Origin of the sequence: Amycolatopsis sp. H20-H5, assembly GCF_035828755.1 — a bacterium.
Lineage (GTDB): Bacteria > Actinomycetota > Actinomycetes > Mycobacteriales > Pseudonocardiaceae > Amycolatopsis.
Window position 1 is genome coordinate 1 of the sequence record NZ_JAYMZS010000077.1, and the last position, 45327, is coordinate 45327.

Below are 45327 nucleotides of genomic sequence, written 5' to 3' on the forward strand. Positions count from 1 at the left end.
CAGACCCAACCAGGACACAACAGTGGACAAGCTGGGAACGCCAGCAAGTCAACCACGCCCGCAACCAGCCGACCAGCACAAAACCCACCCCAAGATCACCCCACCAGCCAATCCACGGATCCAGGCTTAGAGGCCTGGGACTCTGACGATCTCAGCTGGTATCCGCTGCTGACAGACATTCTCACGGCTCTTGGACAGAAAGACGCACCTCCCCCGGAGGCAGAAGCTCCTCTCGGTAGCCTGGCCGCCGTGGGTTTGGCAGTACTGAGGATGCATACCGCGCGCTACGACTACGGCTCCGAGAAGGCACTGCAGTACCGCCGCGTCGTGAAAGCCGTCAGCCACCTGCTGTCGGCAGCTGTACCTGACCTGGTCGACGAGTACACCGACATGCTGAGCAAGCGATTCGGCCGCATGCTGGATCTCGAATCAGTACTGGAACTGGCATCCGAAGAAGTCCAGGACGACCCCATCGCCAACGCGATACACGCACTCGAAGAGCGCGACATCAAGGTCCACGCGGATGGTCCTGCCATCCTCCATGTGCACGGCACGACGCGCAACCCAGCGCTCGCTGCACTAGAAGCAATCGCAGCAGCAGAGGAGGTCACCCTTGCTACGTGGGCAGAAAATAACACCGGCAGATGGGCCCTGCTGATTTGGCAGGCCCCTGATCTCTACTGCATCGAGCACGCCGACACAGTGCAGTTGTGGCACCACTATCGTTGCAGCCGAAGGATTACCCCCCGGACGTTGGCACGTGCCCGAGATTTCGAGCTCGCGGAACGCGTTCGATACCCCGCTCGAATCACCCCGATCCCACAGGCTGTGACTGCCGCGCTAGCACTCGGCATAGAGATGTCCCACCCCCTTGCATGCCCTCGTTCCCAGGTTGAAGACCATGCAAGTCGAATCGCCCGCCGGGCGGCCGCCATGGCGCCTTCGCCCGGGCGGGATCGAGACCATCTACGTGGCAACGGGCCAGCTCGTCGCTGAGATGTCCAGGGCCAACGGAGGACGGCCGGAGCGTTCGAGAACGCGGAACGTGAAGAAGCTCGCGCCCGCGCAGGCGCCGCGTATGGTCGGACAGGGCGGATCCCACGGGGCCTGAACAGCTATGATTACGGTACGCGGCAGTAGTGTCACCCACCATGCCTGCTCTCGATCTAGCCCCGGCACGCGGAGGTGCTCGTGACCAGCAGCGACCACTCACAGAACCGTCTTGCGTACGAGACTCGACGGTTGCGCACCGTGGCGAAGTTGAGCCAGCCGCAGCTCTCCAAGCAGGTCGGCTACACCCGGCAGTATGTGTCGCTGGCCGAGAATCCCGGTAAGAATCTGCCGTCACGGGAGCTCATCGACGCGCTCGACACGGCGCTCAACGCCGGCGGGCGTCTGCGGGAACTTCGGGAGCAAGCCAAGATCGAACAGCGGGCCGGACGGCATACCGCAGCTACGCCGTACGTAACTACACCTGACGGCAAGGCACCGGCCGGTAGGCCCGCACCTGAACACGGTTCTTCGTCTGACGGGTCGCTCCTGGGAACGCGGAGATGCTTGACAGTCCCGCTGCACGGCGTTTTACCATCCGCACAGACAGGTGGTCGTATACTTGTCCTGTATTCGACACGGAGGAGGGTGTGCTGTGCCTGGGCCAGTGCTGGTGTCAATGGCTGCAACCGTCGCAGGGCGTATGGTGGTGGGGTTGTACAACCTGGTCAAGGAGAAATTTGCCTCGGACCCCGACGCTTCGGCGGTACTCGAGGCCGCTGAGGGGGCAGCACAGGATTCCCCACAGGTACTGACGCTGGCCGAGGCTTTGGAAGCCAAGCGGGCAGAGGACCCGGTGTTCGACGAGCAAGTAGGTGCTGAGTGGGAACGCGCCACAATTGAGCAGCACGCCGATTCCGGCGGCGTGACCAACCAAGTCTCAGGACAGGTCAGCGGAAAAGTTCTGCAGGCCCGGGATATCCAGGGCGGCGTCACCTTCTGACCATGGCGGACGGGCCGGCCACAATCCTCGGCGGAGCAGGATACCTGCCAAGGCACCGTTCCTGGACGCTTCCGCATGGCACCGGGACGGCAACAAGCTGACCAACATGAGCGGCGAGGAGTGCATGGGCAGCACGATAAGCGGCATTACGAAGGGTGCGCGGTAGTACAGACCGGGGTTATCGGGCAAGCCTTCTTTTCGCGGTCTCTACAAGAAACTGCCTGTTGTGCCGGCGGCGCCTTGCCCAATACTTTGCGGGTAATCACCGGCCGTTGAGATCCACTCGCAGCGCTGGACGCGCTATTGCTCGATACTGGACATGACGCCAACGCGATGGTGGATGGCACCGGCGGCAGCGGGACACCAGTCTGACAGCGCACTGGGCGCCTCGCGTCCAAGACCGGCTTGACAGAACTCTGTTTGTTTGGTGGTGACATCGTGCGTTGGCCCGGTTCGGCATCACTACTACCGGGAGAGCAACTCGAGAAACGCAGCGACTTGGGCCGCTTGGGGGGCCTGCAACTGCCGGTAGAGCGTCAGTGCCTCCCGGAGCCGGTCGCTTCCCTCGCGGGTGCGTCCGCTTTCCACGAGACAGCGTCCTAATCCTTCTAAGGCAACAGCCTGTTGCGGAAGTGACCCGGTCTCCAGCGTCAGCTCCCACGCCCGCCGGTACTTGTCGATCGCCTCTGGAAGGCGAGAGCGGTCCTTCTCCAGTAGCCCCAGATCGTTGAGCACCTCGGCTTGGCCGTTACGGTCGCCGGTCTCGACATGGAGATCGTGGGCCAGCGTCAACTGGGTGACAGCCGTGAGGAGGTCGCCGGTGGCCTGATGAACGCGGCCGATGTTCTTATAAGTGGCCGCTTGCCCGTGCCGGTGTCCGAGGTCGGTGAAGATCTCATGGGCTGTGGTGAAGGTGTCACCTGCGTGCTGATAATCGCTGCTCAAGTAGTACACACGACCGAGCGCAACCAACGTGTTTGCCTGGCCTAGGCGACTGCCGGCTTGGACGTGCAGGGCATGAGCCCGATTGAGCGTTTCGGCGGCCTTCTCGTAATGGCCGTTCATGTACTGAATTCGCCCAAGGCCAATCAGCGTGTTCGCTTCCCCACGACGACTTCCGGCAGCGATATTCATGGCGTGAGCCTTGGTCAGTGTCTCGGTGGCGTTTGCGTAGTCACCGATGAGAATCTGCACCTCGCCCAGGTCCTTAAGCGCACTGGCACGGCCGAGCAGCTCGCCGAGCCGAGCGTAGAGTTCCTGCGCACGAGTGAGATCCTGCGCCGCTCCACTGTAATTTCCTAACCTGGCCCGTGCAGACCCCAGATTGGCCAAGGCGTTCGCCTGCCCGAGTTCGTCACCGAGCTGAATTTGGATGGCGAACGCCTCGGTAAGGCTCTGTTCTGCCTCCCGATGGTCGCCGGTGCGCCGTTGCATGCGGCCTAGGTTAGTAAGAGCAACGGCCTCCTCCCGTTTACCGGACGTATGTCTAATGGCTTCGAGTGCGGCGCATTGAATGGCATGAGCCAAAGCCCAGTGCCCTCGAAACTCCAAATGAGGTTGTACTGCGTCAGCGAGGTACAACGACCGGACGGGCTGGTTCCTCGCTATACGACTGATGCTGGCGCTGATGTTCGCGTGTTCAGAATCGAGCCACTCCCTTGCCGCACGTGCATTATCGAGACCCGGAATTCGGTCCGGGAGCTGCCCGGGAGAACGCGGGGGCAGGACATTGATCGAACGATGATCAGGCAGCTGCGAGCTGGCGGTGGTAGTGCAGTGCAGGTAGTAGTCAAGCAGGCGGTCGAGGGCGAGTGTGTTGTCTACGGTCGGGTCGTGAGAGGCCAACTTGCGGGCATAGTCGCGGATGAGGTCGTGGCAGCGGTAGCGGCCAGGATGCAACTCGTCCACGAGGTTGTCGGTGTAGAGCGCGTCGAGCCGACCTGCTGTCGTATCCACGGGGCGTCCGTCGAGCGCCGCAGCGGCATAGGCGTCGATGTCGGCACCAGGGTGAAGACCGAGGCGTCGGAACAACTGTCGCTGCTCCAGGGGCAGGTCGTCGTAGGAGAGCCGAAATGTGCTCTCCACGGCGAGGTTTTCAGCACGCAGCTCGGCTAGCCGATCTTGAGTGCGAGCAACTTTGGTGGCGAGATAGCGCAGATTCCAAGAAGGGTGATGACGCAACCTGCCCGCCAGGAGGCTAATCGCCAACGGCAGATAGCCGCACAGGCCCATCAGCTCAGCAAGAGCGTCCGGGTCGTCATCACGGTTACGCGAGAGCCGGTTAAACAGCGTCGCCGCCTGGTTCAGCGGCAGTGTCCCCAAGGTGATCGGGTTCAGGTCGTCGATCCCCTCCAGCCTGCGTCGGCTGGTGATCAAAACAGCGCAGCTCTGCGAGCTGGGGAAAAGTGGACGTACCTGCTCATGGCTCGCGGCGTTGTCGAGGAGGACCAGCGCTTTCCTTCCTGTCATGCGATGACGCCACAGGGCAGCACGGTCGTCAAGAGCTGTGGGCATAGTAGAAGCGTCGACACCGGTTGCTGCGAGAAGCGAACCCAAGGCCGCAGTAGGGTCGACTGGTCGTTGTCCTGAGGTGTGTCCGTGCAAGGGCAGGAAGATCAGCCCGTCTGGGAAGCAGTCCCTCAGCAGGTGCGCCGCGTGTACCGCGAACGCCGTCTTGCCGATACCCGGCATGCCGTCTACCGCGTAGATTCCACTTCCTGTGGATTCGCCACCTGGGGAAGCGGCCGTGGCGGTTATCGCATTAAGCAACTCCCCGAGTTCTTCGTCGCGTCCGGTGAACGCCGCGATGTCACGGGGCATCGAGAGAATCGATGCAGTGGTCAACCGCGAGAGCCACGCGTTCTCGGGAACCGCATGATGAATGTGGACTCCACCATGAATCACGCCTGCCTGCACGGTCACGCCTTCGATGACGCCGGAAATCTCCGTCCTCCCCCTGTCTGTAGCTCGGGGATGCGCTGGGGTCTCGCCGAGCACGACAGTATCAAGTAGTTCGGTGAGGCGGGCGTGGTCTTCGCGCAGCCGTCGTCTCTCCTCGTCGAGAGACAGTTCACACTGCCGGGCGTGCGCGGCGTTGACACAGGCGGTGACATAGGCTGAGATGCGTTCCCACGGCGGCGCCTTTACGAACTTGCCTGCCAGCAGGTCCGACAATGATGACCGTGTCAAGCCTTGCTCAGTGTCGCAGGCCAGCAGTTGTGCTTGGTGCGGATGTCCGGCTGCGGCGAGTAGACGTCGCAGCCGTTGCACAAACCAGTCGCGCTGACTCTGCGCCCCCATTCGCCCCGCTCCTCAGATCCGGTGTCCGGAATCCTTCGGACACCGGAGCAGTGAAATGTAGGTCCACCGGCGCGTGAATCCAGCGGATCCGGGGTTGTCCCGGGAACAGCCCACCCGATCGGCTCAATGGTCCATCGTGGTCACCGACAGGTCAACCGCCCATTCAGGGCGGTTGTCACAAGAGTGGGTGGCCGTGACATCGTGAGTTGGCCCCACGGTTCGACATGTCGAGGTGGAGCCAAGCCAGCTTACCAAAATCAAGCCAGTCACAACGCGGTTGATCATCGCGATTAGTTCTCTGAGGCTCAGGCCGGTACGCCGCCCAGACCTAGGGGTGCCGAACACACAACTCGCCGAGTCGTTGAGACTCCTCACTACGCGACCTCACCAGCCTAGAACCGTGCTCAGCGTGCTGAACCACGACTGCCAGGCTGGTGCTCCATCAGAGTGGTGTCGGCGTATCGCGCCACGGATGCGCAGCGCATCGCGCCAAACTTCCTGATGTGACTGACAAGGAGAACGTGGGGAACGCGATCAGCGGCCGAGTGGCCGGCTCAGTGGTCCAGGCAGGCACCATCGGGCAGGTCGTCCTGCCGCCTGCACACCCCGAGCCCCTGCCCGTGCCCCGCCAGCTGCCGCCGGCGATGCGGGACTTCACTGGCCGAGATCATCAACTCGCTGCTCTGGACGCGCTCTTGCCGGATTCCGAGTACAACGCGAGCGTGATAGGGGTCGCGGTTGTGGACGGCGCCGGTGGTGGCGGGAAAACCACGACGGTCGTCTACTGGGCGCACCAGGCCCAAGATCGTTTCCCAGATGGAACGCTGTTCGCGAATCTGCGAGGTTACGGTCCTAGCAATCCACTGGACCCGCTGATGGCGCTGTCCTCGTTCCTGCCCGCGCTCGGAGTAGCCGAGTCTCATATTCCGGCAGACGTGGACGCTCAGGCCGGGCTGTATCGTTCGGTGCTGGCGAGCAAGCGAGTGCTGATCGTGCTCGACAATGCCTCCGACGCTGGGCAAGTCCGGCCGCTGCTACCTGGTACACCAGGTTGCCTGGTGGTGGTGACCAGCCGGAACAGCCTGACCGAGCTGGTTGTAGCCGAGGCAGCGCACCGATTCGGTCTCGACCCGTTTACCCCCGCGGAGTCCCACGCTCTATTACGTAGGATCCTGGGGCCCGCCCGGGTCGATGCTGAACCCGAAGCTGTCACCGAGCTGGTGCGGGTATGTGCAGGATTGCCGCTGGCGGTGCGGGTCGCAGCTACTCGAGCCGCTGCCCGTCCCCAGCTCGGCCTCTCCGATGTCGTCGCTGATATCACTGAAGACCATGGGCGTGGCTACAAAGACTCGTTCGGGGGGAGCGGAGACGTGGGAGACGCGGTGCGGTCGGTCTTCGATTGGTCCTATACCCGCCTGTCCGCCGAGCAGGCCAAAGTGTTCCGGCGTCTCGGGCTGCATCCGAGCCAGGAGTTCGGGGTACACGCGGCTGCTGCGCTTACCCGTCTTGACCTGCTCACCGTGTATCGGTGCTTGGAGACGCTGGCCGAACTGCACCTGGTGGAGCCGGTCAGTCGGAAACGGTACCGGATGCACGATCTGCTGCACGCCTACGCAGCGCACCGCTCCGAACTCGACGAGACCTCCGTGGACCGCCACGACGCGGTGACGCGAGTACTGGCTTGGTACGCACGCACGGCGCAGCGCGCTGATCGAGCCGTATACCCCCTGCTGGCTGGGATGCCCGGTGAGGTGCATTCAGTCGAGGAAGAGTTGTCGTTCGCAGACCGGGTGCAGGCGTTGGCGTGGCTGCGCACCGAGCACACCAACCTGGTCGCTGCGACGCGCTTCGCGGTGGAGGGTCAGCAGCAGGAGCTCGCCGTCGCGCTTGCCACGTCGTGCAGGTTCCTGAGCTACCGCGAGAGGGTGATGGCCACCCTCCACATCGAGGTCACTTCGCTGGGCTTGTCGGCTACACGAACCATGGGCAATCATGCAGTGGAAGCTCTTCTTCTGACTTCGAGAGCGGAGACACAGGTCTACCTGGGTAATCTCGCTGACGCCGAGGCCGACTTCGCCAGTACTCTCACTCTCGCTGACGCCGTTGACGATCGCTTTTTCCTGTTCCTGGGCTTGATTGGCCTGGGTCAGGTTCGCTTTCACAGTGACCGATTGCACGATGCCCGGGAGTACTACCAGCGGGCGCTCCTTCCTGCCCAGGAGCTGGGAGGTGGGCGAAGTGAGGCCGTGGTGCATGCCAATCTGAGTCAGATCAGCACTCGGCTCGGTGAGTTTGAGCAGGCTTTGGACCATGCTAAGCAGGAATTGGTGTTGCGCCGTCGTGCCGGTGACCAGACCGGCGTCGCGTTCGCCCTGTACGATGCCGCGCTGGCGAGGCAAGGTCTAGGAGAGCACGCCACAGCCATCGGCTTGTGCCGTGAAGCTGTCGCGATCTACCGGGCGTCCGACGATATCGGGGACGATCTGGTTCAGGCAATCCTGACGCTGGCTACGTCATTGGAATACGCTGGGCATCTCGCTGAGGCAGCGGTCAGCCTCCGCGAGGCTCTCACAGTCCTTACACGACTGGACAATCCGCAGGCCGAGCGGACACACCAGCGGCTGATCGCCTTGGAATCTCGCATCGGCAACGAACCACCCCGCTGAGCCGCCGGGGCGGTTTGGCCTCACGAGACATCCTTGACACCAAACCGCCCGGCAGCCCGAGTCAGAACGTGACGCCACCCTGGCTGTCCCATGCTTGCAGAACCTTTTCCGCTGACCTACCCGGACGTCTGGTTAGTCACGCCGCCTGTCTCGACATGCTGCTAGACCGCGGCGCCCTGCCATTTGGCACGAAACCGCTCTTCGAACGCCGGATCCGCCGTCTGCGTCACCTCCAGAGCCTCGGCCACCTCGTGCATCTGCGGTAAATCCTGAGCGGCGCCGCTGTCGCAGGCCAGCCGTAGCCCGCACGGATCGGATTCCCCGCCTCACCCCTACAGTCGCCGCAACTGCTCACTGCACTGTGCACTTACTTTCACGGCGCGTCTCTCCTCCCAATTCCGGAACCCTCCGGAATCCCGAATCCGGAAACCTAGCCCACGCAGCGCGCGAGCGAGGCAAATCCGGGGTCTGCCGAGAACCGCGCACCCGATCGGTCGACCGGCTCATTGTGGTCACCGGCAGGTAATCCAGCCGGCTGGCAAGCGAGCGTGAGGGTGACGGTGAGGGAATGGACCAGTTGCGCTTCCACCCGGAGGTATCCGAAGCCGGACTGACGCGCCGCGGTTGCATCACGGCCCCGCGATCGCGTTCCCACAGGATCGGGGGGGGGAGGTGGATGGCAATGATCGAGTTCGAAGATATCGAGCAAGAGATGACCTTTAGCGGCGGCAACGCCAGTGGCTCGTAATAGGTGGAGGGAGAGGTTCCATGCAGCGTCCGAAGATCAAAAATGAGCACTGGCCCGTCCGGTACGGCGACGATGTAGTCCGGATCGGCGGGATCGTTCCAGGGATCGCCAAGAACATCCCGGACCCGGATGGGTGGGTGTGGGCGCTGCTGGGACTTCTCGATGGAACGCGGACGGTGGACCAGGTCGTCGCCGAACTGGTCCACCGCTTTCCCGCCAAACCTGCCGACGAGGTCCACACCGAGGTACGCGTGGATCTCGTCAAGCTGGTCGAAGCCGGTTACGTCGAAGACGCCGCGGAACTCCCTCCCGAGGGGCTGACCGCTGGGGAGCGGGAGCGTTACAGCCGCGGCCGGGCACTGTTGGGGTGGATGGACCTCAGCGTGCGGCAGTCGAGCTGGGACATCCAGATGCGGCTGCGTCAAGCGCGGGTGGTGGTTGTCGGTGTCGGCGGTGTCGGTGGCGTCGCGGCCCTGAGCCTGGCTCTGTCCGGTGTCGGGGAGCTGCATCTGGTGGAACCGGATGTGGTGGAGATGTCCAACCTTAACCGACAGGTTCTGTTCACCGAGCGGGATGTAGGCAGGCCGAAGGTGGAGGCGGCGGTGGAGCGGCTGCGCTACCACAACTCCGACATCGCCGTCACCGGTGCGGCACTGACCATCACCGGGGCGGCCATGCTGGCCGCGCTGGCGGCCCGGTTCGACGTCCTGGTGCTCACTGCGGACCAGCCGCGGGAGATCCGGTCCTGGGCTAACCAGGCCTGCGTCCGGACCGGGACGGCGTGGGTGCACGGCGGGTACCACGGTCCCTGGGTCAACGTTGGCATGTACCGCCCGGGAACCGGTCCGTGCTACGACTGTGCCTATGTCGCGGACCGGGAACACCAGGCCAGGCTTCCGCCCCGCACGCCGGCACCGTGCGGTCGGACACCAGCACCGCATCCAGCCAACGCGATCTCGGCCGGGATCGCCGGGCATCGCGTCGCGCACGCCGCGATGAGCTTGATCACCGGGGTCCCCCCGCTGCCAGCCAATCAGGAGTATGGGACCAGCCTCGTTACTTTCGCCGATAGTGTCGTCCTAGGTCCCAGCGCGCCACGGCCGGACTGCCCGGCCTGTGGGTCAGAAGCCCAAACTCGTCCCTAACACACTGGCTGGAGCCTTGGAAGGGTGATGAGTGCGTCGCGGACTCAACCAGTCCGGCCGGTGGCAGGTTTCCAGGTCAGCCCGCCGGGTCCCCAGGGTGTCTTCCTCGACAAACAGCACGTCAGTAACGCGGTTTCGCGACCGCCGCCAGATACCTCGCGACGGGGCAGCCGCCAGGTTGAAGGCCAGGAGCCGGACGCGTTGCCGACGATCAATGAGGTCCTGTTCTGGCACCTGCCTCGCCTCGATGGCAGCGTCAGCGACGACGGTATGCGGCAATCACGCCGCCGAGCTCGGCTGTCGCGAGGTCAGTTCGTGCTCGGCCGGTGGCCACGTCGGCTTGGGCGTAATAGGGGCCTGCGTATAGACGATGTCGCGGTCGGCCCGGACCTGGACGAGCACCTCAGCGACGGTCGGAAACCGCTCCGGAACGCGCGCCTCGGCGGCTGGTCGGGGTCCGGTGGCGCCCCCGCGGGCGTCGGCGCCGGACTCTGTCTTCTTCATACTACCGAGTCGCGCGAGGATCGACCTCGCTACGACAGGTGCGGTTCCGTGGCCAAGCCGTGTCACAAGGCGGGTCGAGCAGCGGCGAGTTGAACAGGATGGCAGGTGGCAGCGGATGGAACTCAGCGTTCACGAACGGCCTGCCGATGCTCGTCACCCACTGCAGGGCGGCGCGCTCGGCACGGCTGGCCGATGTTGCCGACCATGGTGATGTCCGGTGTCATTCAATCTGCTGCTCGCGGTCAAGGTTCTCCTCCCTCAACCAAACTTCTGCGGGCACGCTCATGTCCGGGTCACCCTGCACGGCAGGACGCCCAGCCCCACGCCGAGTCGCGCGTCGTCCTCTGGCGCTGGCCCAACCCGCTGCAGCAGGTTCCGGCCAAGTCGCGGTCATCAAAGCCTGCGTCGCTCGACGTGCAAGTAGCCAGCCACAGGTAGCCGCTGCTCGCTGACCCGGGCCGCCAGCGACGACGCGGTCATGGGGAAAATCGCGATGAGGTTGCTGCCGTCAGGTCAGGCGGCCTGGGGCAATCGCCATGCGGAGTGTTCGGGCGGAGTGGTATTGCTGGCGAGGGCCTTCTCCCAGCGGAGTTCCAGGGCGTCGAGAAGGCGTTGTTCGACGGCGCGGGCGACGTGGGAGTACGTCTGCTGCACCTGGTCTTCGAGGATGTGCCCGAGGCGCAGGGCTTGGGCGATCTCAGGGATGCCGTCGTCGATCATCCAGGTCTTGTGACTGTGCCGCAGGCCGTGAAAGGTGAGGCCCGGTTTGACGGGGCGCAGTTTGACGGCGGGGTTCTTGAGGTGTGCGTTGCCGTCGGCCGCTTGCCGCAAGGCGCGGCGGGCGAAGTTGCTGCGGCGGTGCAGGTCGTTGAACGGGGTGACGAAGACGTGCGGGTGCTCGTGGGTGGTCAGATGCGCACGGAGCAGTCGAACTATGCAGGGCGGCAGGGTGACGATCCGGGCTGACGCGTCGGTCTTGAGGTGGCCCAGGTACAGCGGCCCACGGTTGGGTTCGTGCAACGCGCCAAAGGTCGAGTCGATGGTGAAGTAACCGGTGTCGTCGTCGAACAGATGCAGGTTCCGTCGTTGCAGACCGACGAGTTCGCCCCAGCGAGCGCCGCTCCATCCGGCGGTGACGAGCAGCACCGCTCCCCCGGCCCCGTATTTCATCGCGATCTGGTCGGCGATGTGCAGCACCTCGGTGGGTTCGGCCCACACCTTCTCCGGCGGCCGTGGTGTGTGACGGCGTCGTCCACGACGGCGTGCCCGGATCGGGTTGGCTGCGATAACTTTCTCGTCGACGGCGTCGGACAGCAACAGCGAAAAGAGTTTCACGATGCTGGCGGCGGTGGCCACCGACAGGCCGCCGTTGCGCAGATCACGTGCCCATTTTTGTGCCTTGATGTTGGTGATGTCGGCCAGGGCGGTGGTTCCCCAGCGGGGGAGGATGTGTTTGTTGAGGAAGCTGTTGTAGTTCTCTTCGGTGCGTTGGTCGATGTCGAGGGAGTCGCGCCATTCGGTGACCCATGTGGCAACGGTGATCTGTCCGGCGGTGGGGTCGATCCAGGTGCCTTTGCGCTGTTCCGCGACCATCTGTGCGACGTAGTCCTCGGCGGTGGTCTCGTCGGGGAACCCGGTGATGGAGCCGATCGTGTTGTCGTCGGTTCGGTAGCGAACGCGCCACGTCCGATCGCCGGACTGTTCGGCCCAGGGCATGGTGAACTCCTTTGGCATGGTGTGGGGGTCTGCGGATCACTGACGGGTCCATGGACGCTCGTATGGCGGCAGAGGGCCAGCGTTCTGGCCGAGAAACTTGTTGCTGGGCGAGACGTCGTGTGTCAGTGCTGGCGACGTCGTCGTGATGCTCGGCGGATCGCCGGGCCAGTACCCCGGCCGGCGTCTCGCGCGGGGCGTTGAGAGATAGCGATGATCTTCTCGAGGTCTGATGGGGCGAAGCGCAAGCGTTTGCCCACGATCGTGCAGGGCAGCAGCCGCTGCCCTGCCTTGCGGCGCAGCCAACTCTCCGAGGTCGCCAGCAGTGTCGCGGCCTCCGCGGGGGTATGGAGCAGTGTGTGCGGTGCGGTCGGTACGGCAGACGGGTCACTGTCGCTCGGCGCGGGGGTGCGGGACGTCGGCTCGTTCTGTTCGTCCGGGGACGCGTCCTGTTCTGGGGTCATGTCGCGCCCTCGATGCCGGCGCACGTGCCTCGCTTTCTCTGCGGACCGCGGGTGCCGCTGTCGCGTTGGTCGCAGGACTCGCTAATGCGGGTGTGTCTGTTGGGGAACGGTGAACGGTTCAGTTCGGCGAGGTCGGCGAGAAGCTGGTCGAGGGCGTGGGCTGCTTGCTGGGGCATGACGCCGTTGCCCAGGGCGCGCAGCTGCGCGGTGCGGGGTAGGTCGAGGGTTTCGGCGGTGGCCCAGTCTGGTGGCAGGCCCATGAGCCACTCGACGAACACAGGGGCCAGCACGGGCCGCCCGTGCCGTCCCGGCTGGGTTGGGTATGGCGCGGGGCGGCCGGTGATGAGTTCCCAGCGGTGCACTGCGGCGGAGTATTCGCCCCAGTCCACCGTCCGGCTATCCGCGGGGGCTGCGTGTTCGGGGTTTCGTGCGCGAGCGGCCATCACGCGTCACCTCCTTCGGTTTCCGTGTCGGTCGACGCCCCGGTGTCGACCGGGCCGGCGGTAGTGGTGGTGTGGTGACGGTGATGACGACCGAGGGCAGCATCAGGTCGCCTTTCGAGCCGCGTTGCGCCGGGCAGCCTTTCGTTCCGTCGGTGGCGCGCGGGGTGGGCAGGAGTCGTAGAGTGTCCAAGAGGGACGGGCCTCCTTGTCGTGACGCAGCGGAGATTCCGTTGGAAGAACCGTCGTGCGCGGTCGGTGTCGGCAACAGGACCCCACGCACCGGGGGAAAGACAGCTACGAAGCCCCCCCCCCACCCGAAATTGTGTTGTCGCGCAACACTGTCCGACTACCGCTGGTGTCGGCGGCGTCGTTTTCTGTTTGAGGGTGCGGGCTTCGTCGGGTAATGACGGTCCGCCCGCGTGGGTGGTGTGGGTGCAGTTCTTCGCGTCCGGCGCCGTCGGTGTCGGCAGCAGCCGGACCGAGTCGGTCAGCGTCACGCACCCGCCGGGGATCGGGCGGCCCGGGTTGAGCACGGTCTGGATCGCCGCCGATCGCGAGTCCACCGACGTCGGTGTCGGCGACAGCTGCAGGGCGTCGTGTTCGACGAGTGGCAGGACCTGTTGCGACCGCGTCGGCCGGAACCCGGCCCCGGCGCGGTGGTCGGGTATCCCAGTGTCCGACGCCAGCGGTAACGACCGGGGTTTGATCACCGAGTCGACGGCGTCGTTGAGGTTGACCTGGTGCCCGCCCGCCCGGCGGCGTGCCGGGTCGGCGGGGCCGCGGGGTTCGCCGTCGCGGGCCTGCGGCGTCGGCATCATCCGCACCCTGCCCCGGCTGGGGGACGGCACACACGAACACGCGTTCCCGTCGGTGGGCGGCGCCGATGTCGCTGGCTCGTACGCAACGCCAGACCGCGTCATACCCCGCTTCGGCCAACCCACCGAGTACTCGATGCAGGCCCCCGTTTTTCCACCTGAGTGCGGCCACGTTCTCCACGACAAGGAGGTCTGGTCGTAGAACACGAACGGAATCCAGCACGTCGCTCCACAAGCCAATGCGCTCTCCCTTCTCGATACCCGCACGCCTCCCGGCGGCGGAAATGTCCTGACACGGAAACCCCGCAGTGAGCACCTCGACCCGCTCCACCGCGGCGAAGTCCACCGCCATCAGATCACCGAGGTTGGGCACGCCGGGCAGCCGAGCGGCGAGGATCGCCGAGGCGTGCGGGTCGGTCTCGGCGTACCACGCGATCCGGCCGCCCAAGACCGACGCGACACCGAGGTCCAGCCCCGCGACACCGGTACACAGCGACCCGATCACCGGGCCCGGCGTCGCGACGAACCGCAACTCCCGCAACAGCACCCCGGGCGCTGCTGCGGGCGTTCTACTCGTCGCCATGGCAGGCCTCCGCAGGTATATGCGGCAGCTCGGGGGTAGTGCGCTGACCGCCGGGCGGTGCGGTATCGCAGCGGTGCCTGATCGCGGCGAAGCGCGCACCGCGACGGGCGTCGCGGGGGTCGGGGTAGTGCTGGTGCCAGCCGCACTGGGCACAGCGAACTCGTGCGCTCATGCCGCGCACCTCCTCTCATCCAGGGCAGCACCCGCACCCGCCCGATTCCTTCGAAGGCCAGTCAGCGGCCGCACCACATCCCCCGGCACGCCGCGCTCGACACCGGAGGTGTCCGGGACGACGCTGCGCTCAAGGCGTCGTGAGGCCTTCGCGACGGGAGGGCACCAGGTGGTGGTCATGCTGCCCACCGGCCCGGCCAGATCGCGCCGTACTCGTCACGCACCGGCACACGCCGCGCGGCTGTCCCGCCACGACCCGGCGAGTCCGCGACATCCGAGCTCGCGGGAAACTGTGCGGTGCGGAAGATGAGCAGGTCCTCATGCGCGATGAGATGCAGCGGCAGTCCGGCGTCGCGCTGCTTGCGGATGAAGTCCCGTTGAAAGAAGCTGCCACGCGCGACGAGGTCCGTGTCCGCGACGCGAGCGAGCAACGCGACACACCGCTCGACAGGGACCAGCCCCGCGGCGATACCGCAGGCGATGACCTGGGAGGGCAGGTCGATCAGCTCGGAGTGTTCCCGCCACGGCCGCACCGTGATCGCGACGTGCCCGCCGGGACGCAAGACCCGGGCACAGGCAGCGAGGATACGGGTGAACCCGGCGAGCAGGCGGTGGTGGCCAATGTTGGCGAGGTTCCCGCGGTCAAGGGTGGAGCCATAGCGGTAGTGGTGCTTGCGGACCTTCCCGTCCGCAGTGTCGGGGCCGCTCGTGACCTGTCCGTGCAGCGACGGGCCGTAGGGCGGGGACGTCACGACGAGCGCGACCTGCCCGACATACTCCGCCGGCAGCAACGTCTCCAGCTGCCGGGCGTCACCGCCGATGACTCGCCCGTCATGATCGTGGCCGCGTTCGCGGGCGAGATCGAGGTTCGCGCGGGCGATGTCGACCCAGTGCGGTTCGTACTCGATGCCCACCGCGCGGCGCCGCAGGTCGATCGCCTCCACCAGGGTGGTGCCGATCCCGCACATCGGATCCAGCACCACGTCGCCGGGACGGGTGTACTGAGCGATCGCGTGGGCGGCGACGGCGGGCAGCATCTTCGCCGGGTGCGCGGTCGACGCCGGTACGAACCGGCCCTTGCGCTGCGCCGCCGGGGACGTCTGCGCGGTCGCCCAGACCGACCCTGGCAACTCCCACGCATCGGCCGCGCTCGTCGCACGGGGTGTGCTGTTACCCGGGATGTCAGCGGTGTCGAAGGTGATGCTGGAGGCGTTGTCGAGCGCGTCGATGAGCGCGCGGGCGATCGGCACGGTCGGCTCGTCCGCCAACGCGTCGGAGGTGTGCGGCATGGGGATGCACCTGCCTTTCACAGAGTCGGGTCGCGATGCGGACGCCGGGCACACAGGCGGCGGAGTGAGTGGCGTAAACACACGAGTCATCGGAGGTCTCCGGGATTCGCGCCGGGCTTGGCAGCTAGCCCGGCGGGGAGTGCGGAGAGGTCTCGGGCCTGGACGAACACGAGCACGTCACCGTGCGCCAGCGCGTGCGCGACGCCCGCATCGCCGACGTCTGCGCGGCCTTGGGCGTGGGTGTGCGCGGCGATGGAGTCGCTGGTGTGCGGGAGCTGGAGGTGACCGTCGCGGATCGGGGTGTGCAGGGTGACGATGTGCTGCAGATAGAGCAGGTCCGCGCTCTGCCCGGCGGCGATCATCGGCCCCGACGGATCGACCAACCGCCCACTGGCCCAGTCACTGTGGGTGTAGACGGCGAGGATGCCGCCGACCGTGAGCAGGTCGGCCGCAGCGAGTGCGACAGCGTCCACCGAACCGTCGCCGGCGCGGTCGGCGGGCAGCGTCGTGATGATCAGATCAACGCGCTCCGCTGTGCGTTCCGCACCGGCGGTTGGCCGTGCGCCGACTGTCGCGGTGGTACCGGCGTGCGCTGCTGTGTGGGCGGCCGGGGTGTCGGTGACGAAGCCGGCCCAGAACGGTCGCGACGACACCCCGGGCAGCGCACCCTCGGGCACCAGACGGGCCAGTGACGCGGCCCGCCCGAGTGCCTCGACCGCGTCCAGCGCGGCGACCACCGTTCCCTCGTCGGGCAGCGACCCCGTGTGGTCGTCCGGGCCGGAACCTGACCCGGGCCCGCCGGCGTGCGGGGTGGGCCAGGAAGTGAGCAGGACGTGGGCGCCGGGGGCGGTGAAGCTTGCGGTGATGGCCTCGATGATCGGCACCGGCCAGACTGCCCTGGGGTCGATCGGGTCCGGTCCGCTCGCCCACACCGTCGCCGGGATCGGCACCGCCGAACGCGGCCGCGACGAGGCACGGGCGGTGTCAGTGCGACGCGGGCGAGGCGTGTCGCCCGGGATGTCCGGCGGCGTGGGGGCTCCGGGGTAAGGGGTGCCGTTGGCGGCGTGGCGGGTGCGGGGCGGGTGAGTGGAGTCGCGTCGGTTCTGCGGCCGATCGGCCGAGGACGGCGAGCGCTGGGTCACGAGTGGCCTCCGGTGTCAGGTACCGCCACGACGGTGCGGCAGGGTGCTTGTGCTGTCACCGGCTAACTCAGAAAAAACGACGATTCGGAGACACCGCCCGGGAGAAAAAGAAACTTTTCTTCATCTCACAAACGCCAGACAGCGCGATGGCGGAAATGAACGCATGACACGAAATACGGGGCGACTCGGAGCGCATCGTCGACGGACAGTGCCGGCGCATCCCCAGCGGGCCAGAAAAACTGTGCGAGCCCTCCGCCAAGCACTGCCGCAAGCCCATCTCGAACACAACGCGCTTGAGGCGCCACCGTGCGCAATACCGCCTCAAGAGCGTCTCATACCCAGCTCAACGTCGAGAAAACTTCGACTCACAGCAGCTCCGCCCCCGCCCTGCCTGCCGCCACCCAACTGGTTGAGCTTTCATCTATCACGGCCTTGAGGCGGTTTTGAGGCGCTTGCGAGACGCCTCTGAGGCGGTTCGGAGACGGTCTTGAGACGCTTGTGAGACGGCCGAAATGGCTTCCTGACTGTGTCGCTTTTCCTTACCTCAGGAGATTCAGTCATGAACCTGCCGTCGTCAGAAAAGAATCCCGACTCGGGAGCGTTCTTTGTGCGCCCCGCCCCTGCCCATATCGCCGATCCTGGGGTGTTCGACGCGGCGCGTACCGCGTTCGCGTGGCTGGTGACCGGGCCGCACCCGGTGGCGTTGGACTGCCGCACGATTGCGGGCCTGCCGGCGCGTCTGGTGCCGCTGGATGAACTCGGCACGCTGCTGCTGCCCCGGGGGAGTGCCGCGCCGGCGCAGGACGCGGCCTGGGCCGCGCTCATCACCCGCTCACGCGCCGAGGGCGGAACGTGGACGGTGGCGTGTGTCGGCCTGGCCCTGCCCCTGCTGCTGCGCGTCGCGGCGACACTGACCCGGCAGTTTCGCGGCGAGGTGCACGACATCCACGCCGCGGTGCTGACCGGGTTCCTCGCCGGACTCACGACGGTCGATCTAGACCGCCGCGCGATCGTGTGGCGCCTGCGGTGGGCCGCCTACCGCGCCGGCCACACCGCCCTGCGCGAAGCACTCGACGCGACCCCGCCGGTGGCCGACCTCACCCACCACACGGCCCCACCCCACCAGTCGAGCGGGCATCCGGACTTCGCTCTGCTCGCCGCTGTCGACGCCGGCGCGATCACCGCGGCGGAAGCCGCGCTGATCGGCGACACCAGGCTCGGAGAACTGTCGCTGGCCGCCGCGGCGCAGGCGCGCGGGCAGACCTACAAGGCGACTCAGCAGGCCCGCCACCGCGCCGAGACCCGCCTCGCCGCTCACCTCGCCGCCACCGGCACGACGGACGTCGGCGACACCGCCGCACACGCACCATCGCAACGACGTACCTCGCGTGCGCCTGCGGTGACACCGCCGAGCGGCACCCGCCGGGATCGGGTGCGTGGTGTCACTCGCCGTACATCCGCGTGGACGGACAAACAGCGGCGCCCGGTGTCTCCCCGCACCCGGAAATCCGGAGTTAGCGAACGCGGACCACACCTACCCGCGCACTCGCCCCGCCCGAGCTCCACCCGGCCTGTGTCCCGGCCGGACCCCACTCAGGAGGCATCCTCATGCGACTGATCCACCGCCACCACCGCGCCGGCCCCCACCGCCGCACACCGGCGTCGCGCCCGCCGACTCGCCGCGACCGCCGCCCCACCACCATGACCCCGCCGCCCACGCGCCACAGCCGCCCGCGCACCTGGCCAACCCGGTCAAGTGCTCCGACCTCTGTGCCGTCCCGTCTGCGTCGGTCGAGGATTCCGCTGGGGCTGATCCTGGCCATGGTGACGCTGGTGTTGTCGGGGTCGGCGGCACGGGCGGAGACGGTGACCTACGTCGCGCTGGCACAGACGGTCGATCAGGTGCTGTCCAACATCCGCAATTGGATCATGGGCATCCTCGCCGGCGTCGTGCTCGTCTTCCTCACCGTCGGCGGGCTGCGCTACCTCATGGCGTCCGGTGATCCCGGCGAGGTCGAGAAGGCGAAGGGCGCGTTCAAAGCCGCCGGTATCGGGTTCGGGCTCGCCGCGCTCGCGCCGATCGTGGTGGAGATCCTCAAGACCATCGTCGGCGGTGTGTAACCGATGCCCGCACACACCCCGCGCTCCCCCAGCCCACCGCCCGCCCGCGGCCGTGCCGCACGCGTCCTGAACAGCCCACCGTCCGCACCCGGCTCCCGCCACCAGCAGTCCGTGCTCCGGAGGATGCCATGGTGTCCGCGCGGACGGCGCGGTCGTCTGCTCGCGGTCGCGGCGGCGCTGTCAGTGACGGTGCTCGGCGTCGTGGCATCCGCCTCCGCCACCCCCGGACCCAGCCTGGCCGCTGCCGCGATGCCCGCCCCGAAACAACCGCCGCCGGTGCCGGTGCCGCCGGATCCCAGCTGCGCACCCGGCTCAGCCGAACCGGTCTGCAACCTTCCCACCACCAGCCCCAGCCACACGATTCCCGCGTCGCCACTGCCGCCGATCACGACACTGCCCGGCCCGGACCCGTCGTGTTTTCCCGGCTCGATACTGCCCGGCTGCGGCCCGATCGGCAGCACACCAACGAGCAGTACGGCACCGCCCTGTGCGGGACCGAACTGCATCCCGCAGCCGACCACCCTCAACCCCAGCGTTCCGCCGGTCGCGCCGATACCCGGCTCGGGTGCCGGGGACGCGGACTGTGGCTTCACCGACCTGTCCGGCTGCATGATCAACGCCGCGACCACCCTGTTCGCCACCGTGGTCGCGGTCGGGTTGACCCCACTGCTGGACCTGCTGGGCAACACCCTGCTCACCACACCCGAACCGGATGATCTGCCCAGCCTCGGCGCGATCTGGACCGAGTCCTGGCACATCTTGCTCACCGCCTACGTCATCCTCGTCCTGCTCGCCGGGATGATCCTCATGGCCTACGAGACACTGCAGGCCCGCTACACCGTCAAAGAACTCGCACCACGTTTAGTCGTCGGGTTCCTCGCCGGGACCCTGTCGTTGTTTCTGGCGACCAAAGGCATCCAGATCGCCAACGCGCTGTCCCACGCCGTCATGGGCGAACAGGCCGACCCGGCCACCATGACCCGCGGCCTAATCACCATGGTGCAGAGCTCACTGCACGGCGGCGGGCTGTTCATCGCGCTGCTCGGCGTCGGGCTGATCGTGATGCTGCTGGTCCTGCTCGTCACGTTCATCGTGCGGGTCATCTTGACGATCCTGCTGATCGCCGCCGCCCCGATCGCCCTGATGTTCCACGCCCTGCCCCACACCGAAGGCATCGCCCACGCGTGGTGGAGAAGCTACGCCGGCGCCCTCGCCGTCCAGGTCGCGCAGTCGCTGACGCTGGTGGTGGGGCTGAAGATCTTCTTCGCCCCGGGCGGGTTCACGCTCTTCGGGCCGACAGTGTCGGCGTGGACGAACCTGCTGCTGTGCATCGCCTTGATGTACGTCCTGATCAAGATCCCGTTCTGGTTCCTGTCGTCGGCGAAGTCGGGCAAGGGATCGATGCTCGGCCGCCTGGTCCGCGGGGTCATCGTGTACAAGACGATGGGCCTGCTCGGCGGCGCCGGCGGTCTGCTCGGCAGACGTGGCGGCAAACGTGGCGGCACACCGCGCACCGGCGGTCCGAGCGCGCCGGCGGATCCGCCGTCCACGCAGTCGGGGCAGTACATGCTGCCCTTGAAGGTGCGGCGGGTATCGAAGCCGTTCCGCACCCGGCGACGCGGCTGGGACGGCCCCGCACGGCCCGGCCTGCTCGGCGACGGCAAACCCGGGCCAGGGCAGCTGTCGCTATTCACCACCAGCGGTCACAGCGGCGACCGGACCGTCGGTCCCAACCCCCGTGCACTGCCACCGAAAGACCTGCCGAACGCGCTCCCCCGCGATCAGCTCGGGTTGCCACTCACCGTGCGCCACGACCCACACCGGACACCACCGCGCACCCTGGCCGACGACCTCGCCACCGGGCGGCCCGCACCTGTGGCGATGCGCCAGCCGGGACTGCTCATGCCCGACGGGCGAGTCAACCGCCAAGCCCAGCCGCCGGCGAACCTGCCTCGCGCGATGCTCGCGCCCAGCACCGGGATGCTGCCCATCCACCTGCCGCCCCAGACACCCCGCGCGCCCCGGCGAACCATCGCCGATCAACTCGCCGACCCTTCCCGCAGCAACCGCGCCCCGCAAACCGGGCCAGGCCTGATCACGCCGTCCGGGCAGATCAACCGCGCGGCTCGCGCGTCCCGCCGCCCTGCATCCGACGCCTACACCGGTAATCGGCCGCTGGCGTCCGGGCAGTACCCGCTGCCGCTTGGCGTGCGCCGCCAAGCCAAACCTGCCCCCGCCGATCCGCCGCCCGCCCCGCGCCCGGCCCGGCCGACGGCCCCGAAGAAGCCAGCAGGGCGGCAGTTGCCGCTGCCGCTGGATCTTCCCGCGCGTCCACGGCGCCCGAAGAAGAAGTGAGGAACCACGACCATGTCCAGACCCGTTCGCATACCGACGGTCGTTTCATACTGCCTCTCCTGCGGTTGTTGGGACGGTTCGTGTGACGCGGAACGAGTTCGCGACCTGCTGCCGGTAAAGCTCCTGGGTGGCCTCGTCCCACGGGATGCACCAGCGGCCGGCTGCGCCGCGGCGGGCGGGCAACTGGCCTTTGCGGATCCAGTTGCCGACCGCCTTGGGCGCGACGCCGAGCTGCGCGGCGGCCTGGGCGATGCTGACCTCACCCTCCCCGACCGCCGCGGTGCGGGGCGCGGGGATGCCGTAGGTGTCGCGGACCCGGGCAACGGCGGCGGTGTCCCAGGGACGTCCTTTGCCCGTGGTCAGGCCAGCCGCGTTGAGCTCCGTGGCGAGTTGCTCGCTAGTGCGTGTCGCGCCGTGCCGGCGGATGATCTCCAGCGCGGTGGCCGGGGTGCGGCCAGGGCCCTTGCGGCTGACGGTGACCTCGTCGGTGGCGCCGGTGTGCCAGCGCACCCCGATCCGGGCCTCGCGGGGATCGGCGGTGGGCAGCAGGGTGACGTCGGCGACGAGGGTGCGCAGCAGCCGTTTGCGGTCACGCGGGCTGGTGTCCGGGTCGTCCCACAACCGCGGCAGATCCGCCGCCAACGCCTCCAACGTCGACCGCTCGGGCAGCGGTGGCTTGGCTGCCCGAGCGGTCTCCAGCGCCGTTTCCGCCTCGGCCACCGCAGCGAGCTTGGTTTCCCAGCGGGATTCCAGACTCCTTGCCACCAAACGGTTTTCCGGCTCCACCTGACTGAACGCGCGTTCGGCGCGGTCCGCTTCGTAGCGGGCGCGTTCGACCGTGAGTTCGGCGGCCCGGTGCGAGCGGACATGCCGCTCGGTCACCTCATCAGCCACCGCCAGCGCGGCGGTGATCTGCTCCGGGGTCACGGCTTTGAGCAGCAACTCGGAGACGATCGCGTCGACGGTGGAGGCGGTGACCGAGCGGCAGCGCGCGGTCTTGGCCTGGTCGCGGGCGCTGGAGCACTCGTAGTGCACGTAGTGGCGGTTGCCGTAGCGGGTGCCCATCCGCGCGCCGCAGCCGCCGCAGTGGACGATGCCCTGACACAACGCGATGCCTTCGCGGGGTGGACGGGCACCGGCGTTGGTCTGGTTCGCGGCGAGTATGGCCTCGTTGTCCAGGTACTGCTGCCAGCTGATGTAGCCCTCGTGGTGGTCCTGGATCAGGACCGTCCACTCGTCGCGGGCGCGGGTGCGGCGCGCCGAGCGCACCGTGCCATCAGGCTGGACGCGGCGTGTGTCGTAGCTGCGGCCGTAGGTGTAGGCCCCGGCGTAGGCGGGGTTCTTCAGCGCCTGCAGCACCCGGTAGTGGCCGAGCTTGCCCCACTTCAGCTGACCGGCCCACGCGCCGCCGTAGGCGCGTTGCGGGAACAACCTGCCGGTCTCGGCGAACGCCTTGACCACCCCGAACGCCGAGCCTGTGCGCGCGAACTCGGCGAACAGGTCCTCCACCGCGGTGCGGACCTGTTCATCCGGGTCGATCACGACCTGGCCGTCGAGGTCGTAGACGAACCCGACGGCCAGCTTGGCGCGCAGCTCGCCGCGGTGCGCGGCGGCCAGCTTCGCGCCGTGCAACCGGCCAGCCAGCAGATGAAGCTCGGCCTCCGACATGCTTCCCTTGAGCCCCAACAACAAACGGTCGTTGACGTCGCCCAGATCGTAGACTCCGTCGCCGTCGATCAGGAGCGTGTCGGTCAGCCTGGCCAGTTCCAGCAGCCGCGCGAACTCCGCCGACGAGCGCGCCAGCCGCGAGACTTCCAGCCCGAAGATCGCACCGACCTCGCCCAGACAGACCCGCGAGATGAGCTCGCGGAACCCGTCGCGTTCGGACCCGAAGCGACCCGACACACCCAGGTCGGCGTCGACGACGAGGACCTGCTCGGCGGTCCAGCCGAGCTCCACCGCGACCGCGGACAGGCCGTACTGCCGCGCGGTCGACTCGCCGTGGTCGCGGACCTGCATCATCGTCGACTGCCGCACATACACCACCGCGCTGCGGGAGCGGTGTTCCGTGGTGATCTTCGACGCCCCGTTCACCGGTGCCACCGCCGCGATTGTCCTTGCGCAGCAACGATTCGACCATGTTCGCCACGGCCATCACCGCCTCGCCACACCAGGCCGCGGCCACCATGCCTCACTCCTGACCCAGCAGAGCCGTCGCCGTCGAATCCGAGCATCACCAAGATCATCATTCACCCACCAGGGTGGCGCTGTCACGGCGCCCCAGCAGCGCGTCGGCTACCTCGCGCAACGCCGTCAGCCCGTCGGCCGAGAGCCGCTGCTCACCGGCCGGCGCGCCGCGATCGGTCCACTCCTGCCGCAGCGTCACCCGCTGCTGGCCGTCGACCTCGCACACGAACCACAGCCCCCGCCGCGTGCGCCGCTCGAACAAGACCGGCAACTCCCGGCCACACAACGGATGAAACGGATGGGTAACCACCAATGAGCTACCACGACTCCCGAGCGAACGTGTCGTATGCGGTACGTATCCCCGCTGACGTCGATCGCCCAGACCGCGTCCTCGGCCCGCTGACCGCCCGGCAGCTGGCGATCCTCGGCATCGCCGGCCTGCTACTCTACGCCCTCTACGGCGCCACCCACGCGTTCCTGCCGGCACCGGTGTTCCTGGTATTCGCCGTCCCGGTGGGGATCGCGGTCACCGTCATCGCGCTCGGGCACCGGGACGGCGTGGCGCTGGATCGGTTGCTGCTGGCCGCGATCCGCCAGAGGCTCGCCCCACGCCACCGCGTGTCGGCGCCAGAGGGCGTGCGCCCGGCGCCCGCGTGGCTGATCACCGACACACAGCGGGCCGACCATGGCGATAGCAGCCGCAGGCGCCGCCGATCGCACGACGAGGTCGCGCCGACGCCACTGGAGCTGCCCGCGCACGGGGTAAGCGGGACCGGCGGGCAGCCCGGGGTGGTCGATCTCGGGCCGGACGGGCTGGCGGTGATCGCGGTCTGCTCCACAGTCAACTTCTCCCTGCGCACACCCGGCGAACAGGAAGCGCTCGTCGCCTCGTTCGCGCGATACCTGCATTCGCTGACCGCGCCGGTGCAGTTCCTCATCCGCGCCGAACGACTCGACCTCGCCCCCCAGATCGCGGAACTGCGCGCCCGCGCCGGCGGCCTGCCCCACCCCGCCCTCGAAGCCGCCGCACGCGACCACGCCGACTACCTCGACGAACTGACCCGCCACGCCGACCTGCTGCGCCGCCAAGTGCTGCTGGTCCTGCGCGAACCGACCCGCACCCTGGCCCCGGCCAACAGAGTCAGCCTGGGAAAGCCGCCGTGGCGACGGCCGGCACCTGCTGCCAAGGGTGACCCGGGAGTGCGCCAGGCGGCCGAACAACGACTGGTGAGGCGCCTGGGCGAAGCCGCCGAACTGCTGACCCCCGCAGGGATCGTCGTCACCGCACTCGACGCCTCCACCGCGACCGGGGTGCTGGCCGCGGCCTGCAACCCCGACACGTTCCTCCCACCCTCAGCTGGGCTCGCCGGGTCCGACGAGGTCGTCACCAGCACCACCACCTTCACCGACCTCTACAGCTCCGACGAGCACACCGCTGCAGCTCGGCGCGCTGCTCGACCCCCAGCCTCCGAGACACCGACCTCGCCACAGCCGGGGTCCCGGTCCGGTCCGTGGCTGGCCGAGGACGAGGACTGGGACTACGACGACGAGCTGGCCGACCGCGACGACACCGAAGGCAGGTAACACCATGTCCCGCACTCACCCCCGCACTCCGCGGTCCGGGTCGGCGTCCGCCGGAGCCTTCACACCTGACGCGCTCTCGGTCGGCACCCGGCACCTAGAGGTCGGCAACGAATGGGTCGCCTCCTTCGGCGTCACCGGCTACCCCCAAGAGGTCTACCCGGGCTGGCTCGCTCCCCTGCTGACCTATCCCGCGCGGCTCGACGTGTCCGTACACATCCAGCCCGTCGACCCCGCCACCGCCGCCAGCGGCCTGAAGAAACAACGCGCCCGCCTCGAATCCTCCCGACGCCACCACGCCAGACAAGACCACCTCGACGACCCCGATCTCGACGCCGCGGCCGAAGACGCCGCCGACCTGTCCCGGCGTATCGCACGCGGCGAAGGGCGCTTGTTCAAGTTCGGGCTGTATTTGACGATCCACGCCCCCGACGAGGACACGCTCGCCGAGGAAGTGTCCGCGTTGCGATCGCTGTGCGCGTCGCTCCTGCTGGACGCGAAACCCGCCACCTACCGGGCGTTGCAGGGCTGGGTCACCACCCTGCCGCTCGGGCTCGACTCGCTCGGTCTGAAGAGGACATTCGACACCGCCGCCGTCTCGGCCGCGTTCCCGTTCACCTCACCGGATCTGCCGCCGACGGACCCGACATCGACCGCGCCGACCGGAGTCCTCTACGGCTACAACGTCAGCTCCCAAGGCCTGGTGCACTGGGACCGGTTCGCGTGCGACAACTACAACGCGATCGTCCTCGGCCGTAGCGGTTCCGGGAAGTCCTACCTCGTCAAACTCGAAACCCTCCGCTCCCTCTACCGACGGATGCGGCCACCCGCCGACGCCGACGACGGGGGCGGGTGGGCGGCGGATGGGGTGCAGGCGTTCGTCATCGACCCCGAAGACGAATACGCCCGCCTCGCCTCCGTCGTCGGCGGCACCTACGTCCACCTCGGTGCCGGGGGCGTGCGACTCAATCCCTTCGATCTGCCGATCCAGACCGGCGCGAACGGTCGCCGGACCGCGCCACACGACGCGCTCAACCGGCGAGCGCTGTTTCTCCACACCGTGCTGGCCGTCCTGTTCGGCACCGACATCACCGCGGGCGAACGTGCCGTTCTCGACACCGCCATCACCGGCACCTACGGGCGTGCCGGGATCACCCAGGACCCGCGGACGTGGACTCGTCCGGCGCCGCTGATGCGGGATCTCCGCGACACCCTCACCGCCGCAGGCGATGCGGTCGCGGCCGATCTGGCCGCCCGATTGCATCCGTTCGTCGACGGCGCGTTCGCTGACCTCTTTGACGGGCCCACCACTACCGCACCCGATGGACACCTGGTCGTGTTCTCCCTGCGTGACCTGCCTGACGAGCTCAAAGCCATTGGCACGTTGCTGACGCTCGACGCGGTGTGGCGGCGGGTGTCGAACCCGGCGCACCGACGGCCACGGCTGGTCGTGGTGGACGAGGCGTGGCTGCTGATGCAGCAACCCGAAGGCGCGAAGTTCCTCTTCCGCATGGCCAAAGCCGCCCGCAAACACTGGGCCGGACTCACCGTCGCGACGCAAGACACCGCCGACGTCCTGAGCTCCGACCTCGGACGGGCGGTCGTGGCGAACGCCGCGACAGTCGTACTGCTGCGGCAATCCTCCCAGGCCATCGACGAGATCGCCGACACCTTCGACCTCGCCGCCGGGCAACGCCACTTCCTGCTCTCCGCCGACCGCGGCCAGGGGCTCCTTGGCTCGGGCACGGAGTGGGTGGCGTTTCAGTCGCTCGCGTCGCCGACCGAGAACTTCTTGGTCACCACTGACCCCGCCGAGCTGGCGGCCTTCGCCGACGAGGACCCCGCGGGCACCGACACCAGCTTGCGCGACGCGTACATCGACCTCGGCCCCGACGACGGTCGACGAGATGCCCCCGAGCACGACTACGCCGGGGATGGCGACAAGCACGTCGAGCTCGACGTCGCCTGACCCACCACACCTTGTCCGGTTTTGTCACTGATGTGCCACCTTGTCGAAAGGGTTGACCCGCCATGCCGCTGTACTCGCACCCGCACCAAAGCTGGTTCGGTGACTATCTGCGCGACCCCGGCACCGCGGGCCGCACTGTCCTGCTCGGCCTGCGCGACTGGGCGCTGGCGTGGGGTCCGGTCGTGGTGCCGGTTCTCGTGGTCGCTGTGGCGGGTTGGGTGGTGGGGCGTCGGTGGTGGCGGGCCCGCTGCCACGCCACGCTGCAGACTGATGCACGCTGCATCACGGTGCTCGCGCCGCCCACGGTCGACCCGGCTGGCGGGACCGCGATCTGGTCCAACCTCGTCGGGCTCCTACGACCGGCGTGGAAGCGATGGTTCACCGGCCAGCCACACCTCGCCCTCGAGTACACCTTCTCCGAACACGGCGTCTCCATCCGGTTCTGGGTCCCCGGAGTCGTCCCGCCGAGCCTGGTGGAACGCGCCATCGAAGCCGCCTGGCCCGGGTCCCATACCCGCACCACCCCTGCCACATCGCCGCTGCCCGCCCCGGCCGCCGGGCGGCGGCAGATCTCGGTGGGTGGGCAGCTGCGGCTGGCACGGTCGGAGGCGTTGCCGATCCGGACCGGGTTCGACGCCGACCCCATCCGCGGGCTGCTCGGCGCCCCCGTCGGGCTCGGGCGCGAGGACCACGCCGGCGTCCAGATCCTCGCCCGCCCGGTTACCGGGCGCCGTGTCGCCCAGGCTCGCCGTGCCGCGCGCCGTGTCCACACCGGATCTTCGGCGCGGGTCGGCGGCCGGATCCTGGACCTGGTCACCCCGGGCGCGAAAGCTACCCGGGCCGGGCGGAGCACCGACAGTCGCCGGATCAGCCAGGACCCGCAACTGTCGCTGGAATACTCGGCCCAGAACAAGGCGATCGTCGGCAAACAGCGCGGTTCGCAGTACGAGACGGTCGTCCGCTACGCCGTCACCGCGAACCTCGCCTCCGACGCGGCGGAGGGCGCGGTCCGCCAAGCTCGCGATACCGCCCGCGGGCGGGCGCACGCGCTCGCGGCGAGTTTCGCCGCCTACACCGACCACAACCACTACACCCGCACCCGCCTCCACCATCCCGCCCGCGAACTCGCGTCCCGGCGCCTCGAGCGCGGAGACCTGCTGTCGGTACCGGAGCTCGCGGTCATCGCGCACCTGCCCGTCGACGCCGAAATCCCCGGAGTCGAACGCGCCGGAGCCAAAGCCGTCTCACCACCACCCGGCGTCGCGACACCGGGCCCAGAGGTCAAAGCATTGGGTGTCGCCGACAGCGGCCATGCCCGCCCCATCGGCCTGCGCGTCCCCGACGCCCGCCATCACCTGCATGTCCTCGGCGCGACCGGATCGGGGAAGTCGACGTTGTTGGGCAACATGATCCTCGATGACGCCGATGCCGGGCGGGGCATCGTGCTCATCGACCCCAAAGGCGACCTCGCCACCGACGTCCTGTCCCGCCTCCCCCGCACCGCCGCCGACCGCGTCGTGCTGTTCGACGCCGACTCCCTGCACCGCCCGCCGTGCCTCAATCCCTTGGAAGGTGGGGAGACCGATCGGGAAGTGGACAATCTGGTGTCGGTGTTCCGGCGGGTGTACTCGGCGTTCTGGGGACCGCGCACCGACGACCTCATGCGCGCCGCCTGCCTCACCCTCCGCGCCCAAGAAGGCACCCCCACCCTCGCCGACCTACCGAAACTGCTGAGCAGTGAAGCGTTCCGATCCAGGATCACCGCGGGGCTGACCGACCCCGTGCTCACCGGGTTCTGGGAGTGGTACGACGAACTGACCGACTCCAGCCGCTCCCAAGTCATCTCACCCCTGATGAACAAGCTCCGGGCGTTCCTGCTGCGACCCTTCGTGAAAGAAGCCATCGCCGGCGGCCGCTCCACCGTCGACATGGCCCAGGTTCTCGACGAGGGCGGCATCTGCCTCGTCCGGATCCCGAAAGGATCGTTGGGCGAGGAGACGACGCGGCTGGTCGGGTCGCTGGTCGTCGCCCGCACCTGGCAGGCCACCACTGCTCGCGCCCGCGTCCCCCAACGCCTGCGACCGGACGCCAGCCTGATCGTCGACGAGTGCCACAACTTCCTCAACCTGCCCTACCCACTGGAGGACATGCTCGCCGAAGCCCGCGGGTTCCGGGTCTCGATGACCCTGGCGCATCAGCACCTCGGGCAACTGACCCGGGAACTGAAAGAGGGCATCTCGACCAACGCCCGCTCCAAAATCTTCTTCAACGCCTCCCCCGAGGACGCGCGTGAGCTGGCGCGGCATACGGCGCCGCGGCTGTCCGAACACGACCTCGCCCACCTCGGCGTCTACCACGTCGCCGCCCGCCTCGTCGTGCACGGCGCGGAGACCGAACCGTTCACCATGACCACCACCGCCATGCGCCCCCCGGTTCCCGGCCGGGCGAAAGAGATCCGTGCCGCCCTTCGCCGCAACCGCGGCGGCGACAGCACCTCACCCCGCCCGGTGAGCCCGACTGGGCTGTCGCGTCCGGCGGCCGGTTCGGGTCGGAGCAGGCCGGAGGCGAGGGCCCGCAAGACCGATCCGCGCCGGATCGAACCATGACATACCACCTGAGAGACACCCCTGACTGGTTATCCACAGGGTTGTCCACAGAACTTTATGTGGAAGGACGTTCACGTTGATCACCACGACGACTCGTCAGCACACTCTGCGCCAGCACCTGCCCGGTGCCACCGCTGCCCGCGCGGCCAGCTCCGTGGAACACCAGGCCGCGCTCGCGGCCAGGCTCACCCGCCGGGACAAGTGGCTGCTGGCATTGCTGCACGAGCATCGGGTCCTGACCTCTGCGCAGGTGTTCGACGCGGCGTTCCCCTCCAGCCGCGCCGCCCGGCAGCGGCTGCGGGAGCTGTACCTGTGGCGCGCGGTCAGCCGGTTCCAGCCGTTCCAGCAACTCGGCTCCGCGCCGATGCACTACGTGCTGGGCCCTGCCGGCGCCGCCGTGCTCGCCGCCGAACACGGCCTCGAGGTCAAAGACCTCGGCTACCGGCACGACCGGGCCATGGCGATCGCGCACAATCAGCGCCTCGCGCACACCGTCGGGGTCGCCGACTTCTTCACCTCGCTGATCGCCCGCGCCCGCCGCCACCCAACGGATTCCCCCTCCACCCTGTCCGAGGCCGTGACGGCCTGGTGGTCGGAAACACGGTGCGGACGGCACTTCGGAGACCTGGTCATCCCCGATGCCTACGGCCGCTGGCACAGCGCTCGCGGCGAGCTCGAGTTCTTCCTGGAATTCGATACCGGCACCGAATCCCTGACCAAAGTGTCACGCAAACTCGCCGCCTACGCCCGGCTGGCCGACTCCACCGGCATCGCCACGCCCGTGCTGATCTGGCTGCCGAGCAGCCGCCGCGAAGCCGGAGCTCGCACCGCATTGGCACGCATCCACGCCGAGCTCGAACACCGCGAGGCCGTACCCGTCGCCACCGCCGCGGCCGACCTGCTCGACCCCGCCAGTCGCCACCCCAGTCCCGCAGAGGAGGTCTGGCTTCCCCTGACCGCCGGCCGTGAACGGCGAGTGGCACCGCGCTACGCACTCGGCGAGCTAGCAGCTGCGTGGCCGCGCCTGACGCCACCGCCGACCGTGCGCCCGATCGGGCACACCAGCGAGGAGAACGCGGCGAGCGGCGCGGCCGCATACCGGCTGCCCCCACCATGGCCGATCCCGCCCGACACGAGCCCGAACATCCCCAGCCACACCACCAGCTGACCACCCAGCATCCAGGGACTTCTTAGTGCAGGAGGTGTCACCGCAACCATGGGCAGCAAGATCGGGATCACCATCGCCGGGGTCCTCGCCGTCCCGCTGATTCTGGCCGCCGGCCTGGTCGGCATCATCAGCGCGCTCTCCGGCAGCGGCGGCAGCGGAGTCGACTGCGTGCCCGGCGGCGCGACCACCGGCACTGTCACTGGGTATGGACCAGATCAGACCACGAACGCCGCGACCATCGTCGCCGTCGGCAAGCGACTGCAGGTCCCGGCACCGGGCTGGGTCATCGCGGTCGCGGTCGCCATTCAGGAATCCACCCTGCATAACCTCGACCACGGCGACCGCGACAGCCTCGGCCTGTTCCAGCAACGACCCTCCCAAGGCTGGGGCACCCCCGCCCAGATCATGGAACCCGCCTACGCCGCCACCCAGTTCTATCAACACCTCACCGCCGTCCCAGGCTGGCAGCAGATGAGCCTCAACGACGCGGCCCAGACCGTGCAGCGCTCCGGTACACCGAACGCGTATGGGCAGCATGAGAACACCGCCGAGGCGATCGTGGCGGCCGTCGCCGGAGTCTCGTGCTCGTCTACGGTCGGGACCGGGGACTGCGGCAACATCACCGCGCCCACCTCGGCCGCCTTCATGGCCATAAATTATGCGTGTAGTCAGCGAGAATTGCCGTATGTGTGGGGAGGCGACGGGCCCGACGCTGGCGAGGCAGGGTTTGACTGCAGCGGCCTCACCCGAGCCGCCTACAACGCGGCAGGAATAGCGTTGCCACGCACCGCACGCACACAATTCGCCGTCGGACCCCGGGTGCCTGACGGGCAGCCACTGCTACCGGGAGACCTCGTGTTCTACGGCACCGCGAGCAACATCCATCACGTCGGCCTCTACATCGGCGGAGGGCAGCTAATCAACGCTCCAACGTTCGGCAAACCTGTCCAGACCGGTCCCTACCGCTACCCCCACGATGACTATTTCGGGGCGACGAGGCCATCGAACTAACCATTATTGCATTTGATGCAACATTGGCCGTGATTCGTTGTTGCTGGTTCTTGCTGGTCAAGGCGTTGTCCCATGATCTCGCTGTGAGGCGCGGCGTGTCGTTGACCTGGACTGTCCGATGTGGATGCAACGATGTTGTATCCACTGCAACCGGAGGTTCGGGTGGCGCGACAGGTTGAGCTGGACGGCGCGACGCATCTGATGCTGCCGCCCCGGGGGGCGACACTTGGACGAGACCGGTTCCTGCGGGCGGAGACCATCGCGCCGCAGGTGCGGCTGGTCCGGCGATTCGCTGAATTCACCTCGACATCGCTCAGGCCGGCTGCCGTATCGCCTTAGATAGGCCCTCAATCAAGTAGCTCGGAATCCAACTCACTTTGCTGGCGATCACATCCCACGGAGACCTGAAGTCAGGTGTTCAAATGCAGTCAGGTTTACACGGAATGCGCAACTAGCATCGATTAGAAATCGATTAGATACCGTCCAGCAGTCCCGTCTTCTTTATCCGTGCGACGTGTCGACCATGCTCTTTATCGTCCTGCATGACGGGGATTTCGAGCATCAAGCGCCACGCTTCTTCAAGACATTCCGTTTCAAACTGCCCAGACTTTCGAGAATACAGGCGAATCAACCCAAGGGCGAGTCGATTGCCACATACAACAGTGGCCAGCAACTTATCGAGGTCCTCGCCTATGGGATCAACGCTAGGTGCCACATCCTGGTCTTTCCGCTCAATAGCGTCGTCAACTGAATGAAGTACTGTCATCATCAAATTCCATGCTCTCTGACCGTCAGCGCGCCACGCGGAACGTGACAGTTCTGCCTCCCGAAGCAAAGGAGCTACGCGAAGTTTTTCAGGGTCGAAGTATCCCGCCATTACCATGGCACCCATCGCGCCGAGCAGTAGCTGGGTCTGCGCAACGAGTGCACCAAACGGATCGGCAGCAACGGACTCGCTCCACTCCGCTAGCGCTGACCTGTAGCCATACTCGTCGCACCGCAACCGCGCTCGAAGAAGTTGAACAGCAGCCTCGGCGCAACGTCGCGGGAGCTGCGTCGACTCGGGTACGACGTATGCTCGACCAACGTACTTAGAGTTCTTCGGAAGGCTTCCAAACTCGGTCACTAACGCCTGGCGTCTCGCCCCGCTCATGAACAGATCTACGATGTCCGTCCGAGACCAAACCTCGCACATTAGACCAGGCACACCCGCTGTCATGACTTCATTAATCAACAATGGATGCGTGCCCGGGTAATTGACAACGAAGACCCACTTCTGCATGAATGCCGGTATGTCGAAATTTTTGACCGAACTTTCGAGATCTGAACGAAATTTAGCGACAGCACCCCTGATGCGAAAGTATGGATCAGGGCCGTAACAGGCAAAGACTGTACGCTCGGACTGCAAGTAGCCGTCGCAGCCCTGGTCTCCAAGGCGGCCTAAAGCGGCTGTATCGCGGTAGCCGCGGCCATGGACCGTACGCATGACACGATCGAAGAGACGCTGGAATCCATCGGCTTTCACGCTCCGGAGTTCAACATCCAGCCGGATCTGATAATAATTCCGCACCCAGTCGGGCGCTTCGCAAAGACGATCAAAGCTCAGCTTCTCTGCCATGCTCCGATGATAAGCGGTCGAATCGATCAGAAGCTGGAGGCGCTGGTCAGACGTGTTCTACCGGATGCTGCCGACTGCTCGGCAACCACCCGCGTGGCCCTGCGGGGCCCTTCATGTCAAGCCTCCGGTGCCGATCACAGGTCAGCAAGAGCAGGCACCGCCTCGCCCCCAGCCCGGCGTCGCGGCCACTGATGACAAGCCGCATGCAGCGAATACGACACGGTTCGAATACCTACCCTCCACCAGTTGCGCGTGGTACCGGGGTGTAGTCTCCGCGCCGATCTGAGCATTTCCGCGTATAAGTGAGCACTGCGTGAACATTTGCTCAGACGCTGCGGAAGATCCGCTGGCGCCCGGTCCGGTGTCGGTGTCACCGACACCGAGTGTTTAAGTAAGCGTGGAAACCAGTGGCGGACGAACCGATCACCTTGCACGGAAGTGCCATTTCACAGGATCGACGTTGCTCATGTTCGCAGGGAAAGGACAAGGTCACATCCGCATCGTGGTGCCGCGGCAACCCTTAATTACCGTAATCCTCTTCGCGGCGCAGAAGCAAAGAATATTGCCCGCGTGCGTGCCTGCTACCCGTTTCGGCTACCCCTGTTGTCACACCTTCGAATTTGAGGTAATAGGGAGAACCACCCTCGTCGATCCATTCACACTGGAGCAGCTGGACATCGTGGCCGACCAGCCCGGTAACCGGGTCGAGCAAGCTGTGGGCAATGTCGCGAAGCTGCGGACCCTCAGAGCATTCAACCTTGATAGTATTGTCAGCTTCCCACACATCTATCCAGGCCGTCGCATTGAGCAGGTGCAGGCGACGTAGCAGACGGCTGGCCAGCGTCGGGTTTGCCCGTATGCGCCTGTTCTCCTGCAGGAAACGCCTCTCTTCCGCTGTAAGTTCCGGTTCGTGCACGAAGAACTTCTTCTCGGCTCCGAGGTACTGGTCGCGCGCCACTGACATGGCTGTCGACCATTGTGCTGCGGTGACACCTTTTAGGAGGATCTTGGCGTCAGTCGAATGTCCGTCGATGCCGAGCATGCGGAGTGTCACGCCGTGACGATTGGCGATCACGCGGAGGCCTGGAACACCTGCGCTCTCGTCGTCGTGGCTGCACGGTGCCATGCCGAACGGGAGAGGCCCGAGTGCCCGCAGCCGTATGTGAAGTTCGAGTCTGTCAGGCTTTGGCACGATGTAGCGAAACGGATAGAAGGGGAGACTTCGGTCGCGCATCCTGCCGACGTCTCGGAATGCCAGTAGGACCTGCGCTTCAAGCTCCTGCTGCGATGCGGACAGCGCTGCCGGAGCACTAGCAACTCGTCGGAATCCATCCTCACTGTCTACCAGCAGATGCTGGCCGTGGACATCCGACGTACCTGGCCCCGCCGCGTTCCCGCTCACCGGCCGAACAGCCACCCAGCGACGTCGATGCCGCGTTATCCACGTTTGTGGACCCATATGGAGTAGTAGTTCCCCAACAGGGGAGGCCGCGTCTACAAGAGACGGTCGTCTTTTTTTGTCTATCGCTTGACATGGAGGGGCTGACGAAGCGTCCATAGACGTGTAGCCCGAACCACCGGACCCGCACCGGCGGGCGACGCCCCCGGCCGGGGCATGACACCCACCCGAATTCCGTACCGAATGGAGCCCGTCATGTCCCACACCACCAAGACCACCACGACCGACACCCGCCCCCTGCATCTGGTGTCCACCACAACCGACGCAACAGGCCCCCAGCCTGCGACCATAGATACCAAGGTGCGCGACGCGCTGCTCGCCAATCCCGGTGCCACGACGGCGACGCTGGCGATGGAGGCAGGGGTCGGGCGGTCCACAGCGGCGAAGCTCCTCGCCCGCTGGGCGAAGGAGGGCACCGTGATCCGCGCCAACGGCACGGACCCCGCCTCCCCCGCCACCTGGACCATCGACGTCGCCGACGCGTGCGCGGATGACGGCGACGCCATCTCGGCAACCGAGCCCAACACAGTCACCACCAGCCCCGGCATCCCCGACACGAGCTCAGACACTGCTGACGACAGCACCGGCACGCACGACCACGCCGCTAACGCCGCCCCGGCAAACACCACGGCAGCACCCAGTGACGACGACACGGCGTCGGCCGACGCCGTGTCGTCGGCTCCGGCACTCAACGAACCCGTAGACACCGTAGACACCGCAACGGAAGCCCCCTCCGTCGACCGCGACGGGGACGCAGCGACCCGCAACGACACCAACCCGGGTCAAGCCGCCGCTGCGGATAGTGGCGACACCGGGTCGGCCGACGCTGAGCCGCACACAGGCGACCCTGACGCCGATCAGGACGCGCGACCGAGCGCGCCCACGCCCTCTCCCACGGTGCAGGGGTCGCCGACGGATCGGCTTCCGAAGGGTGGGCTGTACGAGCTGGTGAAGACCTACCTCGCCGAACACCCCACCGACAGCTTCGGCCCCGCCAAGATCGGCACCGAACTGACCCGCTCCGGCGGTGCGGTGAACAACGCGCTGGAGAAGCTGGTGATCGACGGTCACGCGATCAAAACCTGTGAGGCACCGAAACGGTTCGCGTACAACACCGCCAACTAGCCATCCCTGCGTCGGCATCTTGGTGCCCCTGCCCGGGCCCCAGGATGCCGACGCCTGTTCGATGGGCCCGAACGGGACGCCAGCCACCGGGTCGGTGTGGCTCAATCCTGACCACGGCGTCTGGCTCAGGCAGCTAATGGGCCGGGGGTGTCGCACCGGGCTGGGAACGACCAGCTGGGGCCAGATCGCCGCCGACTGGATCGTGCCCCGGCTCGGCCTACCCGTGTGTCCCGTTCTCGATGTTCCGGTCGACGGGCCTCGGTTCGGGTGGTCGACCAAGCTGAAGCCGATCGTGCCGTGGGCTGGTGACCGTCCGCTGGCCTGGGCCGACGACCAGCTTCACGGCACAGACCGAGGATGGGCGGAGACCCCGCAACGATGACCACGGCATTCCGACGCTCCCCATACAGCCGTGGCCGTGACCTGGTCTGCAACGCGCCCACGTCGACACCGCCCGCACCTGGCTCGACGCCGACCTTTAACCGCCGCATCCGGCAGGTAACCGCTGAACGCGTGTGAGCCCTGGTTATCTGATAGATCGCCAGGGCTCACATGCGTTCAGCTATGAGGGCACAACACCGCCAGTGCAACACCAGGCCGGACGCCCACCTGCGGGAGGTCATCTCTGGTCGATCACACTTAACCAACGGATTCCACCGTAGCCGCGGCGACCTGGCTTTCAAGGCACTTCACAAAGACGGAGCGAGGTCAGGCCTTGGCGGCCGCGACCTTCTTCCGTGGTGCTCGCGTCTTCTTCGGGGCCTCGACCTCAACGGGCTCGCGTTCGTTCAGTTCGAATGCCTCGACCACGTCCGCCGGAATCCGGCCACGTTCGGACACGGGATACCCATTATCGATGGCCCACGCGCGAATCGCCCGTGAGCGCTCGCGGTCGCCTGAGGTAACAGTTTTCCCTTCGACGGCCGACTGGCCTGCCGCCAGACGCACTTTACGCCCACCGGTCCGCCGAGCGGTCGCGACATAGCGCGCCAGCTCGTCCCGAAGGCTAGCCGCGTTGCCCTCCGACAGATCGATCTCGTAGGTAACGCCATCAAGACTGAACGGGACGGTCTGGTTCGCGACGCCCCCATCGATGTCATCGACCATCTCGACAAGAATTTTCTGTGCCATGGAGATCCTCCTCCCGCCGGAGCTTCACGGAGAAGCGTTTGCCCGACGAATCGCCTGAATGTGCTTTGTGATCGATGCTACGGGACAGGTTACCGCAGTTCATATTGATTTCAATGCAGGGTCCATAAAGCCGATCCCACTCGTTTGTGACGCTGGGTAATTAACGGACTCCGATTACGGCTACCGGGTCAACCCCAATGCCACGTAGCTTAAGTTGATCTTGGTTGGGTGTTGGGTTTCCCGGCGTGGTGGCGTGGTTTGTCCGGGCTGAGCTGTTCTGATCGTCTGTCATGAGCTCAGGTGTGACGGCCAGCCCGGATCAGGTGTCGCTGGGTGTGCTGATGGCCGCCGTGGACCGGGATGTGATCGACGCCGCGGTCGCCGCGTGCGGGGTCGGGGCGAAGCGGTCGGACGGGAAACTGCCCCCGCATGTGGTGGTGTATCTGACGATGGCGCTGTGTCTGTTTCCCGATGATGATTATGAGGAAGTCGCGACGAAGGTCACTGGTTCGTTGTCGCGGTTCGGGTGCTGGAACGCGTCCTGGACGGTCCCGACGGCCAGCGGGATCACCCAGGCCCGCAAACGTGTGGGCCGCACGGTGATGGCCGAGGTGTTCGACGGTGTGGCCGGGGTGGTGGCGACCTCGGACACCCGCGGCGCGTGGCTTCGGCGGTGGCGGTTGCTGGCGATCGACGGGTTCGAGGTCGATCTGCCCGACACCCCCGCCAACGCCACCGAGTTCGGCTACGCCGGATCGGGTAGACACCGCTCGGCCTACCCGAAAGCGCGGGTGGTCGCGCTGGCCGAATGCGGCACCCACGCATTCCTCGCCGCCGAGGTCGGGCCCTATGCGGTCGGCGAGCAAACGCTGGCGCAGAGGCTTTATCCGCGCCTGCGTGGTGATGAACTGCTCACCGCCGACCGGAACTTCTACAGTTGGGCCGCGTGGGACACCGCCGCCGCGACCGGTGCGGCACTGCTGTGGCGTGCACCGACCCAGCTGAACCTGCCCGTGGTCGCGGTCCTGCCCGATGGGACCTACCTGACGGTCCTGATCAACCCGAAGGTCCGGGGCGCCGGTCGGCGGCGGCAGATCCTCGCCGCCGCCGAAGCCGGGCACGACATCCATCCCGATGAGGCGCATCTGGTCCGGGTTGTGGAATACGACGTCCCCGATCGTGAAGGTAACGGCACCGGGGACCTGATTGTGCTGCTGAGCAGCATCACCGACTCCACCCAAGCCCGCCCGGACGAACTCGCCGCCGCCTACCACGAACGATGGGAGGAAGAAACCGCCGACGACCAGCTCACAACACACCTCCGCGGCCCAGGCAAAATCTTCCGATCCCGGCTTCCTGACCTGGTGCACCAGGAGATCTGGGCCTGGTTGACCGTCCATTACGCCCTGAGTGTCCTCATCGCCCGCGCGGCCGAGGCCGCCGATCTGGACCCCGACCGGATCAGCTACAGCCGCGTCCTGCGCCTCACCCGCCGCACCGCCACCGGCACGGCGGGCTTTTCCCCCTCAAGACTGGACTGACGCTCTCCCTGCGATCCTGGCCGACATCACTGGCAAACGCCTCCCGCCACGACGGCACCGGACCTGCCCACGCGCAGTGAAACGCCTACGCCACAACGCCTACCGCACCAAGAAACGCACCGAACCCGCCAGCACCCGCCACCCCGGCCCACCCACCATCAGACTCCGCAAACTCACCCCAGCAACAAGATCAACTTAAGCTACGTGGCATTGGGGTCAACCCCGTGTCCACCATTTACGAACTACGGTTGTTGGTGTAACCGTCACGGGACCCGAAAACACGCTCAGTTCACTGTGCGGCAGCACCTGTGACCGCCCATGTCCTTCAGACGTGGAACGGCCACACAGCGGCCGAGAGTTGCCTTGGCCACCGTGGACGCACCGTGTCGCCCCGCGCGGCGGTTAGGTCGGGGTCGGCAGGTCGGGGGTGGTGAATCCGAAGAACACGAAGCCGCGTTCAGGACCGTCGTGAACCGGCAACGCGCCGCAGAACGACTGGTCACCGCCGCCGACCAGTCTGCTCAGGTCTCCCGGCGGGCTGACACCGACCAGTTCCAGGGTCAGCTCGCCCAGCAGGTCCCGCGCTCGCTGCTCGGCATCGAGGCGGCCACGGCACTGGAACTCGAGCAGTCGAGCCGTGCGTTTGCGGGCGACGGTGCAGCCACCGGTCGTGGTGGTGTCGCGTTCGACGGCGGCGGTGAACGCGGTGGCGCAGTCGGGGGCCGCCGCGAAGACCACGAACAGCGGCTGCTCGGGACACGGCTCGATCATGAATTCTCCGTGACGTGGCTCGTCGGCATCCTGGCCATGAACGCGGTGACGTCGGCGGGGGCGCGGCGGAAGGCCCAGTCCGTCCCGTCGATCCGGTAATTCCCGCCCTCGTCCGGGGTGATGCGCCACGGGAGGTAACCGTCGAGACCACGCAGGCTCTGGTGGACGTGGACGAGGGTGCCGTCGGCGTCGACGTACGCCTGCGGGTAGGAGTCGGGGTCGACGCGGTGGCGGCTGGTGCACCACGCCACCACCGCCTCGGCGACCTCTCGCCGGAACGTCGGCACCACACACTCCTCGCCCCGCGGCTCCACTGTGGCGGGGAAGGCACCGATGAGCAGGTCGTCGGGGTCGCAGCAGACGAGCACCTCGCCGTCGGCCGGAACGCGGAGGAGGTGGTCGCAGAGGCGTTCGAGGTCGTGGAGTTCGGTTGTGGTGGTGCGGGTGGGGATGGACAGGAACCAGCACCCGCCTTCCGGGCCGAACCCGTAGCGGCCGTCGTCGTCGGGTTCCACGACATGGCGGTGCTGCTCGGACTCGCCGCGCAGGATCAGCCACGTGTCGCCGTCGAAGCGGGCCAGCGGATACCAGTCCGGGTCGAGCGGATAGACGAGGTTGAGCCAGTCGGCGATCGCCTCGGCGGCCTCGCGGCGGAAGCGGGGGCGCGCCCAGATACCTTGCCGGCGGTGCTCGTCCACCAGCGCCGGGAAAGACACGGTGTACGGCTCGACCCGGTAGCCCGACACCAGCTCGACGTAGAGCTCGTCGCCGATAGCGGTGAGCGGGGTGGGGTGATCGGTGGTGGTCATGGTGCGTCCTTTCCCGAGGTGGTGTGTGGTGACGGGGCTGGTTCGGTGTCGGTGCGGACCCAGCGTTTCGTGGCGGGGTCCCAGGTCGCCTGGGTGTAGAGGCGATTGAGGTCGGGCAGCCCAGGGCCGAAGAACCAGCCAAACTCGCGGCATTCCGGGTACCCGGAAATTTCCCCGGTCCAGAGGTCCTCGTCGCATCCGCAGGCGCCGTGGTCATGACGTTGCAACCCGTCGCGCATGCAGCGCGCCACATCGCACCCGACGAGATGCGGGGCGCCGGATGCGACCTCGCAGTCCGGACACCGGGCCGTTGCCCGGCAGAGTGCGGGATTCACGCTGATCGCCTGGTTCGGGCGTCGGCGATCGGCTGGCCTGCCAGCAACGCGTTCCAGGCGTTGGCCTCATTGCCGAGCCAGGTGTTCTGGATCCGTGCGGTGGGGTCGGCGAGCGCGCGGCGGTGGGCGGCGATCAGCGCGGCTCCACCGGTGATGGCGCCCGCGAGGCGCAGGTGCATGTCGGCGCAGTCCATGTGCCACTCACGCTCCTGCGCGCGGCGGGAGTCAGTGATGGTGCCCAGGTGGTCGTGGATCCCTTGTGCGGCCGCGAAGTGGCTGGCCGCAAGGACGGTGTGTTCGGCGGCCGTCAGTAGCAGTCCGGTGGTGTCCGTGGTGGCCATGTCAGAAGTCCGTTCGTGTCGTGGTGGCGGGGTTAGGCGCGGCTGGTGAGGACGGCTCGGATGCGGTGGTCTCCGAGGTCGGGGTGGGGGGTGTGGCGGTCGTCGTCGGCGACAGTGACCCGCACACCGAAACGAGGTGGTCCGCCGTCGGGGTCGGTCCAGCCGTAGCGGGCGGGCAGGGACGCGAGCAGGGCCTCGGTGGTGTGTGCGGCGGGATCGCCGCCCACCGGCCGCCCTCGTGGCCGGGGGCCGGGGGGCGTGCGGGCAGGGTCAGGTCGGCGAGGATCCGCACGGCCAGCTGACGCAGATCGAGGTCGCAGGTGTCACCCAGCAGCGGCCCGTAACGGCGGGCAACGGTGTCGGCGGCGTCGAGCCCCGTGAACCGGCAGTACCCACCCACAGCGGGCAACACGAGTGGTGTCTCGTCGGGCTGCGGCCGCACCTGCCACGCCGCCCGTGTTTTCCAGCGTTGGGCGTGATCGGCACCCCAGACGGCTCCGTCGTCGAAGGCGTAGGTCATGTCGGTGCCATGGCTACTCGGCCAGGGCCACGGCCACCCACCACCCTCGCGGTAGGCAGTGCCCGATCGATCCACGTCGACGCGGACGACGAAGTCGAGGACGCGCCACGCGTACTCGTCCGCGGCGACCGAGTCGACAAGGTAGGCGAGATAGTCACACTGGCACCGGTCCAGCCGTGCCGAGCCGAGCCATCGCGCGTCCGGGCCTCGCCCGAGGTAGAAGTCGTACGTCGTCGACGGACTCACAGGGCAGCTCCGTGTCGACAAGGGTTGCCAGGGGCGGGGTGGAGCATGCGGGGCATCGGGGCCGACGGTGGCGCGGCCGGGTCGGCAAGCCACGAGTGCAGGTCCGGTGGGCCGAGTTCGTCATCCACATTGGCGGATTGACGTGGGTCGGCCGGGTCGATGCGCTCCCACCGGGTCCCGCCGCCCACGGTCGTGAACACCGCCGACTCGCCGGGATCGAAGATGACGATCCAGCTGGAGACATGGCTGGTGGGCCAGGGCCACGGCCACCCGTCCACGATCCGATGGGAGCGCCCGTGGTTGCCGGTGACCCAGTCGGCGAGCAAGGCCTCCACGGCGTGGCGGTAGGTGGATTCCGTGCTGGTGGTGAGGGCGAGGCGACCAGGCGGGACCAGCAGGATGTTGTCGGGTTCGCAATCCCTTTGCAGGGAACCGATCCACTCGGCGTCGGGGCCGCGTCCGACGTAGAAGTCGGTTGTGGTCGACATCATTCAGCTCCTCGGACAGGCATACGGATTCGGATCGGGGTTCGGTCGCGACCACACCGGGTCAGGTACGGCGTGGTGCGTGGGGTTGTCGGGTTCGTTGGCACGGCCCAGGACGTAGACCAGCAGGATGACGGGCGTCCACGGACCGGGCAGCATCACAGCGAGGACCGTGAGCGCGAAGCGCATCTTCCGGCCGGACATGATTTCTCCCTTGCTATCCGCAGGGTATGGGCACCACGCGTCAGAGCGAGTTGTGTCCATTGTGGATTCTTTCAGCCGGGGAGTGTCGGGTAGGTGTGGTCAGGTCCAGAAGGGGTTCGGGTCGGCGACCACGGTCACGGTTGCGGGAGTGCGTCCCAGCTCGTGCAAGTCGGAAACCTGACCGGGCGTGACGACGTGGGTGTGGAGGCGGAAGCGGTGGTCGGCGGGGTTGTGGGGGTTGGTCCAGTTGTGGGCGGTGGCCACCGTGGTGATCTCGTCGAACGCGTCCCGGTCACGCTCGGTCGGTGTGTGGCGGGTGTCGGGGGCGTCGTCGAGGCCGTAGAGGTAGAGCCGGATGTGGTCGAGGGTGGAGTTGACGGCGGCGGCGTAGCGGACCTGAGGCCACACCGCCGAGCCGTCCACGCGTCCGAGACGGGTCAGCTCAGCCATGATCCACACGGCGACACCCGCCAGGTCCAGGGCTGCGGTGTCGGGGTGGGAACTCGCCGTAGAGGCGACTCGCCGGCACGAGGTCGACTCGTGGCCGCCCGCCCGCGGCAAGGGTGACGGTGTGCCACTGACCCCCGTGCGGGGTGGCGTGAGTGCGGCTCGGTACGTAGTAGAGGACCTGTCCGTCGTCGAAGGCGTAGCACGGGTGCGCCCACCGGTTGTCGTGGTTACCGTCCGGCGGCGGGCACGTCCGATACGGCCACGGGTCGGTGAGGTCTACGGTGCCGCCACCGAATCCGGCCGCATGCCACCCGGTGACGAGCTCGGAGAGCGAGGCGTGGAAGCCGTGGTCGGTGGTCTCGTTCAGCAGCGCCCGTCCCACTGGGAGCGTGGCGAGGGTCGCCGGGTCAGGTAGCGGATTCGGTGCCGTAGCCGTGAGGACTCCGCACAGGGTGGACGTGTTGCCTCGTCCGGTGAAGAACCCGGCCCGTGCGGTCATGTCCGGGCGAGCACGTCGGGGTGTTGTGGTGTCGGTGTGGGTGCGGTCGGCGGTGCTCATGCGGTGATCTCCTGTCCGGGTCGTGCGGTGACGGCGGTCGTGGGTGCCGGGTCGGGGTCGGTGGGGCGGGTGTCGGTGGCGCTCCAGCACCATTCCCACCCGCCGATGGCGTAGCGGCCCTCGTGTGGCGCGATACGGTCCGGGGTGTAGCCGTCCTCGTCGACATAGGCCGGGTGGACGTGGACGATCGTGTCGCCGTCCCAATAGGCCCGTTCCTGGTCGTCGCCGTACGAGCGGTAGATGTCGTTGACCCACGCCACGACGGCGTCGGCGACATCACGGCGAAACAGCGGGTTGGCGAACCCGTTCCAGCTCTCTGGCACGACCAGCGCGGGGAAGTACGGCTCGTCGATGCTGACCCACTGCTCGCCCGATTCGAGGGTCCACGAGTCGCGCGCGGCGAGGAGTTTCTCCGCCGTGGCATGCATCTGCTCGTCGTCGGTGGTGGGCGCGGACACGAACCAATGCCACACCCGCGACGACCATTCCAGGCGGTAGTAGCCATCGATGCCGAGGATGAAACGGTGTTCCCGCCCGGGAATGCCGTCGACGGTGGCCTCGGTGATCACCATCCAGCCGTTACCGGACACGGTGCGCGCGCCACACGCGACGCTGCCGAGCCACGCGGCGATCGCGGCGGCGACCTCCGGCCGGAACCTCGGGCGCACCCACCTCCTCCCCTCAGGGTCGCCCGGGTCGGCGGGGTGGCGGTCGGCGGCGATCCAGGCGGGGAACCCGATCCGGTAGGGGACGGGCAGAGCGGGGGTGTGGTCGAGTTCGACGTACCACTCGCCAGGTTCAGCGGCCAGCGGTGCGATCGTGGTGGTGTGCATGGCGGACGTCGTCCTCTCCGGGTTGGCGGGTGCGTTATGTCGAGCGCAGGGGCTAGGTGATGGCGGTCAACCGAGAATGAGGGCGGCGCGGGTAATCAGGCGGTCGGCGACCTCACACAACACGGTGGGGGTCCTGACCCCGGCATGACAGGTCGCGGGATGCCACCAGGTGACGGGTTCGCTGACCAGCGGGGTCCACTTGCGCTCGGAGTTGAGCAGGTGGACGTCCGCGCCAGATTGACGCTCGTACGTGTCGCGGTAGACAAGTACTCGGACTGTTTCGGTGTCGGTTTTGTAGATCCGGGTCACCGTGCAACGGGTGCCCTGGTCGTCGAGGGTTTCGTCAACCATGCGCGGGGTAGCCGGGGTTTCGAGCGTGTCCATTGTGGTCACTTTCTGATGTCGGCGGGTGGTGTGTGTCCCCTGGGATGGCGGGGCGGGCGGCTATCCCGCCCCCGTCATCCCGGGTTAGGTGGTGGCGCGCAGCGCGGCGGTGGCGGCTTTGCCGATGACGCGGGCGGTGGTGGCGGGGTCGGTGAGGGTGTGCACGGTCGCGCCGTTCATCGGCCTGCATCCGGGCTTGTCCGGTGCCAGCCACAACACCGCGCACCCAGTGGCGCGTAACCGGTCCAGCAGTTTCTGGCCCGCGCGGTAGCGGTCGTCCTCGAACTGGCCGTCGGACACGATGACCAGCAACCGCGCGGCGTCCGCGCGGGACAGCCCGAGTGCTGCGTCGAGGGCGTTGATCGCGGTGTCGACGTGGTGCCTGCCCGCTGTGGCGGTGAATTCGGTAACGCTCTTCGGTGTCGCACCGGGGCGGGTGATGGGGTACACGTCGCGCCCGAACGTCACGGTGGCGGTGGTGGCGGGCACCGTGGTGTGGCGGGCGGCGTCGGCGAGAATCCACGCCGCCGACGCCACCGGTC

39 protein-coding genes and 1 pseudogene are annotated in these 45327 nt (G+C 67.3%); 15 read left to right on the top strand and 25 right to left on the bottom strand.

From position 1 onward, the window contains the following. Window positions 1-249: 249 nt before the first annotated feature. From QMK34_RS32005 to QMK34_RS32010, 3 genes are all read left to right on the top strand, one after another. Window positions 250-996 (top strand): hypothetical protein, encoded by a 747-nt coding sequence (locus QMK34_RS32005; protein WP_326418369.1) that lies wholly within the window; start codon window positions 250-252, stop codon window positions 994-996. 195 nt (window positions 997-1191) lie between these two features. Then, a complete protein-coding gene (locus QMK34_RS47985; protein WP_442785257.1) occupies window positions 1192-1773 on the top strand; it encodes a helix-turn-helix transcriptional regulator in 582 nt (193 codons plus the stop codon). Beyond that, entirely contained in the window at window positions 1670-1993 is a 324-nt protein-coding gene (locus QMK34_RS32010; protein WP_326418370.1) for a hypothetical protein, read from the top strand. The genes QMK34_RS47985 and QMK34_RS32010 overlap by 104 nt, the downstream gene beginning before the upstream one ends. A gap of 465 nt (window positions 1994-2458) precedes the next feature. Here QMK34_RS32010 and QMK34_RS32015 read toward each other — a convergent pair whose 3' ends face one another. Beyond that, a complete protein-coding gene (locus tag QMK34_RS32015) occupies window positions 2459-5293 on the bottom strand; it encodes an ATP-binding protein (protein ID WP_326418371.1) in 2835 nt (944 codons plus the stop codon). A 503-nt stretch (window positions 5294-5796) separates the two neighbouring features. Between QMK34_RS32015 and QMK34_RS32020 the strand changes: the two genes are divergently transcribed. Both QMK34_RS32020 and QMK34_RS32025 read left to right on the top strand, forming a co-directional pair. After that, entirely contained in the window at window positions 5797-7959 is a 2163-nt protein-coding gene (locus QMK34_RS32020) for a tetratricopeptide repeat protein (protein WP_326418373.1), read from the top strand. Between the two features lie 768 nt (window positions 7960-8727). Beyond that, window positions 8728-9852 (top strand): ThiF family adenylyltransferase, encoded by a 1125-nt coding sequence (locus QMK34_RS32025; protein WP_326418374.1) that lies wholly within the window; start codon window positions 8728-8730, stop codon window positions 9850-9852. A gap of 279 nt (window positions 9853-10131) precedes the next feature. Here the strand turns inward: QMK34_RS32025 and QMK34_RS32030 are convergent, their stop codons facing one another. From QMK34_RS32030 to QMK34_RS32065, 8 genes are all read right to left on the bottom strand, one after another. Then, window positions 10132-10356, bottom strand: coding sequence for a hypothetical protein (locus QMK34_RS32030; RefSeq protein WP_326418375.1), 225 nt, complete (start codon window positions 10354-10356; stop codon window positions 10132-10134). Window positions 10357-10869: 513 nt separating this feature from the next. Then, window positions 10870-12072 (bottom strand): tyrosine-type recombinase/integrase, encoded by a 1203-nt coding sequence (locus tag QMK34_RS32035; protein ID WP_326418376.1) that lies wholly within the window; start codon window positions 12070-12072, stop codon window positions 10870-10872. A gap of 122 nt (window positions 12073-12194) precedes the next feature. Then, the gene (locus QMK34_RS32040; protein WP_326418377.1) at window positions 12195-12533 is read right to left on the bottom strand and encodes a helix-turn-helix domain-containing protein; all 339 of its coding nucleotides are present in this window, start codon (window positions 12531-12533) and stop codon (window positions 12195-12197) included. Beyond that, on the bottom strand, window positions 12530-12895 hold the full coding sequence (locus QMK34_RS32045) for a hypothetical protein (protein WP_326418378.1): 366 nt from the start codon (window positions 12893-12895) through the stop codon (window positions 12530-12532). The genes QMK34_RS32040 and QMK34_RS32045 overlap by 4 nt, the downstream gene beginning before the upstream one ends. A 375-nt stretch (window positions 12896-13270) precedes the next feature. Beyond that, complete coding sequence (locus QMK34_RS32050) at window positions 13271-14374, bottom strand: DNA cytosine methyltransferase (RefSeq protein ID WP_326418379.1); 1104 nt, start codon at window positions 14372-14374, stop codon at window positions 13271-13273. Continuing rightward, window positions 14361-14546, bottom strand: coding sequence for a hypothetical protein (locus QMK34_RS32055; RefSeq protein ID WP_326418381.1), 186 nt, complete (start codon window positions 14544-14546; stop codon window positions 14361-14363). Before QMK34_RS32055 ends, QMK34_RS32050 begins: the two co-directional genes overlap by 14 nt. A 175-nt stretch (window positions 14547-14721) precedes the next feature. Continuing rightward, window positions 14722-15834, bottom strand: coding sequence for a DNA methyltransferase (locus QMK34_RS32060; RefSeq protein WP_326418382.1), 1113 nt, complete (start codon window positions 15832-15834; stop codon window positions 14722-14724). Window positions 15835-15920: 86 nt separating this feature from the next. Next, window positions 15921-16976 carry a hypothetical protein gene (locus QMK34_RS32065; protein WP_326418383.1) on the bottom strand — a complete coding sequence of 352 codons (1056 nt, stop codon included), beginning with the start codon at window positions 16974-16976 and terminating at the stop codon, window positions 15921-15923. A 559-nt stretch (window positions 16977-17535) separates the two neighbouring features. On the opposite strand from QMK34_RS32065, the gene QMK34_RS32070 reads away from it, so the two are divergent. The 3 genes from QMK34_RS32070 to QMK34_RS32080 all read left to right on the top strand — a co-directional run bounded on the left by QMK34_RS32070 (window position 17536) and on the right by QMK34_RS32080 (window position 21452). Then, a complete protein-coding gene (locus QMK34_RS32070) occupies window positions 17536-18594 on the top strand; it encodes a sigma-70 family RNA polymerase sigma factor (protein WP_326418385.1) in 1059 nt (352 codons plus the stop codon). 203 nt (window positions 18595-18797) lie between these two features. Then, a complete protein-coding gene (locus QMK34_RS32075; protein ID WP_326418408.1) occupies window positions 18798-19097 on the top strand; it encodes a pilin in 300 nt (99 codons plus the stop codon). Between the two features lie 3 nt (window positions 19098-19100). Beyond that, on the top strand, window positions 19101-21452 hold the full coding sequence (locus tag QMK34_RS32080) for a hypothetical protein (RefSeq protein ID WP_326418386.1): 2352 nt from the start codon (window positions 19101-19103) through the stop codon (window positions 21450-21452). A 45-nt stretch (window positions 21453-21497) separates the two neighbouring features. Here QMK34_RS32080 and QMK34_RS32085 read toward each other — a convergent pair whose 3' ends face one another. Then, the gene (locus tag QMK34_RS32085; RefSeq protein ID WP_326418387.1) at window positions 21498-23555 is read right to left on the bottom strand and encodes a recombinase family protein; all 2058 of its coding nucleotides are present in this window, start codon (window positions 23553-23555) and stop codon (window positions 21498-21500) included. 142 nt (window positions 23556-23697) lie between these two features. Beyond that, window positions 23698-23949, bottom strand: a complete 252-nt coding sequence (locus tag QMK34_RS32090) for a DUF5372 family protein (protein ID WP_326418388.1) — start codon at window positions 23947-23949, stop codon at window positions 23698-23700. A 2-nt stretch (window positions 23950-23951) separates the two neighbouring features. Here QMK34_RS32090 and QMK34_RS32095 point away from each other — a divergent pair, with 2 nt between their 5' ends. From QMK34_RS32095 to QMK34_RS32115, 5 genes are all read left to right on the top strand, one after another. Then, on the top strand, window positions 23952-25223 hold the full coding sequence (locus QMK34_RS32095; protein ID WP_442785258.1) for a PrgI family protein: 1272 nt from the start codon (window positions 23952-23954) through the stop codon (window positions 25221-25223). Between the two features lie 4 nt (window positions 25224-25227). Continuing rightward, a complete protein-coding gene (locus QMK34_RS32100; RefSeq protein ID WP_326418389.1) occupies window positions 25228-27189 on the top strand; it encodes a VirB4 family type IV secretion system protein in 1962 nt (653 codons plus the stop codon). 62 nt (window positions 27190-27251) lie between these two features. Further along, window positions 27252-29795 carry a helicase HerA domain-containing protein gene (locus QMK34_RS32105; protein WP_326418390.1) on the top strand — a complete coding sequence of 848 codons (2544 nt, stop codon included), beginning with the start codon at window positions 27252-27254 and terminating at the stop codon, window positions 29793-29795. Window positions 29796-29871: 76 nt separating this feature from the next. After that, on the top strand, window positions 29872-30963 hold the full coding sequence (locus tag QMK34_RS32110) for a replication-relaxation family protein (RefSeq protein ID WP_326418391.1): 1092 nt from the start codon (window positions 29872-29874) through the stop codon (window positions 30961-30963). Between the two features lie 48 nt (window positions 30964-31011). Further along, window positions 31012-31974, top strand: coding sequence for a C40 family peptidase (locus tag QMK34_RS32115; protein ID WP_326418392.1), 963 nt, complete (start codon window positions 31012-31014; stop codon window positions 31972-31974). 472 nt (window positions 31975-32446) lie between these two features. Here the strand turns inward: QMK34_RS32115 and QMK34_RS32120 are convergent, their stop codons facing one another. Continuing rightward, window positions 32447-33592, bottom strand: a complete 1146-nt coding sequence (locus QMK34_RS32120) for a hypothetical protein (protein WP_326418393.1) — start codon at window positions 33590-33592, stop codon at window positions 32447-32449. Window positions 33593-34112: 520 nt separating this feature from the next. Beyond that, entirely contained in the window at window positions 34113-34634 is a 522-nt protein-coding gene (locus tag QMK34_RS32125) for a hypothetical protein (protein ID WP_326418394.1), read from the bottom strand. Between the two features lie 612 nt (window positions 34635-35246). Between QMK34_RS32125 and QMK34_RS32130 the strand changes: the two genes are divergently transcribed. Beyond that, window positions 35247-36176: a hypothetical protein gene (locus QMK34_RS32130; protein WP_326418395.1), complete on the top strand. Its 930-nt coding sequence runs from the start codon at window positions 35247-35249 to the stop codon at window positions 36174-36176. Between the two features lie 708 nt (window positions 36177-36884). On the opposite strand, the gene QMK34_RS32135 is transcribed toward QMK34_RS32130, so the two are convergent. Then, window positions 36885-37307 carry a histone-like nucleoid-structuring protein Lsr2 gene (locus QMK34_RS32135; RefSeq protein WP_326418396.1) on the bottom strand — a complete coding sequence of 141 codons (423 nt, stop codon included), beginning with the start codon at window positions 37305-37307 and terminating at the stop codon, window positions 36885-36887. Window positions 37308-37597: 290 nt separating this feature from the next. Between QMK34_RS32135 and QMK34_RS32140 the strand changes: the two genes are divergently transcribed. Then, entirely contained in the window at window positions 37598-38848 is a 1251-nt protein-coding gene (locus tag QMK34_RS32140; RefSeq protein WP_326418397.1) for an IS4 family transposase, read from the top strand. Window positions 38849-39250: 402 nt separating this feature from the next. Here QMK34_RS32140 and QMK34_RS32145 read toward each other — a convergent pair whose 3' ends face one another. The 11 genes and pseudogenes from QMK34_RS32145 to QMK34_RS32195 all read right to left on the bottom strand — a co-directional run. Beyond that, window positions 39251-39619: a hypothetical protein gene (locus QMK34_RS32145; RefSeq protein ID WP_326418398.1), complete on the bottom strand. Its 369-nt coding sequence runs from the start codon at window positions 39617-39619 to the stop codon at window positions 39251-39253. Next, window positions 39616-40428 (bottom strand): hypothetical protein, encoded by an 813-nt coding sequence (locus QMK34_RS32150; protein ID WP_326418399.1) that lies wholly within the window; start codon window positions 40426-40428, stop codon window positions 39616-39618. The genes QMK34_RS32145 and QMK34_RS32150 overlap by 4 nt, the downstream gene beginning before the upstream one ends. A 331-nt stretch (window positions 40429-40759) precedes the next feature. Continuing rightward, the gene (locus QMK34_RS32155) at window positions 40760-41104 is read right to left on the bottom strand and encodes a hypothetical protein (protein ID WP_326418400.1); all 345 of its coding nucleotides are present in this window, start codon (window positions 41102-41104) and stop codon (window positions 40760-40762) included. 1 nt (window position 41105) lies between these two features. Next, window positions 41106-41870, bottom strand: coding sequence for a hypothetical protein (locus tag QMK34_RS32160; RefSeq protein WP_326418401.1), 765 nt, complete (start codon window positions 41868-41870; stop codon window positions 41106-41108). Further along, window positions 41867-42358 (bottom strand): hypothetical protein, encoded by a 492-nt coding sequence (locus QMK34_RS32165; RefSeq protein ID WP_326418402.1) that lies wholly within the window; start codon window positions 42356-42358, stop codon window positions 41867-41869. Before QMK34_RS32165 ends, QMK34_RS32160 begins: the two co-directional genes overlap by 4 nt. Before the next feature lie 3 nt (window positions 42359-42361). Further along, the gene (locus QMK34_RS32170; RefSeq protein WP_326418403.1) at window positions 42362-42559 is read right to left on the bottom strand and encodes a hypothetical protein; all 198 of its coding nucleotides are present in this window, start codon (window positions 42557-42559) and stop codon (window positions 42362-42364) included. 99 nt (window positions 42560-42658) lie between these two features. Then, window positions 42659-43009: a hypothetical protein gene (locus tag QMK34_RS32175; protein WP_326418404.1), complete on the bottom strand. Its 351-nt coding sequence runs from the start codon at window positions 43007-43009 to the stop codon at window positions 42659-42661. Beyond that, window positions 43002-43568 carry a hypothetical protein gene (locus tag QMK34_RS32180; RefSeq protein ID WP_326418405.1) on the bottom strand — a complete coding sequence of 189 codons (567 nt, stop codon included), beginning with the start codon at window positions 43566-43568 and terminating at the stop codon, window positions 43002-43004. The genes QMK34_RS32175 and QMK34_RS32180 overlap by 8 nt, the downstream gene beginning before the upstream one ends. Next, window positions 43565-44401, bottom strand: coding sequence for a hypothetical protein (locus QMK34_RS32185; protein WP_326418406.1), 837 nt, complete (start codon window positions 44399-44401; stop codon window positions 43565-43567). The genes QMK34_RS32180 and QMK34_RS32185 overlap by 4 nt, the downstream gene beginning before the upstream one ends. 66 nt (window positions 44402-44467) lie before the next feature. Then, window positions 44468-44785, bottom strand: a complete 318-nt coding sequence (locus tag QMK34_RS32190) for a hypothetical protein (RefSeq protein WP_326418407.1) — start codon at window positions 44783-44785, stop codon at window positions 44468-44470. Window positions 44786-44869: 84 nt separating this feature from the next. After that, window positions 44870-45327, bottom strand: a pseudogene (locus QMK34_RS32195) (hypothetical protein); the annotation flags it as partial.

Excerpts from the sequence above, each read along its gene's own strand:
- QMK34_RS32070 (WP_326418385.1), top strand. The coding sequence starts at position 17,536 with ATGAACCTGCCGTCGTCAGAAAAGAATCCCGACTCGGGAGCGTTCTTT.
- QMK34_RS32035 (WP_326418376.1), bottom strand. The coding sequence starts at position 12,072 with ATGCCCTGGGCCGAACAGTCCGGCGATCGGACGTGGCGCGTTCGCTAC.
- QMK34_RS32080 (WP_326418386.1), top strand. The coding sequence starts at position 19,101 with ATGCCCGCACACACCCCGCGCTCCCCCAGCCCACCGCCCGCCCGCGGC.
- QMK34_RS32075 (WP_326418408.1), top strand. The coding sequence starts at position 18,798 with ATGGTGACGCTGGTGTTGTCGGGGTCGGCGGCACGGGCGGAGACGGTG.
- QMK34_RS32030 (WP_326418375.1), bottom strand. The coding sequence starts at position 10,356 with ATGAAGAAGACAGAGTCCGGCGCCGACGCCCGCGGGGGCGCCACCGGA.
- QMK34_RS32125 (WP_326418394.1), bottom strand. The coding sequence starts at position 34,634 with ATGCTCGGCATCGACGGACATTCGACTGACGCCAAGATCCTCCTAAAA.
- QMK34_RS32015 (WP_326418371.1), bottom strand. The coding sequence starts at position 5,293 with ATGGGGGCGCAGAGTCAGCGCGACTGGTTTGTGCAACGGCTGCGACGT.
- QMK34_RS32145 (WP_326418398.1), bottom strand. The coding sequence starts at position 39,619 with ATGATCGAGCCGTGTCCCGAGCAGCCGCTGTTCGTGGTCTTCGCGGCG.
- QMK34_RS32170 (WP_326418403.1), bottom strand. The coding sequence starts at position 42,559 with ATGTCCGGCCGGAAGATGCGCTTCGCGCTCACGGTCCTCGCTGTGATG.
- QMK34_RS32060 (WP_326418382.1), bottom strand. The coding sequence starts at position 15,834 with ATGCCGCACACCTCCGACGCGTTGGCGGACGAGCCGACCGTGCCGATC.
- QMK34_RS32115 (WP_326418392.1), top strand. The coding sequence starts at position 31,012 with ATGGGCAGCAAGATCGGGATCACCATCGCCGGGGTCCTCGCCGTCCCG.
- QMK34_RS32155 (WP_326418400.1), bottom strand. The coding sequence starts at position 41,104 with ATGGCCACCACGGACACCACCGGACTGCTACTGACGGCCGCCGAACAC.
- QMK34_RS32105 (WP_326418390.1), top strand. The coding sequence starts at position 27,252 with ATGCCGCTGTACTCGCACCCGCACCAAAGCTGGTTCGGTGACTATCTG.
- QMK34_RS32025 (WP_326418374.1), top strand. The coding sequence starts at position 8,728 with ATGCAGCGTCCGAAGATCAAAAATGAGCACTGGCCCGTCCGGTACGGC.
- QMK34_RS32040 (WP_326418377.1), bottom strand. The coding sequence starts at position 12,533 with ATGACCCCAGAACAGGACGCGTCCCCGGACGAACAGAACGAGCCGACG.
- QMK34_RS32010 (WP_326418370.1), top strand. The coding sequence starts at position 1,670 with ATGGCTGCAACCGTCGCAGGGCGTATGGTGGTGGGGTTGTACAACCTG.
- QMK34_RS32180 (WP_326418405.1), bottom strand. The coding sequence starts at position 43,568 with ATGAGCACCGCCGACCGCACCCACACCGACACCACAACACCCCGACGT.
- QMK34_RS32175 (WP_326418404.1), bottom strand. The coding sequence starts at position 43,009 with ATGGCTGAGCTGACCCGTCTCGGACGCGTGGACGGCTCGGCGGTGTGG.
- QMK34_RS32150 (WP_326418399.1), bottom strand. The coding sequence starts at position 40,428 with ATGACCACCACCGATCACCCCACCCCGCTCACCGCTATCGGCGACGAG.
- QMK34_RS32135 (WP_326418396.1), bottom strand. The coding sequence starts at position 37,307 with ATGGCACAGAAAATTCTTGTCGAGATGGTCGATGACATCGATGGGGGC.
- QMK34_RS32050 (WP_326418379.1), bottom strand. The coding sequence starts at position 14,374 with ATGGCGACGAGTAGAACGCCCGCAGCAGCGCCCGGGGTGCTGTTGCGG.
- QMK34_RS32140 (WP_326418397.1), top strand. The coding sequence starts at position 37,598 with ATGAGCTCAGGTGTGACGGCCAGCCCGGATCAGGTGTCGCTGGGTGTG.
- QMK34_RS32120 (WP_326418393.1), bottom strand. The coding sequence starts at position 33,592 with ATGGCAGAGAAGCTGAGCTTTGATCGTCTTTGCGAAGCGCCCGACTGG.
- QMK34_RS32100 (WP_326418389.1), top strand. The coding sequence starts at position 25,228 with ATGTCCCGCACTCACCCCCGCACTCCGCGGTCCGGGTCGGCGTCCGCC.
- QMK34_RS32185 (WP_326418406.1), bottom strand. The coding sequence starts at position 44,401 with ATGCACACCACCACGATCGCACCGCTGGCCGCTGAACCTGGCGAGTGG.
- QMK34_RS32190 (WP_326418407.1), bottom strand. The coding sequence starts at position 44,785 with ATGGACACGCTCGAAACCCCGGCTACCCCGCGCATGGTTGACGAAACC.
- QMK34_RS32055 (WP_326418381.1), bottom strand. The coding sequence starts at position 14,546 with ATGAGCGCACGAGTTCGCTGTGCCCAGTGCGGCTGGCACCAGCACTAC.
- QMK34_RS32165 (WP_326418402.1), bottom strand. The coding sequence starts at position 42,358 with ATGTCGACCACAACCGACTTCTACGTCGGACGCGGCCCCGACGCCGAG.
- QMK34_RS32095 (WP_442785258.1), top strand. The coding sequence starts at position 23,952 with ATGAGCTACCACGACTCCCGAGCGAACGTGTCGTATGCGGTACGTATC.
- QMK34_RS32130 (WP_326418395.1), top strand. The coding sequence starts at position 35,247 with ATGTCCCACACCACCAAGACCACCACGACCGACACCCGCCCCCTGCAT.